Here is a 57,671-nt window from a genome sequence, read left to right on the forward strand (position 1 = left end):
AATTGGAGCCTTTGTTTATCTCAGTTAGCGATTTATTTTGAGGGACGTTTAGACAGCGTGCTCGATATTTAAGAATTTAAGCTGACACAGAATTTTGAACGCCCCCTGGTTAACATTAATTATATTAGATATATAAGACAATTAGTTTACTGAAATGGGCAAATATTTTTTAACACTACATGCATAAATAGTACTAGTTAATAATTACCTAGCGCAACACTTCTTATATTTTTTACCACTTAAACAAAAACACTCATCGTTTCTTTTAGGCATAGCTAGTTCGTTAAAATTCACCTGGCTTCCATCCACATATCGCCAAAAACCATTTTCTTTAATGAATGCAGATTTTTCACTCATTTTATAAAATATCCCATTGTTATTATATAGGGCTTCAAAAGTAACTGTTGGTGTAGAGTTATGCTCATACTCACTTGTATTTAAAATACGTAAATTTAACCAATCAGTTTGTTTTGCCCATATTGCAATGTCTTTTAGAGACTGCAGTTTTTTTGATGCATTTGAATATGTTTCATATATATATTCATTATGTTTTAAAGCATAAGCGGTGTACCTTGAACGCATAAGCTGTTCAGGAGACTCTGCATTAATCTTTTTTAGTATTAAAGGCTCACAGCACTTCTTGTATTCAGTATCACTACAACACGGACAAAGCATATATATTTTTTCGTATTCATTTAGTTGCCTGAGATCTTAACGTTTAACGTTACCAATTTAAATAAAATGATAAATGTTAATGCATTAATTTCTTATTATTTAAAATAATACATTGAGTATTACCTTCTTTTGCAGACAAATATAATTGTGATAATTCTTCTTCAGTAAAAGACGCGTTGTTTAATATAACGGCAGAGCAATTACCTTTACGTAACGCTGTTTCTATATTCTCTACCTTTACCGTTACTTTATTTGAGTTAACTTGGAGTATTTTTGAAAAAGCTTTTTTAGATATATTTTCCATACCACCTAACGAATTGTTTTCAGGGTTTATCATTAAAATCCATTTATTATTTACATGGTATTGTTGATAAATTTCTGAGTATTGTTGAGTTAATGCTTCTGCTCCATTTATATCTTTAATGTTTAACCATTGTATTGAATCGTTAACTGCCTCTAGTTTTATAACGTTTAACTTACTGATGTTATTGTCTTTAATTGCTAACATTTTTAAACCCTCGATATACTGTGTTTATATACAGTATATCGGTTGTGAACATAAATCAAGCGGTATTTTTAAAATAATTTAATTTTATTTATGGGCTACGGTTGTTAACTTTTAAATAATCATTTACAGGAAATAGATGGTTAATTTAGTGTTATATCTATAGTCTTGTTTTTATAGAAATTGTTTTTAATTTTTACTACTTATTCGTACTTGATTTTATTGGAAACTGAATATGCATTTATTAATTATCGTTATCGTATCAACTTTACTTGCTGGCTTAGCTATGACATTAGGCGCAGCAATTGCCAGTATTAAAAGAGGTTGGATTAACGACGAGATTCAGCATGGTGTTATTGCTTTTGGTGGCGGTGCTTTATTGTCTGCTGTTGCTTTAGTATTAGTGCCAGAAGGAATTACACATACCGAGCCACTCTGGGCTTGTGTGTGTTTTATTGCTGGTGGTTTTTGTTTTATGTGTCTTGATATTTACTTGAAAAAAAAGAATACGCCAGCTAGCCAACTTGCCGCTATGATCTCTGACTTCATCCCTGAATCTATTGCTCTGGGCGCTGCATTTGCAACAGGAAATAACAATGCCTTTTTACTTGCTGCTATTATTGCTTTACAAAATTTACCTGAAGGCTTTAGTGCTTATCGGGAATTAAACGAGTCACCTTCATTTAACACGCGTAAAATTTTAATTATGTTTACGTTAATGGCTTTTCTTGGTCCTATTGCTGGTGTGTCAGGGTATCTTTGGTTATCTGGGTATCCAGTTATTATTGCTGCAATTATGCTATTTGCTTCTGGAGGGATTTTATATTCAGTATTTCAAGATTTAGCCCCTAAAGTTAAGTTAGAAAATCATTGGGCTCCACCTATGGGGGCTGTGTTAGGTTTTGTGCTGGGGATGTATGGTTTAATGATCACTACATCGTAATAAATACGTAAATTAACCCGAGTTAGGGTTGTATTATTTTATGAGCTTCAGGTACAGAGTTAATTAAATCTTCTTGTACTTGTAAGGTGGTATTAAATACCACCCTAAATAGAGAGAAAGGCTATCAAAACTGATGGCCTTTGAATTTATTTACCTAAAACATTGGTTGTTGATTTTTTGGCTACTTTTGCTGCTTTTTTTTCTTTAGCCGTTAAAAGTGGTTTCTTTTTAGCACTTTTTTTATTGTCTTGTCCTTTACTCATGATACTTCCTCTTGAGGTGAATATTTTGAACCTGAAATTGGCTTATACCAACCTAGAACTGTAGCTACACAGTGCTCAATTTAAGAGCATAGATGCATAACAATCTCAGTATGTTCCTATATATGAATAATTGATATAAGTTTATTTTATACTAAACTCATAAGTAGATTAGCTGGAAATGGTATCGTTATTTTGGTTACATATTTAGGTGTTATTGTGTATTTCATCAAGTTTAGGGTGATATAAATGTTAAAAAAAGAATTTATTATTAAAGCTCCTGAACGTTTTGACTTCTCATTACATCAAATATTTAGAGATTCTTATATTAATGTTGAATCACATAATAAGGTGCTTGTGTTAGATCTATCGTTAACATCTTATATGGATAGTTCAGCACTTGGAATGATCTTGTTGTTAAAAGAGCACGCAGATAATGTTTCAGCAAGCGTTATTATCCGAAAGCCAAACGCGACCGTTAATAAAATATTAGAAATAGCTCAATTTCATCGGTTATTTATTATTGAGAACTGAGTATGGATACATATCAAAATAATCAATATGTTAAGCTTGCATTAGTCGTAGATGATTCTAAAGTACAGTGTCAGGTGCTAAGTGTTCTTCTCAAAGAGGAAAACTATCAGGTAATAGTTGCACATAATGGTTTAGAAGCCATTGCAAAGTATAAAGATTACCAACCAGATTTAATATTAATGGATATAAGCATGCCAATTATGAATGGTTTTTCTGCTACGAGAAAAATCAAAAGTCTTTCTGAAAGTAATTTATGTCCTCTAATTTTTATAACGAGTGATGATACTGAACAAGCTTATATAGATAGTATAGATGCAGGTGGTGATGGAATTTTAGTTAGGCCTTTTTCTCCTCAAATTTTTAAATCTAAAATTAAATCACTTCAACGTATTAGTGATCTGTATAGGCAAGTTAAATCATTACAACAAGAACAACAAAAAGACGCTGAGCTAGCTGAACGGTTGATGTCTGGCGTTATAGAATCTAGGAATTTTGCTTTAGATAAAATAGGCATGATAAAACAACCAGCGGCATTGTTTAGTGGAGATATTCAGTTAACAGCCTTGTCTCCTAACGGTGACCTAAATGTTATGTTAGGAGATTTTACTGGTCATGGACTGAGGTCTTCTATAGGGGCAATCCCTTTAGCTGAAACTTTTAGAGCAATGACACGTAAAGGTTTTTCACTATTTGAAATTATTATTCAAATTAATAAACAGTTATACACTTTATTACCTTCAGATCTATTTTTAGGTGCTGCATTTGTTAGTGTTTCTGAGCATGATAAGTCTGCTTATATTTTTAATGCTGGATTACCTGATATCTATATTATGTCTAGTGATGGTAGCGTAAGGAATAAAATATCTTCTACTCATCCACCTATGGGAGTGTTACCAGAGCTTTTTAAGGGGACTAATTTAACTGTTTTGTCGGTAGAGAAAGACGAACGAATAGAGTTGATTAGTGATGGTATTCTTGAGGTAAGGAATGATAAAGGAAACATGTTTGAATGTGAGCGTTTAGAAGAGTCATTGAAAAAAGGTATTGTTGAAAATAATGTAAGCTCAATCGTATTGAGTGATGTGATAAAATTTTGTCAAAACATGCCACAAGAAGATGATATTTCCCTAATAGACATTCCATGTAGTGGCTGGTTGTCATCTAAGGATAATCATGAAGCAACTTTGATGAAAAATGAAGATAAAAGTATTGCTCATGATTATGAAAATGGTGCTTGCGCTTGGGAATGGCGACTTAAACTATCAGGTTCAAGGTTAACCAAAATAAACCCTATTCCTATCGCATTAAATCAAATAACAGAAATAGAAGGTAATTCAGAGCATTGGCAGAATTTATACACGATATTAACAGAACTTTTTATTAATGCGCTGGACCACGGTGTATTGGGGTTAGGCTCAGAACTAAAAAGTACAGCCCAAGGCTTTGTATTGTATTTTAACGAGCGAGAAGCGCGTTTAGCTAAACTAGATAAAGGATTTGTTGATATTAAGCTAAGTTATTACCCTATAGCGCTAGGAGGGCGAATAAAAATATATATTAGTGATAGTGGAAAAGGCTTTAAGTATATTAAAAGTGAGCATAGAGAAATAAATAACCAACTTTATGGAAGAGGGATAATGATGTTAAACCAATTATGTGAGTCATTAGTTTATAAAAATAATGGCAGTACAGTGGAGGCTTCATATGCATGGAAAGTTTAATTCCACATATTTTTAATTGATTTAGATAACGTATTATTTAAGAACTATAATAGGTTAAGTGCTAGAAGTTAAATATTGAGTTATATGTGTACGCTAAAATATTTACAGTTAATTAACTTAACTATAAATTTTTATGTATAAAGGGGATAGCGGTTGAAGAATCAAGATATTGATAAGATTAAGGTGCAACTTCCTGGTATCGATTATGATATTGGTGTAGCAAATGTGCTAGGTGATGATGAAATATATCAAGAAATAATATTAATGTTTTATGAAGATCATTCAAAAGATGATGAGAATATTCAAAAAGCGATACTTGGGTACGATGGTGATAACTGCAAACGATTAGTACATACGTTAAAAGGGGTCGCTTGTTCTATTGGTGCCATGACGTTATTTGAGCAAGTTAAGTTATTAGACATTGCAATTAATGAAAGAAGAGAAGGGGATTATCAGCATTTATTAGAGGCTTTAAAACCTGAGTTTAATCGAGTGATTAAAGGAATTGAGGTAGCTTTCATAAATAAAATGTAAGGCTTTTAGTTAGCACTTGATATTTTTTATTATTAAATCAAGGTAATATTGATATCGCTTATTGGTTTACAACAGCATGGAAGTATTTCATTTGGACCAACATAAGCTAATGGTTCACCTTTAAAGTAGTTAATTTTTCCGCTATTTAACGTGATACGACAAGCACCACAATAGCCATCTCTACAGTGGTAATGTATTTCATGCTGTTCCTTTTCTAAACACTCTAGCAGGGTTTGTTCTGTATTTTTATAAAGAACTGTGGTGTTTTCGATAGAAATTTTTATAGGAAAATCTTCTAGGGGGGAGTTAGGAGTAGCATTAGCATCTTTCATTTTATCAACACCTATAAATTAGCATGCTAATGCTATCTTAATCTCAATATTATAAATCGAAGTCGTCAAAGTCATCAGAAGACACTGATGAATCAACTTGACCAACAAGGTAGCTAGATATCTCAGTTTCTTGAGGAGCTACTTGAACATTATCACTCGATAAATAAGAGTTTATCCATGGCAATGGATTGGTTTTTATATTAAATGGTGCATCTAACCCTATAGCGACCATTCTTTGATTACTAATATATTCAATGTACTGTTTTAAAATCTCAGCATTTACACCAATCATAGAACCATCTTTAAAAAGGTAATCGGCCCATTCTTTTTCTTGATCAACTACATCTAAGAAAACTTGTCGACCTTGATCGGCCATCGTTTTACAAATTTCTTGCATTTCAGGATCGTCTTGTCCACTACTCCATAAATTGAGTATGGTTTGTGTTCCTGTTAAATGTAATGCTTCATCACGGGCAATTAACTTAATAATTTTAGCGTTTCCTTCGAGCAACTCTCGTTCTGCAAAGGCAAATGAACAGGCAAAACTTACATAAAAACGAATAGCTTCTAAGGCGTTAACAGAACATATAGCAAGATATAGTCGTTCTTTTAGTTTACGCATTGATACTTCAAGGATCTCGCCATCTATTTCGTAACTGCCTTCCCCTTGAGATTGTAATAACTGTGTTGTTAATATCACAATATCAAAATATTTAGCGATACTCGCTGCTCTTTTTAAAATGGCAGGGTTTACAACAATATCATTGAATACTTCACTAGGATCCGAAAATAAATTTCTTAATATATGGGTATATGAACGGGAATGAATCGTTTCACTAAATGCCCATGTTTCTACCCACGTTTCAAGTTCGGGTAAAGAAACTAAAGGAAGTAATACCGCATTAACTGAACGAGCAGCCATGCTATCTAGTAATGTTTGATATTTTAGATTAGAAATAAAAATATGTTTTTCTGAATCTGTAAGGCCTTGCCAGTCAGAACGATCTTTAGATACATCAACCTCTTCAGGTCGCCAAAAAAATGATAGTTGTTTTTCTATTAATCGTTCAAAATTAACAAATTTTTGTTGATCGTAACGGCTTACATTAACACTTTGACCGAAAAACATTGGCTCTAATAAAGCATTGTTAGCCGATTGATTAAACGTTGTATACGTCATTTATTTTCCCTGGAAATATCAAAGCTAGGTTTGATAAATATATTACTAATTACAGATTTTTATATTAATTACAATGTTTGATTAAATGCTTGACCGTGTTTAAATTTTACATGCGCCGCCAGCACAATCATCATCTTCTACTTCTACTTGATTATCGTCAGCACCATCTCTTGTATTGTGATAATACATTGTTTTAATACCTAATTTATAGGCGGTTAATATATCTTTTAATACTTGTTTAATAGGTACTTTTCTTCCTTCAAAACGAGATGGGTCATAGTTAGTGTTTGCAGAAATGGTTTGATCGATAAATTTCTGCATAATACCTACTAATTCTAAATAACCTTGGTTACTTGGAATATTCCAAAGTAATTCATAGTTATCTTTTAAATTAGCGTAATCAGGTACAACTTGTTTTAATATGCCATCTTTACTAGCTTTTACACTTATAAGACCACGAGGTGGTTCAATACCATTGGTTGCATTAGATATTTGTGATGATGTCTCTGAAGGCATTAATGCCGAAACTGTAGAGTTTCTTACACCAAATTTCATAATATCAGCACGTAAACTATCCCAGTCTAAATGGAGTGGTTCGCTAACAATTTTATCAATCTCTTTTTTGTAAGTATCTATAGGTAAGATACCTTTTGATAATCGAGTTTCATTGAATTTAGGACAAGCACCCATTTCTTTAGCCAGGTTGTTACTGGCTTTTAATAAATAATACTGTATTGCTTCAAATGTTTTATGAGTAAGGTTATTTGCACTTCCATTCGAATAATACAAGCCATTTTTAGCTAAATAATAAGCGTAGTTAATAACACCAATACCTAATGTACGTCTACCAACCGTCGCATTTTTAGCCGCTGGCATTGGGTAGTCTTGATAATCTAGTAAACTATCTAGGGCACGAACAGCTAAGTCAGCTAAATGGTCAAGTTCATCTAAGCTTTCAATAGCGCCTAAGTTAAACGCTGAAAGTGTACATAAAGCAATTTCGCCATTGGGATCATTAATGTCATTCATTGGTTGTGTAGGTAGAGCTATTTCTAAACACAGATTACTTTGTCTGATAGGAGCTTGTTTTGGATCAAATGGACTATGAGTATTACAGTGATCTACGTTTTGTAAATAGATACGACCTGTACTTGCACGCTCTTGTGCAAATAAGGTAAATAATTCAATAGCTTTAATACATTTTTTACGAATTGAAGGATCGGCTTCATACTTAGTATAAAGCGCTTCAAATTCGTCTTGATCCTCAAAAAAGGCATCATATAAACCAGGTACATCGCTAGGACTAAACAGAGTGATCGATTCACCTTTAATCAAGCGTTGATACATGACTTTATTAAACTGAACACCATAATCTAAATGACGAACACGGTTTTCTTCAACACCACGGTTATTTTTTAATACCAGTAAACTTTCAACTTCTAAGTGCCATAATGGATAGAATAAGGTAGCAGCACCGCCGCGAACTCCACCCTGAGAACAACTTTTTACAGCTGTTTGGAAGTGTTTGAAAAATGGGATACAACCCGTGTGAAAAGCTTCGCCATTTCTTATTGAGCTACCTAAAGCTCTAATACGACCGGCATTAATACCTATACCTGCACGTTGTGAAACGTATTTCACAATTGAGCTAGATGCCGCATTAATTGAATCTAAGCTATCGCCACACTCAATTAGTACACAAGAAGAGAATTGGCGAGTAGGCGTTCTTACACCTGCCATAATAGGCGTAGGTAAAGAAATTTTAAAGGTAGATATAGCGTTGTAAAAACCTTCAACATACGTTAAACGTGTTTCTTTTGGGTATTTTGCAAATAAACAAGCAGCAACAAGAATATATAAGAACTGTGCGCTTTCGTAAATTTCACCACTTACACGGTTTTGAACAAGGTATTTACCTTCCAACTGTTTTACAGCCGCGTAGCTAAAATTTAAGTCTCGGCGATGGTCTAAAAATTGTTCCATTGCTTCAAATTCATCTTGTGTATAATCAGTGATTAAGTGCTGGTCATACTTACCTGATGCGACTAAAGAAATAACATGTTCATATAGTTTAGGTGGTTCAAATTTACCATAGGCTTTTTTTCGTAGATGAAAAATAGCTAAACGAGCCGCTAAAAACTGATAATCAGGTGTTTCTTCTGAAATTAAATCAGCGGCAGATTTAATTATAGTTTCATGAATATCTGCTGTTTTTATTCCATCGTAGAATTGAATATGTGATTTTAATTCAACTTGAGATACAGAAACATTATCTAATCCTTCTGCAGCCCAATCAATCACTTGATGGATTTTTTCCAAATCAATGGGTTCTTTTTTGCCGTTACGTTTAGTAACAAAAAGGTTGTTATTCATGAAAGACCTGTAATTAATTTATAAGTTCTACTTGTTCGTACGTGAACATTTATAGTAATGGCCCCAGCTAGTGCTTGTGAATAATAAATACACTACATGTTGGGGTTTTATAAAAAGTGATCACAAGATAGTGAGGTTTTGGGGGTATTGCAAGTGTTAAAATATAATGAATTTAAGGTCATGCTTGGCTATAAAAATTCAGTTAGTAATAACTAACTTAGTAAGGCGTTTTATTTTTGATTTATGAGAAACGCAATGCTTTTTTTAGGTTAATTATTCCCTGTTATTTATTTTAAATAAATAACAGGTGTGCATAAATTGTACTGTTGTTTTTTAGTCGTTAATGTTTGAATTTTCATCAAATAAATTACTAATTGAACACTTGTTTATTTTATCGTCGCTAGTATATCAAGAGGGTTTAATGTTATAGCGTCAGCTTGCCAATGTTTACATTCATTAATGTCTAAAATATATCCCCATTGTGCTATTATTGTGTACATGTTTGCCCGATTACCAGCTTCAATGTCTCGAGGTGCATCACCAACATAAATACATTTTTCAGGATCACTGCCCATTTCTTTACATGCAAATAAAATAGGTGCTGGGTGAGGTTTACGTTGAGGAAGGGTATCTCCAGCGATCAATGTTCTACATTGATCGAATTGTGGGAATTTAGGTACTAAAATTTTAGATAAGTATTCTGGTTTATTTGTTACGATTCCCCATGGAATATTTATTTCATTTAATGTGAACAATAATTTTTCTATATTAGGATATAAATCTGTATGAACAGCAATGTTTTGTTCGTAGTAATTTAAAAACTCAAGACGAAGTGCATCAAAATCAAATTCTGAAAGGCGCTCCCCAAAACCTAATTCTAGTAAACCCTTTGCACCATCAGAGGCTATCGGTCTGTACTTTTCTCTGTCTACAGGCTTAAGACCTTTATTTTTTAATACATAATTTAATGCCTCTCCTAGATCATTTGCTGTATCTAATAAAGTACCATCTAAATCGAATAATACGCTTGTATGCTTATTCATTGATTTTCCTATGCTTGTTTTTGGAAACATAAAATATAGTTAACATCTAATTTAGATGTTAACTTATGGTTTTCTGTCAAGGGATTATAGTGAATTCCAGCAGCATCTATACATTTTAAATTTTTATCTTCAGCCCATGAAATTAAAGTTGATGGTTTGATAAAAGAATCGTGATCATGAGTACCATTAGGAACAAGCTTAAGTACTTTTTCTGCAGCAACTATAGCTAATAGATAAGACATAATTGTTTTATTTAAGGTTGAGAAAAAAACAAAACCATTGGGTTTTACCATATCAGCACATGCTGAAACAATTGAAGAAGGATCTGGAACATGTTCAAGCATTTCCATACACGTCACAATATCAAAAGCTTCAGGAGTTTGTTCAGCTTTTTCTTCTGCTGTTATTTTTTCATAATTTAACTTAACGTTAGACTCTAATGCATGAAGCTTTGCTATATTAAGTGGCTCTTCTCCCATATCAATACCCGTGACATCGGCTCCTAATTTTGCAAGGCTTTCACTCAATATCCCACCGCCACAGCCAACGTCTAATATCTTTTTATCAAATAAATTGTGTACATGTTGAATAATAAACTGACAACGAAGGGGGTTTATTTGATGGAGTGGTTTAAAATCGCCGGTAAGGTCCCACCATTGACTGGCAACTTTTTCGAACTTTTCAATTTCATCAAAATTTACGTTAATGTTATTAGACATTTTAATAGACTCATCGCAGAATGTTTTTATTATTAATGATTCTAAATGAAAACGTAATTCAAACCTAGTAAGTTAAAAGTTTATCCTTATTAAAAGAAGGTTTTTATTTTTAATTTGTACTTACTTTTAATACAGATATATTTTGCGGTTTAAAAAGTAATCAAATCCTTTTGCTTTAGTTGATTGCTTAAATATTAAACGTTTGACTCTTTGTGTTTTTTCTTATTTAAAACAGCATTTTATAAGTATTCATTCGATAAAAGTATATGAATATAATCGAGAGCCATAAAGCAGTATTGTCTTGTGAAATTTTATGTTAGTATGCCGTGTTAATTATAACTATAATTTCGAAAATTCTGATTTTGTTCTAAGTTAAGGGATACCATCGATTTATGACCGATCTGGCTAACAATATTTCTCCAATAAATATTGAAGATGAATTAAAAAACTCCTATTTAGATTACGCGATGAGTGTAATAGTAGGGCGAGCATTACCTGATGTTCGTGATGGATTAAAACCCGTGCATCGTCGCGTTTTGTTTGCAATGAATGTACTCGGTAATGACTTCAATAAACCTTATAAAAAATCAGCACGTGTTGTTGGTGATGTTATTGGTAAGTATCACCCTCATGGTGATACTGCTGTATACGATACTATTGTTCGTATGGCACAACCATTTTCTTTAAGGTACATGTTGGTTGATGGGCAAGGTAACTTTGGTTCAGTAGATGGTGACTCTGCTGCTGCTATGCGTTACACAGAAATCAGAATGGCAAAAATTGCACATTCTATTCTGGCTGATTTAGATAAAGAAACAGTTGATTTTGTTCCTAACTATGATGGAACAGAGCATATTCCTGCGGTAATGCCTACTCGTATACCTAACTTATTAGTTAATGGTACTTCGGGTATTGCTGTTGGTATGGCTACAAATATTCCTCCGCATAATTTAACTGAAGTCATAAATGCTTGTTTGGCACTTATTGAAAACAGCGAGTTATCAATTGAAGAGTTAATTGAATATATTCCAGGTCCAGATTTTCCTACAGCAGCCATAATTAGTGGTCGTGCAGGTATTCAGGAAGCTTATAGAACCGGACGTGGTAAAATTAAGATACGTGCTCGTGCTTCTATTGAAGTTGATGAAAACTCTGGTAAAGAAACCATTGTTGTTCATGAATTACCTTACCAAGTTAACAAGGCGCGCTTAATTGAAAAAATGGCTGAGCTTGTTAAAGAAAAACGTTTAGAAGGTATTTCGGCCTTACGCGACGAGTCTGATAAAGATGGTATGCGTATGGTAATTGAGGTTAGACGTGGTGAGGTTGGAGAGGTTGTATTAAATAATCTTTACAAATTAACTCAAATGCAAGTGTCTTTTGGCTTAAATATGGTGGCTTTAACAAATGGTCAACCTAAGTTATTTAACCTAAAAGAAATGCTTGAAGCATTTATTCTGCATCGTCGAGAAGTTGTTACACGACGTACTATTTTTGAACTTCGTAAAGCACGTGAAAGAGCTCATCTTCTTGAAGGTTTATCAATAGCACTTGCTAATATCGATCCTATAATTGAGTTGATTAAAACATCGCCTACACCGAGTGAAGCAAAAGAAAAGCTTATATCACAAGGTTGGGAACTAGGTAATGTTGCAGAAATGCTATCAGCAGCTGGTTATGATGCAGCTCGTCCTGAATGGGTTGAACCAGAATTTGGTATTAGAGACAATAAATATTATTTAACCGTACAACAAGCTCAAGCAATATTAGACTTACGTTTACATAAATTAACGGGTCTAGAACATGAGAAAATATTAAACGAATATAAAGAGCTTCTTGATCTTATTGCAGAGTTGTTACACATATTAGCAACACCTGAACGTCTGATGGAAGTGATTCGTGAAGAGCTTGAAGAAATTAGAACTGAATTCGGTGATGAGCGTAGAACAGAAATAAGTTCAGCTTCTCATGATTTATCGATGGAAGATTTAATTTGTGAAGAAGATGTAGTTGTTACACTTTCTCATGAAGGTTACGTTAAATATCAAGTTTTAGCCGATTACGATGCTCAGCGTCGAGGTGGTAAAGGTAAAGCTGCAACTAAAATGAAAGAAGAAGACTTTATTGAAAGGCTTCTTGTTGCGAATACTCACGATACTATTCTTTGTTTCTCTGATAGAGGAAGAATGTATTGGCTTAAAGTATTCCAATTACCTTTAGCAAGCAGAACAGCGAGAGGTCGTCCAATCGTTAATATTCTTCCATTAGAAGCTGATGAAAGAATTACGGCTATTCTACCAGTACGTGAATACGAAGAAGACAAATTTATCTTTATGGCTACAGCTTCAGGTACCGTTAAGAAAACTCGTTTAACCGAGTACTCTCGTCCAAGAGCAAATGGTATTATCGCGATTAATTTACGTGAAGACGATACGCTAATTGGTGTGGATATCACTGAAGGTGATAACGACATTATGCTATTTTCTGATGCTGGTAAAGTTGTACGCTTTACTGAGGGTAAGAAAAACCCAGATGATGCTAACTTTGTTGTAAAACCTGTAGGTCGTAACGCAACAGGTGTTCGTGGTATGAAGTTAGAAAATGACGAAAAAGTAGTTTCTCTTATCGTACCTCATAATGATGGACCTATCTTAACTATTACTGAAAATGGTTTTGGTAAGCGCACAGCATTAGAAGAATACCCTGCGAAAAGTCGAGCAACTAAAGGTGTTGTCTCTATAAAAGTAAGTGAGCGTAATGGTAAAGTTGTTGGTGCTGTTCAAGTTGAAGAGCAAGACGAAATTATGTTAATCACTGATAATGGAACCTTAGTACGAACTCGTGTAAACGAAGTCAGCGTTATTGGACGTAATACTCAAGGTGTTCGTATTATACGTACTTCTGAAACAGAGCTGGTTGTTGCATTGCAGCGTATTGATGAAATTCAAACAGACGAGTCTGATGAAGTTATTGGCGAAAATGTTGTTGATGGCGATTCATCACCAGAAGCGAATGCTGAGACACCTGTAGAGTCACCTACTAGTGAGTCATCCGACGAAGCTGGTGAAGATATAGAATAACAACTGTCACACAATCAAATAAAAGGGCGGTTTAACCGCTCTTTTTTATGTTTAAGTTGGTAGTAATAAATAAAGTGTATAAGTGAGTGGGATTTACTTCTAAATAAATCTGCATACTTATTAATATAACAAATTTCAAAAGGTTAATTTAAAAATGTCTGGTGTTTATAATTTTTGTGCTGGCCCTGCAATGTTACCCGTTGATGTAATGAAAAAAGCGCAGCAAGAGTTTATTAATTGGGAAAATATGGGCAGTTCTATAATGGAATTGAGTCATAGAAGTCCTGAATTCATGGCTGTAGCAGCCAATGCAGAAGCAACACTTCGTACATTAATGGATATTCCTACGAATTATAAAGTACTGTTTTGCCATGGCGGTGGCCGAGGACAATTTTCAGCTGTCCCGCTAAATTTATTACCCGCAGGTAAAAAAGCTGACTACATTGTATCGGGCTCTTGGTCTAAAGCAGCAGCAGCAGAAGCGGCTAATTTTGGTGAAGTTAATGTTATTGATATAACGCGTGAAACTGAAAGCTCAAAATCTATTATCCCTTTAAATGAATGGCCTTTATCGCCTGATGCCGCGTATGTACATTACTGTCCAAATGAAACGGTTGATGGCTTAGAAATTTTTGAGTTACCAGAAACAAATGGTATTCCTTTAGTTGCTGATTTATCGTCAACAATCCTTTCAAGAAAATTTGATGTATCAAAGTTTGGGCTTATCTATGCCGGTGCTCAAAAAAATATTGGACCGTCGGGTTTAACTATAGTCATCGTAAGAGATGATCTTATTGGCCATGCCGCTAAAGCAACACCTTGTATTATGAACTATAAAACATTAGCTGATAATGACTCTATGTATAATACACCTCCTAGTTATGCATGGTATTTAGCTGGACTTGTTTTTGATTGGTTAGCGGATCTAGGTGGTGTTGAAGCAATTGAACAAGTTAATGCTAAAAAAGCTCAAATTTTATACAGCTATATTGATAACAGTAGTTTTTATAAAAATAACATAGCAAAAGAATTTCGTAGCTTAATGAATATTCCATTCTGGTTAGTTAATGAAGAATTAAATAAATCGTTTTTAACTGAAGCTGCAAATGAAGGGCTTACCGCTCTTAAAGGTCATCGTATTGTAGGCGGTATGAGAGCAAGTATTTACAATGCAATGCCTTATGAAGGTGTAGAAGCCTTAGTGGCGTTTATGAAAAAATTTGAACAGGAGAATGGATAGAATGGAGCAACTCACATTAAATCCTATTGAAAAAATCAATGGAGAGATTTTTTTACCAGGTTCAAAAAGTTTATCTAATCGCGCATTATTAATTGCAGCGTTAGCTAATGGTGTTACTAAAATTACTAATTTACTCGTTAGTGAAGATATTGAACATATGCTTAATGCTTTAGCAACGCTTGGTGTTAAATATACCTTAAGTGATTGTGGTACAGAGTGTACAGTTGTTGGTAATAATGGTTTTTTTAAAAGCGATCAGCCATTAGAGTTATATTTAGGTAATGCAGGTACTGCTATGCGTCCTTTATGCGCTGCATTAGCTGCTAGTGATGGCGAGTTTGTATTAACAGGTGAACCAAGAATGAAAGAAAGGCCTATTGGCCACTTAGTTGATGCACTAGCACAACTTGATGCTGATATTGAATACCTGGAAAATCAAGATTATCCGCCCGTAAAAATATTAGGTAAAGCGTTAACAGGTAATACCGTTACTATTGATGGTTCAATTTCTAGCCAGTTTTTAACCGCTATACTCATGATTGCTCCTTTGTTAAAAACCAATACTAATATAGAGATTAAAGGTGAATTAGTCTCAAAACCGTATATTGATATTACTCTTGATATTATGTCTAGGTTTGGCATTAAAGTGCAAAACAATGACTATCAATCATTTACTGTACAAGGTAATCAATCGTACCAGTCTGTTGAGCGTTACATGGTTGAAGGTGATGCTTCTTCAGCGTCATACTTTTTAGCTGCCGGTGCAATTAAAGGTGGTGAAATTACAGTGCACGGTGTTGGTAAATTAAGTGTCCAAGGTGATAAGCATTTTGCTGATGTTCTAGAGAAAATGGGCGCAGAAGTTAAATGGAGTGATGAATCAATCAGTGTTGTAGGTAAACCACTTACCGCTGTTGATATGGACATGAATCACATACCTGATGCTGCTATGACAATAGCAACAACAGCACTCTTTGCTAAAGGTACTACAACGATTAGAAACATATATAATTGGCGAGTAAAAGAAACAGATCGATTAACGGCGATGGCAACAGAGCTGAGAAAAGTAGGAGCGGAGGTGATAGAAGGTGAAGACTTTATCACAATCACACCTCCCACTTTATTAAAGCATGCTGAAATAGATACTTACAATGATCATCGTGTTGCTATGTGTTTCTCTCTAATAGCATTGAGTGGTACACCTGTAACGATTAATGATCCTAAATGTACAGCAAAAACATTCCCTGACTATTTTGAAAAGTTAGCTCAGGTTTCTTGCTAGATACGTTAAAATAAATTTTTATGCGATTAAAGAGGTTAAACTCCGTATAATCGCGCCGATTTTCTACATTAGGAGAAAGATGTATGCAGCAAAACGTTCCAGTAATCACTATTGACGGACCTAGTGGAGCTGGTAAAGGCACTGTAGCTCGTATAGTTGCAGAAAAGCTTGGATGGCATTTACTTGATAGTGGTGCAATTTACCGCGTTTTGGCTTTAGCGACTCATTATCATCAAGTTGATGTGACTGAAGAAGAGCCACTGATCCCTATGGCAGCACATTTAGATGTTCAATTTGAAATCAGTAGTGATGGTGATAGTAAAATCATTCTTGAAGGAGAAGATGTTACTGATACTATTCGCACTGAAGAAATAGGTAAATTAGCCTCCCAAGTTGCGGCTTTTCCTAGAGTAAGGGAAGCCTTATTAAGAAGACAACGTGCATTTAAAGTTTCACCTGGTCTTGTTGCTGACGGAAGAGATATGGGAACAATTGTTTTTTCTGATGCTCCCATTAAAGTGTTTTTAACTGCTAGCGCTGAAGAAAGAGCGCAACGTCGATTTAAACAGTTGAAAGAAAAGGGGCTTGATGTTAAAATCGGGCGCCTTTTGGATGACATACGTCAGCGAGATGAGCGAGATCAGAATAGAGATGTCGCGCCATTAATTGCAGCTGAAGGGGCGTTAGTTATTGATTCTACGGATGTTTCTGTCGATGATGTTGTTGAAAGAATACTATCTTTTTCATCAGAAATACTAGCATAACTTAAGAAAATATTATTTGAAGCCTAACTGTACGGATACGCTAGGCATTATTAACAACCCCATGAAACATGTATGTTGATTGGATTATAAGCTGAGTTCATAAAAACATTATGACTGAAAATTTTGCACAACTTTTTGAAGAAAGTTTAAAAGAAATCGAAACACGTCCTGGTTCAATCATTAAAGGGACTGTAGTAGCAATCAACAAAGACAACGTTTTAGTTGATGCTGGATTAAAATCTGAAAGCGTTATCTCAATCGACCAATTCAAAAACACTTCTGGTGAGCTTGAAATTAGTGTTGGTGATGAGATCGACGTAGCTTTAGATGCTACTGATGATGGTTTCGGTGAAACAATTCTTTCTCGTGAAAAAGCAAAACGTCACGAAGCATGGCAAGTGCTTGAAAAAGCATATGAAGAAAAAGAAACTGTTATCGGTGTTATCAACGGTAAAGTTAAAGGTGGTTTCACAGTTGAAGTTAGCAATATTCGTGCTTTCTTACCTGGTTCATTAGTAGATGTTCGCCCAATTCGCGACACTGCTCACCTTGAAGGTAAAGATTTAGAATTCAAAGTTATTAAGCTTGATCAAAAGCGTAATAACGTTGTTGTATCTCGTCGTGCTGTTATTGAATCTGAAAGTAGTGTTGAACGTGATGCATTGTTAGAGTCATTAGCTGAAGGCTTAGAAGTTAAAGGTATCGTTAAAAACCTTACTGACTACGGTGCATTCGTAGATTTAGGCGGCATTGATGGTTTACTACACATTACAGATATGGCTTGGAAACGTGTTAAGCACCCTGGCGAAATCGTAAATGTTGGTGACGAAATTCAAGTTAAAGTACTTAAATTTGACCGTGAACGTACACGTGTTTCATTAGGTATGAAGCAGTTAGGCGAAGATCCATGGGTAGCTATTGCTAAGCGTTACCCTGAAGGTGCTAAACTTTCTGGTCGCGTAACTAACTTAACTGATTACGGTTGTTTTGTTGAAATTCAAGAAGGCGTTGAAGGTTTAGTTCACGTTTCTGAAATGGATTGGACTAACAAAAACATCCACCCATCTAAAGTTGTTAACTTAGGTGATACTGTTGAAGTAATGGTATTAGAAATTGACGAAGAACGTCGTCGTATTTCTCTTGGTCTTAAGCAATGTATCCCGAACCCATGGGAAGAATTTGCTAAGAACTTCAACAAAGGTGATAAAGTATCAGGTAAGATCAAGTCAATTACCGATTTCGGTATCTTTATTGGTCTTGACGGCGGAATTGATGGTTTAGTTCACTTATCTGATATTTCATGGGCTGGCGGTGAAGAGGCTGTTCGTGAATATAAGAAAGGCGATGAAATCTCAGCTGTTGTTTTACAAGTAGACCCTGAGCGTGAGCGTATTTCTTTAGGCGTTAAGCAAACTGAAGACGATCCGTTTAACCAGTATCTGACAGACACCAAAAAAGGTGCTATTGTTAATGGTAAGGTTGTTGAAGTAGACGCTAAAGGCGCTAAAATTGAATTAGCTGAAGGTGTTGAAGGTTATTTACGTGTTGCTGATATTTCACGTGAACGTATTGAAGACGCTACAACTGAATTATCTGTAGGCGATAGTGTTGAAACTAAGTTTGTTGGTGTAGATCGTAAGAACCGCACAATCAGCTTATCAATCAAAGCTAAAGACCAAGCAGATGAGCGTGAAGCAATGGATTCTTTAAACCAAGCTGAAGAAGATTCTGGTTTAAGTGCTATGGCTGAAGCGTTCAAGAACGCTAAAGTTTAATAGCTAACTAAGTAATAAAGGGAAGTGAAAGCTTTCCTTTATTTTGAATCCATTTACGCGTAAGTTAAATCATCACTGGAGGTTTAAATGACCAAATCTGAACTGATTGAAAAATTAACTGATAAGTTAAGCCACTTGTCTGCTAAAGATGTAGAACAATCAATTAAAGAAATTCTTGAAATGATGGCGCAAACTCTCTCTAAGGGCGACCGCATTGAAATTAGAGGTTTCGGTAGTTTTTCACTACATTATCGTGCTCCGCGTATTGGACGTAACCCTAAAACAGGTCAATCTGTAGAGCTTGAGGGGAAATATGTACCTCACTTTAAGCCTGGGAAAGAGTTACGTGAAAGAGTAAATCTTTCGATTGCTTAAGTAGTTATAAGAGTTTATTAAGCTCTATGCTTTCAAATGAAATGGCATGCTATATAGCGTGCCATTTTTTTATATTTCACTTTATTAAAATATAAGAGTTTATTGTGCGTTTATATTTAACGATTATTTTATTTCTTATTTTTTTGGCTATAGCTTTCGTATTTGGTAGCCAAAATGACCAAATGCTGTCACTTAACTATTTAATCGCAAGAGTCGACATTTCGGTTGCTGCAACAGTGAGTCTTTTTACTATTATTGGTTTCATTCTAGGTTTATTATTTTGCTTATTATGGAAATTAATCAATGTAGTTTCTCCTCGAAAATCATCAAAAAATAATTCTTAGGACTTTTATATGGAATGGCTTTTTTTATTGTTACCTGTAGCTGTAGCATATGGTTGGTTTATGAGGGGTAATAGCCTCAAACAAAATGTTTACACTGAAAAAGAAGAATTATCAAAAAAGTATTCTACGGGTCTAAATTACCTATTTTCAAATCAACAAGACAAAGCTATAGATTACTTACTTGAAGCACTCAAAGTTGAAGACGATTCGGTTGAAGCTCACTTTGCAATGGCTAATTTATTTAGAAAGCGAGGTGAACTTGACCGTGCGTTAAAAGTGCATGAGCACTTGGTTAAGCAAAAGCATCTTCCTACTAATGCTCAACAACAAGCTGTTTTTGAATTAGGTAAAGATTTTTTAAGTGCTGGTTTATATGATCGCGCTGAGAATATGTTTAATCAATTGTTAAAATCTAAAGTTTACGGGCTGAAGTCTTTAAGTTTTTTAATGCAGATTTATCAGTCAACAAAAGACTGGGATCAAGGTATTAAGTTAAAAAAATCTATCCTTAAAACTAAAGATAAAAAGCTTAAACATAATTTAGCAAATTTTTACTGTGAATTAGCAACTACGGCCTTAAAAAAAGATGAGTTTATTGAGGTTATAGAATTATTAGAAAATGCTTTAGCTTTAGATCCTGATTCATGTCGTGCTAATTGGTTGATGGCTAAAATATATGAAAATCATCAACAATACGATGAAGCTAGCCAATGTTATCGTGATATTTATAAACAGGACAAAGAGTTTTTTCCTGATGTTATAGATAAAATGCAACATTGTTATAGTGAACTGGGTGAAGAAGAAGAGTTTTATAAATTTATAAAGCAAGTTTATGAAGAAACAGGTAGCTCAAGTGCTTTGATCACTTATCTTCAACATCTTGAAAAAACATACACATTAAACAAAGCAAAAGAATTTATTTTACTTGCTTTAAAAAGAAGACCTACTATTCGTGGCTTTAAACACTTTGTTAAAATGCAAATGACAGAGTCAGAGCAAGAAAGTGCTACCGAACACTTAGATGTTATTAAAGAACTCATCTCTGAATATTTAAAGCTTAAACATAGATATAGCTGCAGGACGTGTGGTTTCAATAGTAGTACACATTATTGGTCTTGTCCTTCATGTCATGACTGGGAACAACTTAAACCAGTTAGAGGCCTCGAAGGCGAATAATTACTCCTTTTCTGTGTTTTAAAGTTCAATAGCTGCATCGAAAGCACTCATTGACTAACGTCAACTCCGTGCTTTCTCTTTGCTCTAGAACTTTAATACTTTGAAAAGTGTAATTATGATTTTTATATTTTTTGAATGTACGCTCGATTAAAGAATTAAAGAATTAAAGAATAGGGAACTCCATGTTAGATCCAAAAGTTGTTGTTGCATTAGATTTCGATAAAAAAGCAGATGCTTTATCATTCGTTGATAAAGTACAGCCAAGTGATTGTCGTCTAAAAGTCGGCAAAGAGATGTTTACTTATTTCGGCCCTGAATTTGTTAAATTATTAACAGGTAAAGGTTTTGATGTTTTTTTAGACTTAAAATTTCATGATATTCCTAATACCGTAGCAAAGGCAGTTAGTGCTTCTGCTGATTTAGGCGTGTGGATGGTAAATGTTCATGCCAGTGGTGGTACAAAAATGATGGTGGCGGCTAAAGATGCATTAGCTTCGTACAAGCAAGATGCGCCATTATTGATTGGTGTTACGGTGTTAACTAGCATGGGGCAAGATGATTTATTAGGTTTAGGTATAACTAAAACACCAGCAGAACAAGTGATGGCATTAGCTACGTTAGCTAATCAAAGTGGTTTAGACGGTGTCGTATGCTCTGCCTGGGAAGCTGAAGCATTAAAGCAATCTCAAGGTAAGGAGTTTAAACTAGTTACACCTGGGATTAGACCAGTTGGTTCTTCTGCAGATGATCAAAAAAGGATTATGACGCCAAGAGAAGCAATTGATGTCGGAGTTGATTACTTAGTTATTGGCCGTCCAATAACAAAAGCAAGTGATCCTCATAGTGTTTTGCAAAGTATTAATGCTTCGCTTATCTAATTTACCTCTCCAATATTACATACCATTTGTTATCCACATAATAATATTTTTAGGCCAACATGCTCGAGTGTTGGCCTAGATTTAAATATAATCTTTTCTGTTTTCATTCAAACATCTTATATTTTTATATTCATTAAAAACTAAAAAGAGCTATCTCTGACTTTTATCATTTCGATAGTTGTGTCTGAACTGCTATTTTATATTAATCATCCATGATTTTTTATAAAAATTAATACTTTAAAAATCAGCTTATAACATTTAAAAATATAAATTATGATTAAAAATGAAAAAGTAGTAGTTCATCGTTGTGCCCGTGGTTATAAAGCTGCAACTCATGTTGTATCTGAAGCTATAACTAAACCGGGAAAAGGAGAAATTAGGATACGAAATCATTTCGCTGGTGTTAATGGTTTATTTGATCAAATGGCTATGCAAGGTCGTGTTGGATACATTCCTTTGTCAGCCCCTTTTGATTTAGGCGTTGAGGCTGTTGGTATTATTGAAGCCATAGGTGAAGATGTATCTCTGAATATAGGGGATGCGGTTGCTACAACGAATTTAGGTGGTGCTTATCGACACCGTCAAATTATAGATGCTACTAAGGTTTATCTAATACCAAAAGCTATACCTGAATATCTTGCTATTGTTCCTACTGGAATTTCTGCACTTGTTGCATTGGAGCAAGTGGCTGAACTCAAGCAAGGTGAGCTCGTCGTTATTTCTGCGGCAGCAGGGGGACTTGGTCATATTTGGGTGCAATTAGCCGTTAATATGGGTTGCCGAGTTATTGGTATTGCTGGTGGAGATGATAAGTGTGCTTTTGTTGAGTCGTTAGGTGCTGAACGCTGTATTAATTATAAAGTTGAAAACATTAAAGAAGTATTAAGCTCTTTATATAAAGACGTTATTAATGTAGCTGTAGATACTGTTGGTGGTGTTATTTTTGATGCGATGGTTGATAATATTGCACCACTTGGACGAGTCGTAGTTTCGGGTTATGCATCTGAAATTGTAGATGGCGCAAAACCGGTCTTACACCCTCGTATTTATAGTAAACTTTATTGGAAAGGGGCATCCGTACGAGGTTTTATGAATGCCTTGTTGGCGGAGTATCATCGTGATGCAGCAGAACGATTATTTGCTATGATGACTGAAGGTAAGCTAAGTGTGGCAATTGATGAAACTTCATTTAAAGGTTTAGAAGCTTTACCTAGAGCAGCAGAACATATGATGAAAGGTCTCAATATAGGTAAAACTGTTTTAGATCTTCGTGAAGCTCAATAGATTATTAATTATAATAGTCTATTGAGCATGGATTAATTAGGTTGGCTAATCCATGCTTACCATTAAATAATCCAAATTGCCGCTAATATAAATGCTGCAATCCAAATTGTTTCAACGAGCATTAATACGATAGGTTTAAAGCCTACACATTTAAGTTTTGAAAAGTTCGACTTCATACCTATAGCGGCTATTGAAACAACTAAAGCAAAACGTGAAAAACTTGTAGCAGGCTCTAAAATAATTTCAGGTAAGGCAATAAAAGAATTAATGAACATTAGTATAATAAAAGCGATTAAAAAACCGGGTATCTTAGTTGCTTTTGTATTATTATTCTTTGTGTTTTTATTTAATTTAATAATAAATAACATAACAAGTACAACAGGCATTAAAAAGCTTACTCGTACTAGCTTTACAAGTGTTGACATATCCCCCGTTTCTTCAGAAATTGAATAACCAGCTCCTACAACTTGGGCAACATCATGGATAGTACCACCTAAGAAAAAACCAGAATCTATATCGTTTAGCCCTAAATAAGTCACTATAATAGGGTATACCACCATAGCAATTGTTGATAAAGATGTAACCGCAATGATAGTGACTAAGGTATCTCTTTCTTTGTCTTTATGCTCAGGTAGTATGGCTGTAATCGCCATTGCTGCAGAAGCGCCACAAATAGCAACTGAACCGCCTGTAAGTGCGCCAAAACTTTTACTTAATTTAAATTGTTTTGATAATATAACACCTAAACATATGGTACTTGCTATAGCGAGTATTAAAATGAAAACTGTTTCCCAACCTAATGAAATCAGGTCATTTAGAGCTATTCTTAAACCAAGTAAAGCTACACCAACTCTTAGAATAAAAGTCGCGGCGAATTCAATTCCTTTTCTACAGGGGGAGTCTTCGTAAAGAAAAGACATTGCTATGCCTAATAATAGCGCAAATAACATAGCTGGAGCACCGTAGTGCTCGCTTAAAAAAAGTGCGGCAAGTCCTGTAATCGTGGTAATGCTAATTCCAGGTAGTAAAGCTTTAACATCCATCGTTATACCTTATCTATTTTGATGCGGGAATAAATTCACCATAAAAATCTTCTGAAATTTTACCATTGACCTGTTCTGAGAGCCACTTTAAATACGTTTGTATAGGTAATGCTTCAGAGTAATAATATCCTTGACCAATGTCACACCCGAACGATGTTAATGTTGATTCGTCTTCTTTGGTTGTAATTCCTTCTGCAACAACTTCTAGGCCAACACCTTTTGCCATTTTTACCGTTGTTTCTGTAATAACTTTACGTTTGTTGTCGTGATGAATATTATCAATAAATTGTTTGTCTATTTTAAGTTCTTGAAAAGGAAGTTTGTCGAGATTGGCTAGTGAAGAATATCCTGTCCCAAAGTCATCAATACTTACAGTAATACCAAAATTTGTGAATTTTTCTATTACTTCTACCGCATGTTCATTTTTTGCAATATTAGCGGATTCGGTTATTTCAAAAATAATTTTGTCTGCAGGTATTGTAAAAAAATTTAATATATCAATTATTTCTCGATAAAAGTTTTTAGAGATAAGATCTATACCACTAATATTGATTGATACCATATGGTTTTTATATTCTTCCATAATTAAAGCGTGTTGTGTTAAGGACTGTTTAATTACCCAAAGTGTAATTTTATTAATCAGTCCCATATCTTCAGCAACAGGAATAAATATAGCGGGAGAAATATAGCCTTGAGTAGGATGTTTCCAGCGGATCAAACATTCGCTACCACAAACCTTACTGGTTTTAAGATCAATTTGAGGTTGATGGTACATTTCAAATTGATTATTTTGCAATGCCAGTTGAATGTCGGATGCTAATTCTAATAAAAATGTTGACTTATCAGGTGTGTGTGTTTGATAAAAAGCCCATTTTTCAAGAGTTGTTTCTGCTTGTCGAATAGCGAGTACTGCATTTTTAACTAAGTCTTTACTAATTAACCCATGCTGAGGATAACGAGCTATACCAATGACACCGGTTAATGATAAATTTAAATCTTTAATTGTATAAGTTTTGCTAATAACATGCTGAATGGATTGTACAAAGTCATCAGGAGATGTGTCTAGCTCATCAATATTAACAATAAAACCTAAGCATTTTCCGTGGATATAACAGAGTTTTTCATTATTTAGTGTTAGTGGGATTACTGCACTATTATTTTTAAATATTTGACTTAAGCTATCATTTAAACGTTTAAATAAAGAAAAGACCGTTGAATCGTCTACATAATGCTTTATCTTCTCAATCTGTTCAGGTTGAACTACCACGACACAAAAGCCTTGCTTTGTTGAAAATGACTGACTTAAATGTTGAATTGTTTTTACTAAATTTAATTGTCTAGGTAAGCCTGATTGTGTGTGATGACTTAAATAATATAATTTATTTTGTTCATTTTTTCTCATTCTTTCAGCTAACGCTAATATAATGAAGCCTATTTGAGCCATTACGCCTAACATAAAAGCATTTTTGCTTAAAAACGATGGTGCTATATATCCTATTGATAACAAATGTTGGGTTCCTGAACCCATTATAAAAGGTAACCAGGAAATGTAATAAAACTTAGCCCAAGATGATTTTTTATGGCGGTTTTGTAAAACAATAAAGACGCAAAGTACACCTAGAAAAGATTGAATTGCTAAAGCAATATGAGTTTTATTGAAAGGTAGAAGATTACTTCCTAATACTAGCAATACAAAGCCTATCAAGTAAAAACATATATTCGCTTTATATTGTTTTTTATAAATCATATTATCTTGTAAAAAATATAAAGAAAAAATGATTAAACAAATGTTGAGTGAATACTTTAGGTCTGAAGTATGTTGGTTTAACCATAGTTGAGCATTGTTCGAAAATATAAAGTATCCATAAGTATTCATGGTCGAAAAAACGAGAAACGCTGAAAGCAAATACGCAAGGAAAGTAAAATACACTTTATCTTTTGTGGATAAGAAAAGAACCACATTGTATATAGACATAAGTAAAACAATACCAATAAAAGCGCCAAATATTGCAATAGAGTAGTGTATACGCTTGTTAAAGTGTTCAGCGTCAAATACTTTAACGGGTGATATTTTTCCTGCTGTTTTAAGTTGTAGTAAGAATGTTGTGGATTCTTCAGGTTTAATCGTAAAAATAATATGAGGGAATACTTGTTGGAAAACGGAATGATTTCTTGTGATTTTGGTGATTTTATCTATATCTACTGCAATTTGATAACTTGATATTATTTCCTCAGGAAGAGCATCAATTTTTAAAACACGTGTTAATACTTCTGTCGTTGTATTTTTAACCTTAACCTTTAACCAATAAAAAGTTTCACCTTGATTATTTAACTCAATGATTTCTTTTTTTTGAAATAAATGTTGATGGTTAAGTACATAGTTTACATCTATTTGTTTTTTTTGATTGAGTAGATAAAGAGATTTAACAGGTATTTTAGCAAGCTGTATGTTGGATAAATGATCTAACTTCCATAAATTTTGCCCTAAAAACCAAACTATAAGCACTATCGAAGAAATAAAGAAAAATAAAAAAAACGTTTTTAACGTTCGACAGAGTTGGTCTAAAAAAGAAATTATACGCATGAAAGAGCAAACCTAAATACTAAGAAGTTATTTGATATACCTTCCTTAGTATTTATATTATAAGCGTAATATTAACTTTTTAAGTGGATTATTGCACGGTGAATCAGTATTTTATCGAATATATATCTAAGCTACTACAAAAAGCATTAAAGTAAGCAGCTTAGATATAAGTTTAGTCAGGGGAACACTTAGTTACTTAGCCATTGCATACCTGTTGCAAATCTATTTTCAAATCCTTTCCAAGGTGCTGGAACCTTATCGTTAATTGGTTTTTGGTTAGAACTTCCAGGTAAATTGAGATATTCACATTTATCTGTTTTTTGTTTTACGTGGCAATCCATTAAAGCTAAAGCAAAATGTTTATTAATATTATTTAACTTAATGGTACTCCAGCTTCCTTCTATATAGTGCCCCATATCAATGCTGTTTGCATAAGAGGCTAAGGGAGCAGGGTGAGGTGCTATATTATGTCGAGCATTTTCATAGGTGAGTAAGTATTTATTTTTTGAACCTGTTTGTTTATATAAATCTTTAATACTGTTGTAATCAGAAATATCATCTAAATCACCAGATAAATACATGATCGGCGTTTTAATTGATTTGACGCTTTCCGGGTTGAACAAACCATGTTGACTTCCCCAAGGGGCAAAAGCCATTGCTGCTTTCCATTTACTACTCACAACGGCATTAGCATATTGCCCTCCAGCACAGCTATTAAGTACAGGAATTATTTTTTTTATTTGTTCAGGATCTTTTATTCCTGTGAACATAGCGGCTGTTTTTTCATTAAAATTATAACACCCACCTATGGTATTCACTGCGCCGTATCCCCCCATAGAATACCCAATTACCCCAACGTTTTCTGTATCAATAACGTTAGATAGAAAGTTATCATTTGTGGTGAAATAGTTGGACGTAAATTGTTGATCACGTGAGCGATTAAGTAATGTACTTACAAATCCTTTCCATGGTGCATTTTTTACATCTATTTCGGCTGTTGTTGAGTCTGTATGGTCAATTGATGCAACAATATAACCATGAGATGCCAAATGTTCACCAAGATAAAACATTAATGTTCTATAGCCTGTATAACCATGAGATAAAACAATAAGAGGATATTTTTCGTCTTTAGCTAGATGTACTTCAACATCGCGGTAAGCATTGGCTTTAATTGAAAATGGTAGCCCTAATTTTGTTTGGTTTTGGTAAATTGTTTTAGTTGTATTCTTTATTAGTGATTTATCCGTTGGATACCAAACTTCTATTTTTAGCTGTCTGTCTTTAAGTGTTTGGCTAATAGGATCTAATTGTTTAGGATTTACAATACTAAGCGTTTTAACACCAACAATATAATCACCTTTAGCTGATAGTTCAGGGGCAATACTTACTTTTACCTGAGGGTAAAGCTGTTCAGCGCTATCGTAACTATCTGTATCGAAGGTTTTTTTTGATAACACCTTGTTATTTTGAATCTCATTTTTAACTAAACTTTGGCTACATCCTGCAATCATTAAACTGGCAGATAATAGGCTTAAACTTAGCAGTACATTTTTAATGAACATGAGTTTTCCTTAATTGATTAGATAAAGTGAATTTGAGTTAAGTAACATTAATCTTCTTTGTAAACTAGATTCCATTGCTTTCTTAGTGTGTCCATAGTTTCTATTATCGCGAGTGATTCAGAAAGAGGGAGTACGGGGCTTTGTGTTAAGTTAGATGATATACATTTATTTGCATGTTCAATTTCATAAACAAAATTTTCCTCTTCTGCGCGAGGAAAGTTAATAACCCGCGTAGTTTGCTCAGGAAGGTGAATATGTATTTCTCGTGCACCTAAAAATTCAGGAACTCGAATATAACCTTTAGAGCCACAAATAATCGCTTCAGTGGGAGAGTGATCTTTTATCGAGGAAGAAAGCACGGCCCGTTGACCTTTCTCATATTCAAATAAATAAAATGAGCTTTCATCTATACCTGTTTCCCCTATAACCGCCGAGCTTTTTATATGAGTAGGGTGTTTACCAAACACAAGGTTAGCAAAAGTTATAGGATATATACCTAGATCGAGTAAAGCTCCTCCTGCTAACTCCTTATTCATCAAACGGTGAGACGGACCAAAATTTCCAGTGATACTAAAATGAGCTTTTAGCGTATCTATTTCGCCAATAATTCCTTCTGTTATTAGGGATTGTAGTTTTTCAATAGCAGGTAAAAATCGTGTCCAAACGGCCTCCATTAAAAATAAACTTTTAGCTTCAGCAAGAGACATCAGTTCAAGTAATTGCTTAGCATTAATCGTGATAGGTTTTTCGCATAACACATGTTTATTATGGGCAATACACAGCTTAGCGTTTTCATAATGAAAATTATGAGGCGTTGCAATGTAAACAGCATCAATGTTTTTATCATTTACTAAGTCGTCATAGTTGGTATAAAACTTATCAACCTTATACTTTTTTGCAAATGACTCAGCTTTATTGGGAGTGTTAGACGCTACAGCACATAAAGTTCCTGAATTTATTTTTCCTAAACTTTGTGCAAATTGATGGGCTATGTTACCGCAGCCTATTAGTCCCCATTTTATTTGACGCATTTTTATTCCTTGCTGAAAATTTTAAAGATATATTCTAGAATAACGATTTAATAGGATTTTGTATAATGATACCAACCTCAATAATCAATTGATCGCTTCCATGGTTTTAAAGTCAGTTAACTTAATTAAGCAAACGGGCATGCAACACATTAACTTAAAATAAAGAAAGCAATGTTTCAGTTTTGTTAAAGGGTTAAAAAAACGCTTTAACTTAAGAATTATCGTAATGACAGTTCTTTAATTAAAGCGTGTAGAGTGTCTAAATAACGCGGTATTACGCTGAACGCGCAATAACTGTAGGATGATTTTCTATATACGTACTCAAATTTTCTATTTCTTCAGCACTTAAATACAAACCACGCTTGGTACGTCTCCAAATAACATCTTCAACAGTTAACGCCCATTCGTTATCTATTAAATAGTCTATTTCTTTAGCATATAAATCTTTGCCAAAACATTTACCTAAAGCGGTTTCGTTTTCAGCGCCTTCTAAAAGCTTATGCGTGTATGAACCGTAACTTCTAACATAGCGAACGATTAACGAACTAGTTAACCATGGATACTTACTTTTAAGTTCGGCTTGAAGGCTTGTTTTATTATCAAAATTGCCACCAGGCAAGGCTTTAAACTTTGTCCAAGCTGGTCCTATGTTAGGGAAATATTGAGATACTTTATTTATAGCCGCTTCAGATAGCTTTCTATAAGTAGTAATTTTTCCACCAAATATAGATAAAATAGGTGTATGCTTATTATCGTCACTTAATTCTAAAGTGTAATCTCTAGTAACAGCTTGAGCGGAATCAGATTCATCATCTAACAGAGGTCTAACACCAGAGTAAGTTGTCACTATATCTTCACGAGATATCTTCTTATTGAAATACTCGTTAGTAATATTGACCAAATAATTTATTTCATCATCAGATATTTTTACATCACTCGGATTACCCTTATGTTCGATGTCGGTCGTACCAATTAATGAAAACTCTTCTTCAAAAGGTATTACAAATACGATGCGTTGATCTGAGTTTTGTAACATATAAGCTTGTTTTTCATCATGAATTCGAGGAACAACAATATGGCTCCCTTTAACTAAGCGAACATTTTGTGGTGATTTTATTGGTAGGGCGTCATCAAACAATTTAGCTACCCACGGACCAGACGCATTAACAATCGCTTTGGTTTTAACTTGGGTTTCTTTTCCGGTCAATACATCTTTAAGAGTTACAACCCAAAGCTCGTTATCTCTAGTGGCATTGATACATTTAGTTCGTGTCAGAATAGTGGCATTGTTTTCTTTAGCTGAAAGTGCATTAAGTACCACTAATCGAGCATCATCTACCCAGCCATCAGAATACTCAAAGCCTTTTTTTATGGAAGGTACAAGTACACTGTCTTCAGCAAACTTTATGCCTCTAGAAGAAGGTAAAGTAACGCGTTTGGCAAGATTGTCATATAAAAATAAGCCAGCTCTGATCATCCATGAAGGCCTCAGATGGCGTTGATGAGGTAGTCTAAAGACTAAAGGTTTAATAATATGAGGAGCATTCTTTATTAGCACTTCGCGTTCTGCTAATGCTTCTTTTACTAATCTAAATTCGTAATGTTCTAAATAACGTAAACCACCATGTATTAATTTACTGCTATTTGATGAAGTGGCTGAAGCTAAATCATTTTGCTCACATAATAGAACATTAAGACCTCTACCAGCCGCATCTGCTGCAGTGCCTGTTCCGTTAATACCACCGCCAATTACAACGATATCAAACGTATCACTCATTTAGATTACTCACTTATTAACAATTTCTTACTATTTAATTCGAATCTCGAATTTTCGTTATGGAGTATAATAGTGTTCGTTTATGTTCATATGCAAGTAAAAATGAAAATTAAATGAAAAAAAATAAATTTTAGATATAAAAAAATGCAGATAAACTGCATTTTTTTATAGGGGATTTATTACTTTATATCGTTATTACTTAAATAACATGAGTTATTACGTTATGAGTTTCCAATAACTCGGTTAATTCTCCAGGGGGGACTTCATCAGTAAATAAATGATCTATTTGAGATATACTTCCTTGCTTAACCATGGCATTTCTACCAAATTTAGAATGGTCTGTTGCTAAAATAACGGTAGTCGAGTTTTCAATAATAGCTTGTGCAACCTTTACTTCTCTGAAATCAAAATCGAGTAAGGAACCATCAGCACTGATACCGCTAATACCAATAATACCGAAGTCCATGTGAAATTGGCTGATAAAATCACAGGTGGCTTCACCTATTATGCCTCCGTCTTTATGGCGCACCTCACCGGCAGCAATAATAACGGTAAAGTCTTCTTTTACCGACAATATAGTGGCGACATGAATATTGTTTGTAACTATGTTGAGGTTGGAATGGTTCAGGAGCTCTTTAGCTATCGTTTCTGTTGTGGTTCCTATATTAATAAATATTGAAGCACCATTAGGAATAAGGCTGGCTACTTGTTTGGCTATTTGTTCTTTTGCATCTAAATTCATTATCTTACGGGATTGATATGAAGCATTAGCACTACTTGAAGTCGCTTCGGCACCACCATGATGTCTGATCAAAGCACCTTCTTCAGCAAGCTTATTTAAATCCCTTCTGATCGTTTGTGGGGTAACATTAAAATGTTGTACAAGAGTATCTATGTTCACAAAACCATTTTTGTGAACAAACTCAACCAACTCTGTTTGTCGTTGATTTAAACTCATGAATAATAACCTTCCATTTATTATAGCTAAAAATTATTGGCAATAACTTACGCGCTTTTGATTTTTATACACTATATTTACTTAAACTAATTAATTATCTCACATAAATCTCTGTAATCCAAAATTCGAAAATAAACAAAAATGTTCGTAATTGAAAATAAATGTTGATTTAATTGTTTGTTATGTGCATTATCGAATCAAGAGATTAGTACTATTGGAATAATAATTATCACAATGTCCAAATATATTTTATCTATAGATCAAGGCACAACAAGCTCAAGAGCAATATTGTTCACTGAAAAGGGGTTGGTTTTTGCAGTGGCTCAAGCTGAGTTTCAACAGCATTTCCCTCAAGATGGTTGGGTAGAGCATAACCCTAACGACATATGGGAAAGTGTTGTAGATGTTTGTAAACGCGTTTTAAAAGACAACGATGTATCTGCGAGTCAAATTATTGCTATCGGTGTTACAAACCAGCGTGAAACAACATTAGTTTGGGATAGAAAAACAGGAAAAACGCTCTATAACGCTATTGTTTGGCAGGATAGAAGAACTGCTGACTACTGCGAATCTATTACAACAGAACAAACATCTGAATTAATTAATAGCAGAACAGGTTTGTTATTAGATCCTTATTTTTCAGCGACAAAAATAAAATGGATTCTTGATAATGTTGAAGGTGCTAGAGAGCAAGCCAATAAAGGCGACTTAGCTTTTGGTACGGTTGACAGTTTCATTTTATGGCATTTAACCCAAGGTGAAGTGCATAGAACTGATGCAACTAATGCTTCGCGTACTATGATTTTCAATATTCATACCCAAGAGTGGGATGAAGAGCTTCTTTCACTTTTCGATATACCACATTCAATGTTACCTGAAGTTATGGATTCATCTTGTGAATTCGGTATTTGCGCACCTGATATATTAGGTGCGCCTATTCCTATCTTAGGCGTAGCAGGTGATCAGCAAGCCGCTTTATTTGGTCAAGCATGTTTTAAAGAAGGTATGGCTAAAAGTACTTATGGTACAGGCTGTTTCTTAATGCTTAACACAGGCGATAAAGCCTTAAAGTCGAAAAATAAATTACTGACAACCGTTGCCTATCGTTTAAACGGTAAACCAACCTATGCTATTGAAGGTAGTATCTTTATGGCAGGAGCAACGATTCAATGGATACGTGACGGACTTAAACTGATTGAGTGTGCAAGTGAGACAGAAAGCATTGTTGAAGGTATGCCTTTTGATCATGGCGTTATGCTAGTACCGGCGTTTACAGGGTTAGGTGCACCGTATTGGGATCCTAATGCTCGTGGTGCTATTTTAGGATTAACACGTGATTCAGGCATCAAAGAAATTGTTACTGCAGGTTTACAGTCGGTTTGCTACCAAACAAAAGATCTGCAAAAAGCCATGGAAAATGATGGTTTACGCCCAACTAAATTAAGAGTTGATGGCGGTATGGTAGCTAATAATTGGGTGTTATCTTTTCTTTCAAACATCTTAGGGGCTGAAGTTGACCGTCCTCAAATTATCGAAACTACCGCTTTAGGCGTTGCCTATTTAGCCGGTTTACAGGCTGGTGTTTATTCTTCAATAGAGGAATTAGCTGATATGTGGCATTGCGATAGAAAATTTGAACCGAATATGCCAGCAGAGCAAAGAAATGAGCTATATAACCAATGGTTAGCGGCCATTAAAAAAGTACAAAGTTAATTTATTTTCGCATTATTTACTAGTGAGAATAAATTACAAAAAAATAAACTTGTATTAGCTCGGTTTAATACTCGCTAATACAATTTTATAAAAGATTAACTAATAATATAAGTTAACAACAAGCAAGTAGTAAAACACAACATAACACAACAAAGGGGAAGACAATGTCTACTAAATATGTATCTACATTTGGTAAACGTACGAGTATTGCGTTAGCTGTAGCAACGGCACTAAGTAGTGCTACTGTAATAGCTGCTGATACTGCTAAAGAACAAGAAGTTGAAGTTATTACCGTAACGGGTATGCTAGGTAGCCTTAAAGCGGCTATGATCGATAAAAAATCATCAAACTCAGTATCTGATGGTATCGCTGCAGAAGATTTAGGTAAGTTTCCAGATCTTAACGTAGCTGAATCATTACAACGTATTACGGGTGTTTCAATTGACCGTAGTGGTGGTGAGGGGCAAGCGGTAACTGTTCGTGGTTTTGGTCCACAATTTAATACAGTTCTAGTAAACGGCCGCCAAATTGCTACAGACAGTGCGGGTCGTGAGTTTAACTTCGACATTATCGCTGCTGATCAAATTACAGGTGCTGATGTTTTTAAAACATCCACTTCAAGCCTTCAAGAAGGTGGTATCGGTGGTACTATCGATATTTCAACAGCAAGACCATTTGATTATGATGGCTTTCAAGTTGTTGGTTCATTAAAAGGCATGTATGAAAGTCTTTCTGAAAAAACTTCACCTGCTGCTTCTGTATTAGTAAGCAATACTTTTGCTGACGACACTGTTGGTGTTTTACTAGCAGTAAGTCATTCAGAACGTGATGTACAAATTAACCGTATTGAGACTGCTGGCTGGCGTCCAGGTCAAACTATTTCTAACAGTCGAGATGGTATTTTATTTTCTAATGCTTATATTCCTCGTAATTGGGATCAAATTATTGATAACCAAGAGCGTACACGTACCAATGCAAGTTTAGTATTACAATATGCTCCATCTGAAGATGTAAATATTACTCTTGATGGTTTTGTATCTAAATTTGAAGTTGAATCACAAGCGACAGATTTAGCATCATGGTTCGAACCTGATCGTGTTGGCAGTGCAACTATTGATCAAGCAACAGGTACGTTAACTTCTTTCACCCAAGAAATTGGTCTCCATGGTGGTAGTGGTGATCCGGCAAGTGATTTTGTATCCCATACTCGTAATTCGCGTGATGTAACGACTGAGGGTTTTGGCTTAAACGTTGAGTGGCAAATATCTGATCAATTAGGTGCTACATTTGATGTGTCTACATCAAGTGCTGAAAATGATCGTGCTGGTCGAGATCGCTTTAATGTTGTGGGTATAGCAAATAGCTACTCATTTGACGGTACGGGTTCAATACCTACTGTTATACATGGTGGTTTTGATAACGGTTCTTTACCTGATGCTTCATTATCTCGTTTACATTATAACGAGAAAGGTAATAGATTTACTGATGAAGATGAAGTAAATGAATTCAAAGTTGATTTTGTTTATGAAGCTGACGGCGATGTTTTTGAAAAAGCTGAGTTCGGTTTATATCGTCAAGAGCGTGAAAAATCTAGTTTCCAAATTTTTGGTAGCCAGTGTGAATTCTGTGGTTACGGTACTCCAGCTCCAAATGATGTAATTGACTTTAAACCATTTACAGCTAAAAACTATTTTTCCGGTTTAATTGATACTTTTTACTCATACGACGGTGATAAGTATGTTGATTATTTAGCATCAGCAGGCTTCCCAATTGAAACCTCATTGCAAAATAACCGTTATACCATTAATGAAGACATTACTAGCTTATACATGAACTTTACGTTTGGTTATGAACTTGCTGATATGCCGTTAACTGTTGACTTTGGTGCTCGTTATTCAACAACGAGTATTGAAGCTGAAGCTATACAAAGTGATATTGCTGATATTGTAGCTACATCCGATTTAACATTATTTGCTAATGTGTTTGGTCCTGAACAGAATATTAGTCAATCAGGTAGTTACTCTAATTTATTACCTAGTTTAAATGTTAAATTAGAAATCGAAGAAGATATGGTATTACGTTTTGCTGTATACGATTCTTTAACTCGTCCAACTATGTCTCAATTGTCTCCGGCAACAACGTATAATGAACCTCGTCGTCAAAACTTAACGGCACAAGGTGGTAACGAAAACCTTAAACCATTTACGTCTGAAAACTGGGATATTTCATACGAATGGTACTACGACGATGCAAGCTTGTTTTCATTCGCTGTATTTAGTAAAGAAGTTAATGACTTTATTATTACATTAACAGGTGAAGAAACTTTTGTTCTAGGAAATCGTATTGGTCCTGACTTTAACTGTGGTGGAGCATTATGTACTCCTGAGCGTGCTCAGGAAGAAGCCGAGTTAAATGGTCAATCTGAAGTGTATACTGTTACTAGACCACAAAATGGTGAGTCAACGCGTGTTACCGGTTATGAAGTTGCATTAACTCATGTATTTGACAATGGTTTTGGTTTTACAGCTAACGCAACTGTTGTAAACAGCGATGAGAAAATTGGTGCAGATACAACAACAACATTTGCACTTGAAGGTTTAGGTGATTCACAAAACCTTATCTTGTTTTATGAAGCCGACACATGGCAAGCGCGTATTGCTTATAACAACCGTGAAGGTTTCTTAAGATATGTCAACAATGCATCTGCAGGTGGTAGTACAGGCGAGCCAGTTAATACTGAAACGTTTGGACAGTTAGATATTAGCGCTAGTTTAGACATTAACGAAAATGTTTCTGTATTCTTTGAAGGTATTAACATTACCGAAGAAGAATTAGTACAAACAGGTCGTTTTGCTAATCAAGTATACAGCATTGAAGATAACGGCTCTCGTTATGCAATTGGTGTTCGTGCTAAGTTTTAATAACGTAACCTAGAAGATAAGTTGTACTTCTTATCTTATCTTATTTAGTTATGGCCTATTACATATATTGAAATATGTACATAGGCCATTTTTATAATTAAGCTTTTATATTTAACCTAAAACGCAGAGCTTAATTATAAAAATGTAAAGTGAATCAATCGTTTTAGTTTGTATAGATAAAATATCTATAATCATCTATTTTATTAACAACATACGTTAAACAATGGCAGGTTTTATGAAGAAAATAGTAATTGTTGGTGGCGGTACTGCTGGCTGGTTAACAGCGTCAATCATAGCCGCACATCATAAAAGCAACTTGTTAGAAGTTACGCTAATCGAATCTTCTGAAATACCAACTATTGGTGTTGGTGAAGGCACTTGGCCCACCATGAAAAACACTCTTCAAGATATCGGTTTAAAAGAAAGCGACGTATTTAAAAAGTGTCATGCTGCGTTTAAACAAGGTGGTAAGTTTGTTGAGTGGGTACATGGTAATGGCGATTTTTATTATCATCCATTTACTGTTCCACTAGGCTATGGCCGTATTGATTTAGCACCCTATGTTAATAACATTGAAGAATATGCTGTAGAGTCTAATTTTCAACATCATTTATGTGAAGCGGGTTTAGCACCAAGAACGTTTGCTGAAGGAGAGTATCAAGGTCCTTGTAACTATGCTTATCATTTAGATGCCGGTGAACTTGGTGTTATGTTGAAAGAGCACTGCATTAAAACGCTCAATGTTAAACACATTGTTGATACGATGAAAAACTCAACACTGAGTAACGATGGTAATATTGAATCTATTTCATTAAATAGCCATGGTAATATAAAAGCTGACTTATTTGTAGATTGTACCGGAGCATCCTCACTATTATTGGGCAAAGCATTAGGCGTTCCGTTTAAACACGTTGATGATATTTTATTTAATGATCGTGCAATTGCAATGCAAGTTCCCTATGAAAATGATGATGATCCTGTTGCCACTCATACTATCGCAACAGCGCAAAACTCAGGCTGGATTTGGGATATAGGACTCACTAATCGCAGAGGGGTAGGTCATGTTTATTCAAGTAAATTTATGACTGATGGAGAAGCAGAGAGTAATTTACGTGCGTATATTGGTAAACCAGCAGAAGGGTTAACGGCTCGTAAAATTAGTTATCAGCCAGGTCATAGAGAAAAATTTTGGGAAAAGAACTGTATTGCCGTTGGAATGGCGGCAGGTTTTGTGGAGCCTTTAGAAGCTACCGCTATTATGTTAGTTGAAATTTCGGCTCGTTATATTGCTGAAAATTTCCCTGCGGATAATCATATTATGCCCATTGTTGCTAAGCGTTTTAATAAGCAAATGGATTATAGATGGAGCCGAATTTTAGACTTTTTAAAGTTACATTATATGTTAACTAAGCGTCCGGAACCTTATTGGCAAGCTCATTGTGATCCGAAAACCATTCCTGAATCATTAAAAGAAGACTTAGAAATATGGAAATTTAAAGGGCCTACCATTAGTGATTTTCAAGGGGCTAATGAGTTATTCCCTGCAGCAAGTTATCAATATGTATTGTATGGTATGGGGTTTAAGCCTGATTTTACCCAGCAAGCTTATTTATACCAACAGCATCAACAAGCTGAGCGTTTAATTCAACGGAACGAACAACTTACCGAACAAATGCTACAAACATTACAACCACATCGAGTGTTTATAAATCAGTGGTTAGCTTCCACAACATAAACTAAAAATAATGAATTAAAAGAAGAGTTATATGGCTGAATTAATAGAATTAAGTAGTAAGCAACATGCTAATTTGAAAGTAAATATTCATGCTGAAGCAGATTTTGCTAGCAATCAACATGTAATGAACTTACGCGTATCTGAAGTAGGTATGTCGGTGAGTAGTTTTCCTGTTTTTTTTACTCGGAATCCTCAAAACGGTGAATGGGGAATATCCGCAGTTACCAGTTTTGAAGCCGGTAAAAATTTGTTTGTTGAGAGCCAACAATGGACTGCAACGTATAAACCTAATGGCATGCAAACATATCCCTTATATTTAATGCGCTCACCTAAAAACGATAACAGCTACACCATAGGTATAGATGAGTCTAATCCTGTATTTTCAATAGAAGAGGGAGAGCAATTTTTTGATCTCGATGGTAAAGCAACCCCTTATTTACATCAGAAAACTAAGTTATTAGAAGCTGATATCAAAAACGATATGCAAACTTACGAATTTACTAAGCATATCGATAGTTTAAATTTATTTAAAGCTATTGATTTATTGGTAAGTTACGAAAATGGTACGGTTCAAACCCTTAAAGGCTTACACACCATTGATGAAGATAAGTTACAAGCGCTTACGGCCGAGCAATTATTTGAGTTAAATAGAAAAGGTTATTTATCACCGATCCACGCCATGTTGCTATCTATATATCAACTAAATTTACTGGTAAATAAAAACAATGCTAATACTGATTTTTTACCTGTAAAAAATATAAAGTTAGAAATTAACCGACCTAATCACATATAAAAAACAAAAATTTAAACAAAACAAACAACAAGCAAAATTATTATCCCTCAATAGTATGAATAATAAATAAGCAGAGGAAATAGAATGTCAGAAAACTTGATACAAATATCAGTATTTTTATTGGTTACCGCCTTAATTGCGTTGTTAACCTATTTAAAATGTAGAGGTCACGGTAGAGGTAAGGGCAAAGATCAACAAAATAAAGAATACTTTTTAGCTGGAGGAGGCTTAGCTTGGTATTTTGTTGCAGGTTCAATCACTCTTACAAATTTGAGTACCGATCAGCTAGTCGGTTCAAATGGTAATCAAATGGCATTGCTCGCGTGGTGGGAGTTTGCTGCCGTACTTGGTTTGTTTCTTCTTGCTAAAGTATTTCTTCCTGTTTATTACAAGTATAACTGTACTACCACGACTGAATTATTAGAAAAGCGATATAACAATAAGCATATCAGAGCGGTTATTGGCACAATGTTTTTTTTAAGTAGTGCGCTTATTTTCTGTCCTGCCGTAATTTATAGTGGTGCATTGTTTATGCAAACCATGTTTCAGGTAGACATTCCAATTATGTATATTGCCACAGCATTTGCTGCTGTAGGTGCTATGTATGCTATTTTTGGTGGTCTTCGTGCTGTTGCCGTGTCTGATACATACTCAGGTGTTTTATTACTTGGTATGGCTATTACCGTTGTATTTTTATCATTAAACGCGATTGATTATGATTTTTCAGGTATACCGGCTGATCGTTTAACCTTTATTGGTGCTGACGATTCACCTATTCCTTGGCATACATTACTAACAGGTATGATTTTTATTCAAATGTTTTACTGGGGAACAAATCAAGTTATTACTCAACGTGCTATGGCCGCGCCTAACTTGAAAGAAGCACAAAAAGGTGTTTTTGCAGCAATAGGTATTCGTATTGTTATCGTACCAGCAATTATTGTTATACCAGGTATTATTTCATACAAGCTTTATGGTGATATTGGTGATGCCGCTTACGGACAAATAGTGGGCGATTTATTACCTGCATGGTTATCAGGTATATTCGCAGCAGCAATGGCTGCAGCCGTGTTATCTACTTATAACAGTAACCTAAATTCAGCAACGGCATTGTACGTGTGTGATATTCACGAACCTTATATAAACGACGACATTAATGTACCTAAGTTAAGTGCTTGGATCACTGTAGCACTTACGTTTATATCCCTTGCTCTTGTACCTTTGTATCAACAAGCAGATAGTATTCTTAACTTATTACAACAGTTATGGGGCCTATTTAGTATGCCTATATTATCTATTTTTATTGTAGGTCTCTTATTTAAAGGAGTTCATGCAAATGCAGGTATTGCAGCGGTTTTCTTTGGTGTAATTTTATATGGTTCAGTATCTTTTGAATTCTCACCATTTCATGCTCCTTTTGGTCTACATTATATCCACCTTATGTTTTTCACTTTAATTGCTTGTGTAGCATTTGCATTATTAGTGAACAAATTTATATTTGGTGGTACAGCCAGTTTCGCATCTAAAAATGATGAGCTTATTGCTGAATAAATATTTAAATAATATAAAAAGTCGTTAATAAATTTAGCGACTTTTTATTATTAGGTTGTAAAAAAGCACGGCAATATTCTCATATACTATTCAAATAACTTTCACGCTGTTTTTATTACATTTGTAAAATTTAAATACTAATTTTATTAGCTGTTATCAAGACGTTTTCAATGTTTCCTTTGTTTTTAAGTTGCTCGTATTTAAATGGGTTGCTTCATATCATGTCTTTTTTTGTTGTTATTTATGTTAAGTTGTTAACATTTAAATATAAAATATCCAATGGGTGTTTTCTTTTTGTGTTTGCATTTGATTTTTTGTTTTTATATTTAATTCTTTGAATTGTGTTTTTTTTATGCTTTACTAAAAATGTTAATCGGGGAAATAAAGTTTATTTTGGCAAAAAGTAAACTTTAAATTTTAATAACAAAAGATAAAAATAAGGAATGGAATGAAAACTAATCTTAAAAACATAATAAAATCTATACCTGTATTGGTTGCTATGTCAGTTAGTGCAACAAGCTATGCTGCAACTCCAAATGTTGATGGAGAAGGTTTTTGGCTGATCAATAACTCAGGCTTTACTTTTGATTCAAATGTTAGTGATGAGTTTAACCAACCGGGACAATGGCAAACGCCTGATACAAGTAAATGGAATCGTTATCATCCAACGGGGTGGGCGGGTAATAACAGTTTTACATACACCAATAATCTAGCTTACACACATCAAGGTAATTTAGTTTTAGAAGCAAGACCTGGTGGTTTTGTTGGTGATAAACACACCACAGGTATTGTATCTAGTAAACAAAACCTAAAACATGGTTATTTTGAAGTAAGAGCTAAAGCAGCTAATAATAATATTGCTAGTAGCTTTTGGTTTTTTAATCGCAACCCTGTAAATGGTGAACAGTACGAAATTGATGTTTATGAGCATTTCCCATACGTAGGTTGGAATGATCATAAGAAAAGTAAAAGTAATATTCATCACTTTGTTTGGAGCCAAGCAACAGGTAATGTGGATCAAACCCCAAATTATAGTTATGCCGCTACAATCGACAATAATGGTGTAAATACTGGCTGGCATACTTATGGTGTAATGCGAACACCTGCTGGGATCTACTTTTACGTTGATGGTAAAAAAGTAAGAACTATATGGAAAAGTGCTGTTAACGCTGCTGATTATCCTGGTGATGTTGATATGCCAGTAATTTTAGATATTTTAGTTTACGATTGGCAGGCTGGTGATAACGAACCTAGACAAGAGCGTTCATATTACCAAGTTGACTACTTTAGAGCTTGGCGCTAAGTTATTTTGTACGTATTTTCTTAGAACATTAATAGATAATAAATAGTCGGTATAGGCCGGCTATTTATTTAACATTATTTATTAATTGCGTTATAAATTTATTATATTGACTTTATAACTTTTTATTCCAGCTAAAACCCCCATCGCTTTTAGAATATAAAAAACACTCATCTTCTAACAAACATATACACGTTACCATTCAAGTGCGCGTTTCAGTGGGAACTAAAAAAAATTTAGGCACATATTTTACGTTCCAAACAAAATCTAAAGTCTACATCCATGTAGGAACCTGACTAAAGTTAATAACAAAGCATAAATTGTTTTTAGACCCATCGAAGAAGCGCTTGAGTAAAAGCGATTATTTTATATTTGCAATACTGATTAGCGGATTTTTGTTTTAGTTTCGTCTTATAGTGCGAGACCAAAAAATAAAATAATAAAAGCGTATTCAAATGAAACAAAATTTACATTAGAGCCCTAAAAATTTTTTAACTTTCATTTTATTGTTTGTTTTAGTTTTTAGTTGTGCCTTGTAGTCAATTAACATTTCTAAATCATTTTACTCTAAACTAAAAAGTTAAAACTGAATGGCTTAATGAAACAATGCATAGTAAGCGGGTGCATAATATGTTTCAAATGAATAAGTAGATACAAACCCAAAATTACGTATCTGGCAATACCACCTTAAAAAAGTACTTTAAAAATAGCTAAAAGGTATTAAGTTGCATTTTGGTCTCACCGAGAGCGTGATGATTGTTATCACGCAAAACAACAAAACATAATGACAATTGGTGAGAATAAAAACATGAAAAAACCATTACAAAACACATTAAAAACAAGCTTAAGCGCAATTGCCCTAATTGTTAGTGGGCAAGGTTTAGCACAAGAAACTGAAACTAAAGAAGTAAAAAAAGCTCCAGAAGTTGAACTTATTCAAGTAGTCGGTATACGTTCAAGTTTAGAGCAAGCTGTTTTAACCAAAAGAATGTCTCCTGTTATTACGGATGTGATCAGTTCTACCGAGTTAGGACGATTTCCTGATGAAAACGTAGCTGAGTCCTTACAACGTATTACCGGTGTACAAATTGAACGAGTACGTGGTGAAGGCTCGCGCGTTAGTATTAGGGGGCTACCACCAACGTTTACACTAACAACATTAAATGATCGCAGTTTAGCATCAGCTTTCGCTTTAGATTATTTAGGTACGGCGTCACGTAATTTTGAGTTTTCTTCATTACCTTCTGAATTTGTAAGCTCACTCGAAGTACATAAAACACCAATGGCATCCCTTCAAGAGGGAGGCTTGTCGGGTACAGTAGTTGTACGTACTCATAGTCCCATCGACATCGGTAAAAGAAAGTTTGCATTCTCAGCGCAAGGAGCGCATGAATCTAATTCAGGAAAATTAGCTCCAAGAATGTCAGGCATGTATTCTGATGTATTTGCTGACGGTAAAGTAGGTGTGAGTATTGGGGCTGCTTATACTGAGAGAAATGCAGAATCTCATTCTTCATTAAGTCGAGGTTTTCGAAAATCACGTAACTACACACAAAACTTATTATTACTTGAAAAATTTGAAGAAGAGAAAGAAAGAACGAGCCTAATTGGCCGTATAGAATATGAGCCATTAGACAATTTACGTTTATACACTGAAGTTTTCCAAACTGAACTTGATAATTTATCTATTCGGAGTCAAACCGCTTATAACTTTGGTAATACCGTAGGCCGTATTAATGATACAAGTGCTGAACAAGTTATTGAAAGTGGAACAATTCGACAAGATGTCGATGGTAATTTACTTACCACTAAAACAGAACTTACTAATGTTGAAGTTCGCCCTGGTGGTCGCTATCAATCAAGACAAGGTAAAACAACAGCTTATGCCTTTGGCGGAAAGTATGAATTTGACAATTGGTTGATTGATGGTGAGTTAAGTTACTCAAAGTCAGATCAAATAGGTGATGGTTTAAATATTTTATCACGTGGTTATATTAGTCAAGCAGGTTACGATACTACATTAGATGACGAAATGACCTCGTTAATTTTATCTGATGCTGCACAGTTAGAAGTTGATGATCCAAACAACTATGAGTTTCTCAGTTTTTTTGGTGAGTTCGGTAGTGAAATTGAAGACGAAATTAGTAGTTTACGATTTGATGTAACACGACATTTTGATGATGGATTTTTCACATCGATAAAGTTTGGTGCATCAATCAAGACACAAGAACAATACGGGATCTCAAAACGACTTGATGTAGATAAAGCTGAATTCGCAAGTATTATGGGCTTAACCTCTAATGGTGCTGGTGGATACAATGGCGCTCCAGTTATTGAGCTTGTTGGAGCGGGGAGTGGCGATTTTCTTGATGGTTACAGCGGTGCAGCTTATGTTCCTGATATGTTTTTAAGAGCTAAAACACGCAGTGTTGTTGAATCATTTAGCCGCACAGAATTGACTAATATGGGGACTATGAGTACAAACGAAACTGGTACTATTGATGCTAAAGAAGATATTCTTTCATATTATGTTCAAGCTGATTTTTCAACTTTAGATGATAGATTAACGGGTAACTTTGGTTTACGTATTGTTGAAACCGATCAAGAAACTAGCGGTATTGCACCTGACTTATCTGCAATAACGTTTCAGCCAGATGCCGGTGCGCTAATCACAATACCAGCAGGTGGCCCAATTGATGTTTCGCGTAGTTACACAGATACGTTACCTTCACTTAACTTAGCTTATGAAGTTAATGAAGATGTAGTAGCAAGGTTCTCAGCTTCTCGCACTATGTCACGACCAGCACTTGCCCAAATTTCTCCATCTACTACTGCGAACAATGTTCCACCTACACTTAATACGAATAATCCGTACTTAGACCCTTTCCGTTCTAATAACTTTGATATGTCACTAGAATGGTATTTCGATAATGCTTCTATTTTATCAGCAACATTATTCCAAAAAGAGCTCGTGTCTTTAATTGAAAGAGAAACTAACAATGAAGACCTAAATATTATTGAATTATCATCAGACGGTTCGCAAAGAACAATAACGGAAGAGTTTGTAGTTAATACCTTTAAAAATGGAGAAGGGGTTGATATGAAAGGTATTGAGCTTACTTTCCAACATAACTTCTCTAATTTACCGGGTATATTAAGTAATATGGGAACCATGCTTAACTACACATACATTGATAACTCTGAGCCTGAAAAGGTAACTGGTGCATCTGAAAATAACTTCAATGCCAGTGGTTATTATGAAGGTGATAAACTTTCTGTAAGATTATCTTATACGTGGAGAGATGACTTTTTAATTAATGCGGGTGCGCAAGAAGGCTTTGGTCGTTATATCAAAGCTTCAGGCGTGTTAGATGGCAATATTTCTTACGATGTTACTGAAAATGTATCTGTTGTTATTGAAGCGATTAATTTATTAGATACACCAACAGCATCTGTTGATGGAAATGGTTATCCGGCTATTTATGAAGATAATGGTCGCCGTTTACTGTTTGGTGTAAAAGGTAATTTCTAAAAAGCTGAACAGTATAGATTAATTATTTGAGGTGTTAGTAACAAACGTTGTGTTAGCACCAAACTAAAGTCATATATTTCAAACGGTCTTTGAGTTTATTAGCGTAATGATTCAAGGCCGTTTTTTATTGCTTATGTAATATAAAGCAGCATGCTTTTATATTGTTTAAACAAGTAGAAGTATGCCTAAATAAAAAGCCGTTTTTCAATTTAAAAAACGGCTTTAATATTATTACTACTGGGTGACTTGTTCTGTTGATTTATTGTTAGTTTCTACTGATTCAGCGTCATACTTATTCATTAATTCGTTTTGTACATTTTGATGAAATTTACCATTCAATTTATAGTAACGAAAATAAATAATTAATGTGATAGCAAAGAAAAAAGTAGGTAAGCCAATCATTATCCACTTCATACCCGTGATCGTTTCAGCGCTTTGTTCCACGTTAGGCACATAATTTACCCAAGTTAAAACAATCCCTATAAAGAAGCCAGCGAAGGCTGAACCTGCTTTTACCACCATAGTTTGTACAGCATAAGCAATACTTTCACAGCGTACATTGAGTTTATATTCGCCGTAATCTACTGTGTCAGCTACCATAATAACTTGTAATACCCAAAATAAGGCCATACCAATGTTAAATAAAATACCTGCAAGTGAGATTAAAATAACGTTTTGTGGATCGTAAACACCAATATAGATAAGTAAACCACTACCTAAAATAGGCATAAGTGACGCACCAGCCCATAAAACTTGGCGAGAAAACCACAATGACAGTTTAGGAAACAATACTAAAGTTAATAAATTTGCTGCACCAGCATATGCAAGGTAGTAAGGGAATAATTCAGGATCGCCCACCACATAGGTAAAGTAATAAATAGCAAAAGCAAAAATAATATTAGTTGCTACGTTATAGCTCAGAGACATGCCGAGTAGGCTAGATAATTGGTCGTTTTTATAAATAAGCGATACCATAACTTTCAGTGGTATTTTCTCTTCTTCTGCATCATTAGCATTTGCCGTATATTTTTCTTTAACATTACGTAATGTAACTAAGGTAGAAATTAAGAAAAAGGCGATTAATACAAGAGTAAACATTTGAAAGCCAAAGCCTTGATTGTCTTCACCACCAACATAATCAACAAACTTTAATGTAATAGCGCCTGTTAATACATAAGCTAAGCTGGCAAAAAATCTAGGGTACGGAACAAGTTCTTCACGCTCACGTTTGTCTAAGGTTAGGGTGGGAACTAAAGACCAAAAAGGTATATCCATCAAGGTATAAGTCATACCCCATAATATATAGGTTACAGCAACGTATATAACTAAGGTTGTTCCTTCGAAATGATGCGCACTAAATAAAGCAAATAATACAATAGAGTTTAAAACTGCGCCTATTAAAATCCAAGGCTTAAACTTGCCCCAACGAGAGCGTGTGTTATTAACGATCCAACCCATAATAGGATCATTAAATGCATCCCAAATACGGGCGATTAAAAAAATAGTTCCTATAACACCTGCTGAAATGCCTACAACATCCGTGTAATAAAACATGATATAAAGATAAACGATCATAATCGCAAAATCTTTACCAAAAGCACCAAACCCATAGCTGAGTTTAGTATTTAATGACACACCCATTTTGTTTCCCCTATATTCTTCTTTTTCACAAACGAACTTGTTTGTTGTTTTGCAATATGTTGTGTTTATATTGAATTTAAATAATTATCTTTATTTGTAATAAAACAAGGTTTAAATATATGTTGTTGTATTTTATGGTTTATTTTGTTTTGTTTAGTGCATTCTGTTGTTTTAAACGGCACTTAAATTTTATTATATGGGCTGTTAGAGTATCAAGCAAGGAACTTTTATTAGTGTATTTACGCTAAAATTGTAATAAATAGAAAATAAATGAAAATAAAATGTAAGTTTTAGTGTTCAATAAAGAACCTGTCTTCGGAAGGAGACAGTGATTGTTAAAGATTTGGAATTAATTTAAGAGTGTTAGAGGTATGAGTATAAATAGTGGGATATAAACGGTATGTATTACCGGTTATCTAATGGTGAAAATCAGTAAAAAGTGAAGCTAAGCTATATTTATAAAATAGGCTCTAATGATGTCTTGTGTAATATGCCTGTTAAGTTGTTTTGAATTAATTGATTAAACCGTTACGTTTTAATCCTCGCCTTACATTTTTGCAAAGTTTTGCAAGTTTAGATATTTCACCAAGTTTAGGCACTACGTTGTTATTAAGTTTTGCTTCCCAATCACACAGTTCTGTATCAACTATTTCTAATAGTTTTTTTGGGCAACCCACACAAGAAATACCACAAATATTAGCTTCAGGTGTAGTAAAAGGAAATTCTTCACGTACCTCGGTAATGAGATTTTTCATTGCTGAGACACAGTCAGGCTTTTTAGTCATTTGCTGTTTTTTAGTGTTGTTATAAAGAGAATATATTAACTATAACAACATAAGGAATGTAATAAGTCTTTGTTCTAAATCAATAAAGGGTCTCTACTTCATGAGTGGAGACCCTTTTTTAAGTATTACTTATTTAATAACTATTTATTTAGCTTTAATATCGCTACGTCGTAAGGGGCTAATTTTTCGCTACCCATAACAAATGTTCCTAATTCTGGATTAGGAAATGTTTGTTCGTAACCTGCATAGTTGAATATATAAGCTGAATTACCTCTGTGTACCATTCGCAGGTCTTTAGGTAACTTAACGGTATCAATACTTAGTTCGTTACTTAAATTAGCAAATAATTCAATTAAAAAGCTCACACAACTTAAAGAAGCAATATAGGTTGTGTTGTTTTCACGTACTACAGCGGGTGTTCCATCATGATACTCAGCAATAACAGAGGTATTTTCCGAAATCTCTAATTCTTCTCTCCAACATCTACTTTCGTACCAATGATTTTCATAGCTTAGTTTTTCGCTACAGTCAGGTCGAATGGTTTCTACCGAAAGTACTTTAATAGGTATAAGTGATTGTATTAAACCCGGAGCTAAATTTGGCGCTAAGCTAAAGTCTTTCGTTTTGCTGCCAGAACGCGGTCCAAATACAAAATGCGCATTAGACGCTTTACACTTTTCAACAAAGGCGGCATCCACAATAGGTAAACAAGGTGCAACAACTAAACTGTATTGGCTAATATCACAATCGGTTGAAATAAAGTCTACCGCTAAACCTAATTGACGAAGTGCAGAGTAGTATTCAAACTCAACTTGTTGATGATTATAGCTGTCGCTTTGGCGTTCTATTTCACTTACCCACTGATTAAGTGTACCTGTAACAATAGCGACTTTAGCTTGCACTGGATCTTCAATATTAAAATCGGTTGCTTTTAACTCATCGCGCATATGTTCTATTTCAGCCCATGCTGCGGCTTTTGAGTTATCATTACGTTTTACACCTGCGTGCATTTGTTCTTGTGCAAACGGAGCTTGGCGCCATCTAAAGTAACAAACACAATCAGCGCCGTGGGCAAAAGCTTGCCAAGACCATAAGCGAACCATGCCTTTTTCTGGACGAGGGTTATGATGAGCCCAGTTAACTGGTCCCGGTTGTTGCTCCATTATCCAAAAGTTTTTCTTACTTACACCACGGCTTTGATCAAACGAGTAACTAGCAAAGTCTGGGTGGCCTGTTCGCATATAAGGTTTAAATTCTTCAGCAGGGCGCTGTGCAAAAAATAAATCAGAACGACCTAAAGGATAGTTGTCGTAACTTACAAAATCTAAGTTTTCAGCTAATGCATAATTATCAGTTTGCGTATCAACCATAGGAATATAGTTATGAGTTACAAATCGATTAGGTGAATGCTGTCGAATAATTTTGATCATCTCATTATGAAAATGCACCACTTGATCTGAACTAAAACGACGGTAATCTAATTGATGAGCAGGGTGTGTTTCAGTTACCGCTAAAATAGGTAATTCAATTTGCTTAAAGTTATTATATTCCATTGACCAAAACACAGTACCCCATGCCGTATTTAATGCATCAATACTTTGGTATTTCTTTTCACACCATTGCTGAAAAGCAAGTTTCGCATTTTCAGAGCCGCTGTGGGTTGTATCATGACAGGCAATTTCATTATCTGTTTGCCATCCACAAATAGCAGGATGATTACCATAACGTTTCGCAAATACTTCAGATATTTTCATTGCAGCATCAAAGTAATTTTGGCTTGAAAAATCATAATGACGACGCGAACCAAAACCACGCACAGTACCCGTATTAATATCTACAGGTAAAATATCAGGGTGTTTATCAATTAACCATTTAGGTGGTGTCGCGGTAGGCGTACACATAATAACTTCTAAACCTGCTGCTGAAAGCACTTCTACAGCACGGTCTAACCATTCAAAAGTATATTCACCGTCATTGGGTTCAACTCGCGACCATGCAAATTCACCAATACGTACGTAACGTAATCCTAATTCACGCATTTCTTTAGCATCATCAGCCCACATAGATTCAGGCCAATGTTCAGGGTAATAGCAAACACCTAACATAAATTTTATCCTATAAGTTTTAGTTTTTAAGTATAGCTAAAATATTTATATGTACTTTATTAAGATAAAACGTTCGTTTTCGAAAATATTCGTTTTTGTTCTAAAGTTAATTATTTAGCCTGTTGTAGCTAGTGTAACCTGAGATTAAAAAGAAGTCTTATTAATTTTTATGGCTGTTTTGTTCTTTTTCGAATCTTTAATGTTTGTGTATAGTGAAATTTATTCATATAATCATTTTTATCAAAAGCACCTTCTAAGTGAATGTTGTTGTATTGCAATACCTGCAAGCGGCCCACCTAGAATATATATAGGATAAATCTAATGAAGCAAGTACCTGAATTCGTTCAATTACACAGTGACTCTTCTACTTTATTAATTGATTGTAGTAATCAAACTCCAGCAATAGCTTACTGGGGAAAAAAGCTAAACCACGACACCACAGGCCGAATGATAAGTCTTTTATCAACACGCCAAGAAGTTAAATGTGCTGTTGTAGTAGAAGCTCCTATTTCTTTGTCGCCATTATTAGGGCAAGGGTTTACAGGCGCACCAGGTATTGAAATAACCAATAGCGATATCGCTTGGTCTATGGGCGGTAAAACAACAAATGTTATTCAAAATAATGACAACGAAGTTATTTTTGAATCAGTAGATGAAATCAGACAGATAAAATCTATTCACACCATAAAAATTGATTCACATTCAAACGTGTTAGCGTTAACCACAGAATTAGTTAACCTAGGCGATAAAGTATTAAATGTTAACTGGTGTGCTGCGCCGACTATACCTATGCCAGACGTTATGAACAAAATAATGTCGTTTGGTGGTCGTTGGTCGTACGAATTTCAACGCACAACTATCGATTTGTTTTTAGGTAGTTTTGTACGTGAAAACCGTAAAGGTAAAACAAGCCACGATAACTTTCCTGGCTTTCTTATGCATAACGAATTTACTCATGAAAACAATGGTGAATGTTACGGCTTTCATTTAGGTTGGAGCGGTAACAACAAACTACGTGCTGAATTATTGCCAGAAGGGCGTAGCTATGTGCAACTGGGTGAGCTTTTATTACCGGGCGAAGTAGAACTTGCCGCGAACGAATCGTATAAAAGCCCAGTGCTATATACCTCATATTCTGAAAATGGTTTTAATGGCTTATCTCATAACTTCCATCAATATGTACGTACACAATTATTGAAAGAAAAAGTAAGAAATAAACCTCGCCCAGTGCATTACAACACATGGGAAGGTATTTATTTTGATCACGACGTGGATACCCTTAAAGAACTTGCTGAACATGCTAGCAAAGTAGGAGCCGAGCGTTTTGTACTTGACGATGGTTGGTTTAAAGGTCGCCGTGGTGATGCCGCAGGTTTAGGTGATTGGGTGGTGGATAAAGACATTTATCCTAATGGGTTATCGCCATTAATTGATCATGTTAATCAATGTGGAATGGAATTTGGTCTTTGGTTTGAACCTGAAATGGTCAACCCAGACAGCGACTTATATCGTGCGCATCCAGATTGGGTAATACAAACAGAAGGTAACGAACAGCTTAGCTTCAGAAACCAATTGGTTTTAGATTTAACACGTAGTGAAGTTGTAGAATATCTGTATAACGCCATTAACGACATTTTAGTTGAATATCCTAAAATTGTTTACATCAAATGGGACATGAACCGCGATATTAACCATGCTGGCGGACATAATGGTAAACCTGTTATTCACCAACAAACACTCGAACTATATAAGTTAATTGAACGTTTAAAAGCTGCAAACCCGCATGTTGAAATTGAAAGCTGTGCATCAGGTGGTTCGCGTGTTGACTATGGCGTGCTGCAACATACCGATCGTGTATGGACGTCTGATTCTAACGACGCGTTAGATCGACTAGACATTCAACGTGGTTGTTCTTACTTCTTCCCGTCAGATGTTATGGGATCGCACGTTGGACCTCGCGATTGTCATATTACTGGTAAGCACGTAAGTATTGAAATGCGTGCTGGCGTTGCATTTTTTGGTCATATGGGTATTGAAATGGACCCTCGTGAATTAACCGATCATGAACGTGAACAACTAACACATGTTATTGCCTTACATAAAAAACATCGTGCGCTTATTCATAATGGCCGCGTAATACGTGCTAATTCTGATGGTGACTCCGTTGATTTTGGTATTGTGAATGACGACCAGACACAAGCGTTATTTTCTTACAACAGTGTGAACGAAACTAAACGTACAGCACCTAAAAAATACCGATTCAATGGTTTAGATGCCACTAAAAAATATCAACTTGATTTTATTTGGCCAACTAAGCACAAAGAATTTTCAACGTCGGTACTTAGTAAAGTTGATGGACAAGTATTTACAGGTGAAGCGCTAATGCAATTTGGTATGCAATTACCTATTAGCTTCCCGCAAACTACATTAATTTTTGAATTAAACGAAGTTAAATAAGGTTTATGTCCGTAACCATTCAAGATGCTATGAAATACGCATATTGATCAGTAACGGGTATACATTATGTAGTTGAGTAACACAAAAAAGCCCGAGCGTTTAACAGCGTTCGGGCTTTTTATTGTGAATTTTTTAGTTAGCTAGTTATTGCTGATAGCCTCAAAACTACTTATTAAATTAAAGGGTTTATTTAATTCCTCTAACTTATTTATTCTATTTCGTAAGAGTACATCTATGTTATTGAACTCTAATTCCAATTTTAGTTTTCTTAAATCATGAAAGGAAATTAACTCATCACCATTTCTTAGCTGAGGATCTGGATATGATATATTTAATAACGTAGATGCTCTATAAAATTGTAATAATTCAGGATTTACACATGTAATAAAAGCGCTAGCGTTTTTATACTTTAATATTGTGTTCATCTGCTCTAAAGATATAGTTAAACCATCAAAAATTTTTGGACTTAATACTCTTTTTTTACCTGAACATTTTTCTTCTTTAATTGATAAGTTTGTAATACTTTCATGGTATAACTTTGATAAATAATTCTTAGGTATTTCGCTAGCTATAGTCGAGTATGAATAAAAGGTAGTTAAAATTAGGTAAATTAATTTTTTCATATTAAGGAGTAACTTTAAGTCGAATTAACTATTACTCGGCTCAATAAATAATTGCTCAAGTAATTTAGGTATTTTGTTGTCAGTATCTAAAAACTGTATCCCTACATTGACTGAACCATCTACGTTTCTGCTATTACATACTTTAGCGGGTACTCTAACCTCACCATCAATCGGGCTTTGTATACAAACAAAAACATTAATTTTATTTACATTGGTTTTATCGCTTTTACTTTTAAAAGCAAATCCACAACCTTTAAGAGAAATATCGCTAATAACACCATTGATTTTACCGCCATCTTCATTGTCTTTACCTTCTAACATAATCGTTGCGGGTATATGAATACTGGTTCTTTGTTGTGTTCTTAACTGACGATTTTCTATTTTTTTGGGGTATTCAAGATAAAGTAATTTTTCAGGGTGCAAAGCCACATGTTTAATAGAAGAACGAAACGCGAAACATTCTCCTTTATTACCTTCCATAAGGTAACGCACAATCATCATGTTACCTTCAATCAGCACATCTTTATAATCTGAAGCACGCGCAACTCTAGGGTACTTGAGTAATATATATTTACCTGTTTCATAGCCTACAAGTGTTAACTTGAGGCGAAGAGGTACTGGATGATTAATTTGAAGATCTAACGTCTTCCCTGGCTGCAACTCAAAGAGTTGGCGTGGCTCATTACTGCTAAAATAGGCCATTGGTTCCTTGTACTTTTTCCAGAGCTAATAGCTAAATAGTATCAAAGTAACACGAAGAAACAATCTTTTGTTTTTCAATAGGCTATTTCATTTAAAATGTTTTAGCACTTGTAAGTGTTGTTGTTAACTTTACTTGTTACATACACTAAATAAATCGTCAATAAAGTACTGTAGAGCGCGTGCTTCAATTGTTTTAATTAACCCTTGCTGCTCATCACTAAGCATGTGATACATAGACGCCGCACCAAAATCACCAAAAATAATATTCGCCTCTTCATCAAACAAGGTGTTATGAGCATATAAATCGCCATGACAAACTTGATTCGCGTGCAAATGCTCAAACACCGCTTTCATTTGCGTAACTATTTTATCAACTTGCTCAACACTCAGACTAAACCCTTCTGCAAACGTATCTCGGGTACAGCTTTTAAAACACGGTGGTAAGCCTAAGTTGCGATAATTTTCAGGGATTAAATTCATGATCAAAGCTAAATAACCCGCTTCATTTACTTGCGCTAAACTGCGTACTAAATTGGGATGGTTACCTGTTTTTAAACATGCTTGTAGCTCGTCTTGTGGATAACCATCGCTTGTTACTTCACCTTTAAAAACCTTAACCGCAATATCATCAGGAAATTCAGACTGCTTTTTATTCCAAACAGCCTTTGAAATAACCCCCGAAGCTCCTTGCCCAAGAACCTGTTGCAAAGTAAAACTTGAAGCCGGTAACAAAGGCACTGAATCTATTTTAAGCTCTGAATAACTAAAAGGATTACCCGCAAAAGCAAACCAAGCCAGCTTAGGCAAATGTAATAACTGAGTAGGGCACTCGGTTAATTGATTCGCTGAAATACGCACCAATTCAAGGTTACTTAACTTAGCCATTGTTAACGGCAAACGAGTTAACTTATTGCCTGCTAACGCTAGTTTTTGTAAGCGTGGACGCTCGCCTAACGAATCAGGTAAAACCTCAATACAATTATCCGTTAAAATTAACCAACGTAATTTAGGTGGTAACGCGTTTTCAGGTACGTGTTTTATTTGATTAGACTTAAAGCCCACCATTTCTAAGTTTTCGCATTGCCCCAATACCTCAGGCAGCGTTTCAAAAAGGTTGTTAGACGCAAAAATAATTTTAAGTTGCGTTAACTGCGCCAACTCTTTCGGTAAAGACGTTAACTGATTATTAGACAAATCTAAAACTTCTAAACTGTCGGCTAACGACAGTATTTCTAACGGGAACCTTGTTAAGTTTTCAGCAAGCGCTAAACGTTTAACCCCTTTTAAATCGCCCGACTGTAATTGAGAAAGAGTTTGCATTAATCATCCGTTTACGTGTTAAAAGTTAAAACCGTTACACTAAAATATAGGTAAAAACAGTATCTTAAAAACGCGATAGTTTACTTGAAGCTAGTCCTAAAATACAGCTAGGGCCGCAACTTAGCTCTAGTGATTAATATTTGAAATAGCTAATAAATAGCACTTACTTCTATTAGCTAAAAACTTATATGGGTTGAATATTGAGGGGGAAGGTGTTTTTTTGTAGAAAATTGAAGGTCGCATTTTCTGGATTAAAGATAGTTGAGCCGACAAAAAGTTATATATCTTTCTCAATATTCATGTCTACTGTGATCTAAAGAGGACATTGGTATTTAAGAAATTACTGTTTTAAGTCAGGTTTAAGCTCATTGCGGACGGAAGCAGGTTATTTCAAACGTTATCTTTTTACGTTTATCTGTTGAATACTTCCAAGTTTACCTTGAATTATTGGACTTTGGCGTAAGACACCTCATCTTTAGTAAGATTTTGGTGTCCATTTTATCGGGGGGATAAGTGCTTGATCAACATCCTTTGATGAAACGTCGTCTCTTAAGCTTAGTTGTACTGCTTTGATTTTGAAATCGACAGGATAAAACCATGTCTTTTTAGGTTGTGGATATTTGGGCATTGTAGCCTCCCCAGTGTTACGAGGAGGTGTCCACTAAAACGGGGGAACTTCATTGTCCTCGTTGATTTTCTTGCATAGTTACTTTACTAACAAGTTCTATATTTTTCATTGCTTGCTCTAATATTATTTTACTATTGAACTCACCAGTAACAGCATTTCGTAGCTCACTTATTAAATGTTTTTCTATAAAGGTTAAACATAAACTAACTGACCATTTTTCTTTTTGCATTTTTAATAAGTTATTTTCATCAAAAACCAATTTAAAATGCGAAATAAGTAATTCATCATATCGCCAAGCACCTATATTTTGATGCTTCCCTGATAGTATATCTTCATAATAATAATGAATTCTAAAGATAACCTTTCTATATAAATAAAGTAAACCTAAATGCCGATCATCTAGATATGGTGATAAATTTTCAGAAGTGAGTTGCATGAGATCCTTTTGTTTCTCAAGAGGAAAGTCTGCCTTCATTTGTTCTCTTGCGTGCTCAGTATGGTTTTTACCGTCAGGGCATAAGTCTGCGAAAGATACGGACAAAGGAGCCAATTTTTTAATTTTTAAGAATTCGTCCCATAAATGTGATACCGCATTACAACGTAATTCACTAAAAATTTTAACTGACTCAGAATGTCCAGAAGATGCTGTACTTAGTGCATCCGTAATACTTTTATTAGATTGCCTAATTGACTCCATTTCTTGTGCATATTTGTTCCTATCAGTTTCTAAAATCCGATTAGCCCAAACTTTACCTAGCCAAGTCGAGAAAACAGCTATAATTAAAGAGCCACCACCAATAGATAATAAAACAGCTTGAGCTATTTCAAATACTTCGGTTTTCAAATATACCTCCTGAAAGCTAACACCCAAATAAGGGGCTGAAATTGTTGGACGAAAATAGCGAAACACGAGCAGCGGCTAGCTTTTTTTCTTTTTTTAAACAGATTGTTATGCAACGGTTTGCACCGATGTTAGTAGTGATTCCGCTGACTTTAATAATTCAATAGTTTTAAGTATGTCTATTCTGCTATCTGATTTAGTAACTCTATAATCTTCTTGATTTATACATACAGTCATGTATTTACCACTTCCAAATCTAGGTGGTTTTATAATGCTTAGATTATTAATATCTGATGATTTTTTTTGGATTAAAGAATGCCAGTGTGAGCGGAGCTCTCCTTTATCAGAGTCATCACTCACTCTAATTTTAAAACAGAGTTTATTTTCTTCTAATTGAAGGTATTGCTCACATTCATCATCACCGTCCCAATGCCACCAAAACCCCAAAAAACCACCTCTAGGATTTGCAACATAATCCCAATCACCTGCTTTTAATTCCTCTTGTAAACAAAGGTAGAATCCAATCCAACTATACCAGGTCCAATCTTCGATAGGGAGGTACATAAAACTATCAACTTGCTCAGTTATTTGTAACAAATGGTCCCTATAATCAATTAATATTTGATTCGTACCACCGTACATTTCTAAAATAGATATCATTTCATTACGGAGAAAAGGCTTATACCCATTCTCTAAAACTTTAGAGTAACAGCTTTGGTCTTGAGTTTTATAATAAATAGGAAGTATATTTTCGGGGGCGTAATTTCTATTTAAAATTTCATCAAGATATTTTTTTAACTGCCCTGAATGATGCTTGGTACCCGTTTTATCTTCGATAATAATTGCGAACTTATTATTAATTACACATAAAACATCTATATTTTGATCTTGTTTAGTTATTTCTACACTAAAAATGTCAGCCATATCTAATGAGTGCTTTTCAAAAATAATTGATATAAATTCTTTAGCGCAATTATGAAGGCTTAAATCTTTTGATGCATGCTCTTCCTTAGCCCAAGATAAAAACCAACAAATAAAAGCATCTTGAGATA

At 34.7% G+C, this 57,671-nt stretch carries 44 protein-coding genes (1 of these 44 running past the window's edge); 22 read left to right on the forward strand and 22 right to left on the reverse strand.

Annotated features, from left to right (window positions below):
- Positions 1-204: 204 nt before the first annotated feature.
- A complete protein-coding gene (locus B0X80_RS14865; RefSeq protein WP_077341666.1) occupies positions 205-675 on the reverse strand; it encodes a YchJ family protein in 471 nt (156 codons plus the stop codon).
- A gap of 76 nt (positions 676-751) precedes the next feature.
- Positions 752-1,183 carry a SulA-like leucine-rich domain-containing protein gene (locus tag B0X80_RS14870; RefSeq protein WP_077341668.1) on the reverse strand — a complete coding sequence of 144 codons (432 nt, stop codon included), beginning with the start codon at positions 1,181-1,183 and terminating at the stop codon, positions 752-754.
- A 232-nt stretch (positions 1,184-1,415) separates the two neighbouring features.
- Between B0X80_RS14870 and B0X80_RS14875 the strand changes: the two genes are divergently transcribed.
- The 4 genes from B0X80_RS14875 to B0X80_RS14890 all read left to right on the forward strand — a co-directional run bounded on the left by B0X80_RS14875 (position 1,416) and on the right by B0X80_RS14890 (position 5,172).
- The gene (locus tag B0X80_RS14875) at positions 1,416-2,123 is read left to right on the forward strand and encodes a ZIP family metal transporter (protein WP_077341670.1); all 708 of its coding nucleotides are present in this window, start codon (positions 1,416-1,418) and stop codon (positions 2,121-2,123) included.
- Between the two features lie 509 nt (positions 2,124-2,632).
- Positions 2,633-2,917 carry an STAS domain-containing protein gene (locus B0X80_RS14880; RefSeq protein ID WP_077341672.1) on the forward strand — a complete coding sequence of 95 codons (285 nt, stop codon included), beginning with the start codon at positions 2,633-2,635 and terminating at the stop codon, positions 2,915-2,917.
- 2 nt (positions 2,918-2,919) lie between these two features.
- Entirely contained in the window at positions 2,920-4,638 is a 1,719-nt protein-coding gene (locus B0X80_RS14885; protein ID WP_077341674.1) for a SpoIIE family protein phosphatase, read from the forward strand.
- A gap of 153 nt (positions 4,639-4,791) precedes the next feature.
- Positions 4,792-5,172, forward strand: a complete 381-nt coding sequence (locus B0X80_RS14890; protein WP_077341676.1) for an Hpt domain-containing protein — start codon at positions 4,792-4,794, stop codon at positions 5,170-5,172.
- A gap of 32 nt (positions 5,173-5,204) precedes the next feature.
- Here the strand turns inward: B0X80_RS14890 and yfaE are convergent, their stop codons facing one another.
- The 5 genes from yfaE to ubiG form a co-directional block, all read right to left on the reverse strand.
- Positions 5,205-5,504 (reverse strand): class I ribonucleotide reductase maintenance protein YfaE, encoded by a 300-nt coding sequence (gene yfaE, locus B0X80_RS14895; RefSeq protein WP_077341678.1) that lies wholly within the window; start codon positions 5,502-5,504, stop codon positions 5,205-5,207.
- A gap of 49 nt (positions 5,505-5,553) precedes the next feature.
- A complete protein-coding gene (nrdB, locus tag B0X80_RS14900; protein ID WP_077341680.1) occupies positions 5,554-6,684 on the reverse strand; it encodes a class Ia ribonucleoside-diphosphate reductase subunit beta in 1,131 nt (376 codons plus the stop codon).
- 99 nt (positions 6,685-6,783) lie between these two features.
- A complete protein-coding gene (nrdA, locus tag B0X80_RS14905) occupies positions 6,784-9,057 on the reverse strand; it encodes a class 1a ribonucleoside-diphosphate reductase subunit alpha (protein ID WP_077341682.1) in 2,274 nt (757 codons plus the stop codon).
- 386 nt (positions 9,058-9,443) lie between these two features.
- On the reverse strand, positions 9,444-10,100 hold the full coding sequence (locus tag B0X80_RS14910) for an HAD-IA family hydrolase (RefSeq protein WP_077341684.1): 657 nt from the start codon (positions 10,098-10,100) through the stop codon (positions 9,444-9,446).
- 8 nt (positions 10,101-10,108) lie between these two features.
- Positions 10,109-10,819, reverse strand: a complete 711-nt coding sequence (ubiG, locus tag B0X80_RS14915; RefSeq protein WP_077341686.1) for a bifunctional 2-polyprenyl-6-hydroxyphenol methylase/3-demethylubiquinol 3-O-methyltransferase UbiG — start codon at positions 10,817-10,819, stop codon at positions 10,109-10,111.
- 392 nt (positions 10,820-11,211) lie between these two features.
- Between ubiG and gyrA the strand changes: the two genes are divergently transcribed.
- The 10 genes from gyrA to B0X80_RS14965 all read left to right on the forward strand — a co-directional run bounded on the left by gyrA (position 11,212) and on the right by B0X80_RS14965 (position 23,017).
- Positions 11,212-13,899 carry a DNA topoisomerase (ATP-hydrolyzing) subunit A gene (gene gyrA / locus B0X80_RS14920; RefSeq protein WP_077341688.1) on the forward strand — a complete coding sequence of 896 codons (2,688 nt, stop codon included), beginning with the start codon at positions 11,212-11,214 and terminating at the stop codon, positions 13,897-13,899.
- Positions 13,900-14,053: 154 nt separating this feature from the next.
- Complete coding sequence (gene serC / locus B0X80_RS14925) at positions 14,054-15,139, forward strand: 3-phosphoserine/phosphohydroxythreonine transaminase (protein WP_077341690.1); 1,086 nt, start codon at positions 14,054-14,056, stop codon at positions 15,137-15,139.
- 1 nt (position 15,140) lies between these two features.
- The gene (gene aroA / locus B0X80_RS14930) at positions 15,141-16,421 is read left to right on the forward strand and encodes a 3-phosphoshikimate 1-carboxyvinyltransferase (RefSeq protein WP_077341692.1); all 1,281 of its coding nucleotides are present in this window, start codon (positions 15,141-15,143) and stop codon (positions 16,419-16,421) included.
- 83 nt (positions 16,422-16,504) lie between these two features.
- Complete coding sequence (gene cmk, locus B0X80_RS14935) at positions 16,505-17,185, forward strand: (d)CMP kinase (RefSeq protein ID WP_077341694.1); 681 nt, start codon at positions 16,505-16,507, stop codon at positions 17,183-17,185.
- A 110-nt stretch (positions 17,186-17,295) separates the two neighbouring features.
- A complete protein-coding gene (gene rpsA / locus B0X80_RS14940) occupies positions 17,296-18,960 on the forward strand; it encodes a 30S ribosomal protein S1 (protein WP_077341695.1) in 1,665 nt (554 codons plus the stop codon).
- A gap of 87 nt (positions 18,961-19,047) precedes the next feature.
- On the forward strand, positions 19,048-19,335 hold the full coding sequence (ihfB, locus tag B0X80_RS14945; RefSeq protein WP_076419052.1) for an integration host factor subunit beta: 288 nt from the start codon (positions 19,048-19,050) through the stop codon (positions 19,333-19,335).
- 104 nt (positions 19,336-19,439) lie between these two features.
- On the forward strand, positions 19,440-19,679 hold the full coding sequence (locus tag B0X80_RS14950) for a lipopolysaccharide assembly protein LapA domain-containing protein (RefSeq protein ID WP_139345330.1): 240 nt from the start codon (positions 19,440-19,442) through the stop codon (positions 19,677-19,679).
- Between the two features lie 9 nt (positions 19,680-19,688).
- Complete coding sequence (gene lapB / locus B0X80_RS14955; protein ID WP_077341697.1) at positions 19,689-20,855, forward strand: lipopolysaccharide assembly protein LapB; 1,167 nt, start codon at positions 19,689-19,691, stop codon at positions 20,853-20,855.
- Between the two features lie 182 nt (positions 20,856-21,037).
- Positions 21,038-21,733: an orotidine-5'-phosphate decarboxylase gene (pyrF, locus tag B0X80_RS14960; RefSeq protein WP_077341699.1), complete on the forward strand. Its 696-nt coding sequence runs from the start codon at positions 21,038-21,040 to the stop codon at positions 21,731-21,733.
- A gap of 273 nt (positions 21,734-22,006) precedes the next feature.
- Complete coding sequence (locus B0X80_RS14965) at positions 22,007-23,017, forward strand: zinc-binding dehydrogenase (RefSeq protein ID WP_077341701.1); 1,011 nt, start codon at positions 22,007-22,009, stop codon at positions 23,015-23,017.
- A gap of 62 nt (positions 23,018-23,079) precedes the next feature.
- On the opposite strand, the gene B0X80_RS14970 is transcribed toward B0X80_RS14965, so the two are convergent.
- From B0X80_RS14970 to B0X80_RS14995, 6 genes are all read right to left on the reverse strand, one after another.
- Complete coding sequence (locus B0X80_RS14970) at positions 23,080-24,060, reverse strand: YeiH family protein (RefSeq protein WP_077341703.1); 981 nt, start codon at positions 24,058-24,060, stop codon at positions 23,080-23,082.
- Between the two features lie 13 nt (positions 24,061-24,073).
- Positions 24,074-26,644, reverse strand: coding sequence for an EAL domain-containing protein (locus B0X80_RS14975; protein ID WP_077341705.1), 2,571 nt, complete (start codon positions 26,642-26,644; stop codon positions 24,074-24,076).
- A gap of 188 nt (positions 26,645-26,832) precedes the next feature.
- Positions 26,833-28,206 carry an alpha/beta hydrolase family protein gene (locus B0X80_RS14980; RefSeq protein WP_077341707.1) on the reverse strand — a complete coding sequence of 458 codons (1,374 nt, stop codon included), beginning with the start codon at positions 28,204-28,206 and terminating at the stop codon, positions 26,833-26,835.
- A 47-nt stretch (positions 28,207-28,253) separates the two neighbouring features.
- Entirely contained in the window at positions 28,254-29,237 is a 984-nt protein-coding gene (locus B0X80_RS14985) for a Gfo/Idh/MocA family protein (RefSeq protein WP_077341709.1), read from the reverse strand.
- A gap of 274 nt (positions 29,238-29,511) precedes the next feature.
- On the reverse strand, positions 29,512-31,014 hold the full coding sequence (glpD, locus tag B0X80_RS14990; RefSeq protein WP_077341711.1) for a glycerol-3-phosphate dehydrogenase: 1,503 nt from the start codon (positions 31,012-31,014) through the stop codon (positions 29,512-29,514).
- Between the two features lie 199 nt (positions 31,015-31,213).
- Positions 31,214-31,972: a DeoR/GlpR family transcriptional regulator gene (locus B0X80_RS14995; protein WP_076419042.1), complete on the reverse strand. Its 759-nt coding sequence runs from the start codon at positions 31,970-31,972 to the stop codon at positions 31,214-31,216.
- 234 nt (positions 31,973-32,206) lie between these two features.
- Between B0X80_RS14995 and glpK the strand changes: the two genes are divergently transcribed.
- From glpK to B0X80_RS15030, 7 genes are all read left to right on the forward strand, one after another.
- Positions 32,207-33,685, forward strand: coding sequence for a glycerol kinase GlpK (gene glpK, locus B0X80_RS15000; RefSeq protein WP_077341713.1), 1,479 nt, complete (start codon positions 32,207-32,209; stop codon positions 33,683-33,685).
- A gap of 164 nt (positions 33,686-33,849) precedes the next feature.
- Positions 33,850-36,606, forward strand: a complete 2,757-nt coding sequence (locus B0X80_RS15005; RefSeq protein WP_077341715.1) for a TonB-dependent receptor — start codon at positions 33,850-33,852, stop codon at positions 36,604-36,606.
- A 223-nt stretch (positions 36,607-36,829) separates the two neighbouring features.
- Positions 36,830-38,341, forward strand: coding sequence for a tryptophan 7-halogenase (locus B0X80_RS15010; RefSeq protein WP_077341717.1), 1,512 nt, complete (start codon positions 36,830-36,832; stop codon positions 38,339-38,341).
- A gap of 31 nt (positions 38,342-38,372) precedes the next feature.
- Positions 38,373-39,134, forward strand: a complete 762-nt coding sequence (locus B0X80_RS15015; protein WP_077341719.1) for a SapC family protein — start codon at positions 38,373-38,375, stop codon at positions 39,132-39,134.
- An 84-nt stretch (positions 39,135-39,218) separates the two neighbouring features.
- Positions 39,219-40,685: an SLC5 family protein gene (locus B0X80_RS15020; protein WP_077341720.1), complete on the forward strand. Its 1,467-nt coding sequence runs from the start codon at positions 39,219-39,221 to the stop codon at positions 40,683-40,685.
- A gap of 448 nt (positions 40,686-41,133) precedes the next feature.
- Positions 41,134-41,988 (forward strand): family 16 glycosylhydrolase, encoded by an 855-nt coding sequence (locus B0X80_RS15025; protein WP_077341722.1) that lies wholly within the window; start codon positions 41,134-41,136, stop codon positions 41,986-41,988.
- An 805-nt stretch (positions 41,989-42,793) separates the two neighbouring features.
- Positions 42,794-45,517, forward strand: coding sequence for a TonB-dependent receptor (locus B0X80_RS15030; protein WP_175623956.1), 2,724 nt, complete (start codon positions 42,794-42,796; stop codon positions 45,515-45,517).
- A gap of 234 nt (positions 45,518-45,751) precedes the next feature.
- Here the strand turns inward: B0X80_RS15030 and melB are convergent, their stop codons facing one another.
- The 3 genes from melB to B0X80_RS15045 form a co-directional block, all read right to left on the reverse strand.
- Positions 45,752-47,158 (reverse strand): melibiose:sodium transporter MelB, encoded by a 1,407-nt coding sequence (gene melB, locus B0X80_RS15035; RefSeq protein WP_077341726.1) that lies wholly within the window; start codon positions 47,156-47,158, stop codon positions 45,752-45,754.
- Between the two features lie 512 nt (positions 47,159-47,670).
- A complete protein-coding gene (locus B0X80_RS15040) occupies positions 47,671-47,943 on the reverse strand; it encodes a hypothetical protein (protein ID WP_077341728.1) in 273 nt (90 codons plus the stop codon).
- A 140-nt stretch (positions 47,944-48,083) separates the two neighbouring features.
- Positions 48,084-50,048: a beta-galactosidase gene (locus B0X80_RS15045; protein ID WP_077341730.1), complete on the reverse strand. Its 1,965-nt coding sequence runs from the start codon at positions 50,046-50,048 to the stop codon at positions 48,084-48,086.
- A 321-nt stretch (positions 50,049-50,369) separates the two neighbouring features.
- On the opposite strand from B0X80_RS15045, the gene B0X80_RS15050 reads away from it, so the two are divergent.
- Entirely contained in the window at positions 50,370-52,505 is a 2,136-nt protein-coding gene (locus B0X80_RS15050; RefSeq protein WP_077341732.1) for an alpha-galactosidase, read from the forward strand.
- 140 nt (positions 52,506-52,645) lie between these two features.
- Here the strand turns inward: B0X80_RS15050 and B0X80_RS15055 are convergent, their stop codons facing one another.
- The 6 genes from B0X80_RS15055 to B0X80_RS15075 form a co-directional block, all read right to left on the reverse strand.
- Positions 52,646-53,128, reverse strand: coding sequence for a hypothetical protein (locus B0X80_RS15055; protein WP_077341734.1), 483 nt, complete (start codon positions 53,126-53,128; stop codon positions 52,646-52,648).
- Positions 53,129-53,152: 24 nt separating this feature from the next.
- The gene (locus B0X80_RS15060) at positions 53,153-53,830 is read right to left on the reverse strand and encodes a PilZ domain-containing protein (protein WP_077341736.1); all 678 of its coding nucleotides are present in this window, start codon (positions 53,828-53,830) and stop codon (positions 53,153-53,155) included.
- A gap of 129 nt (positions 53,831-53,959) precedes the next feature.
- Positions 53,960-55,150, reverse strand: a complete 1,191-nt coding sequence (locus B0X80_RS15065) for a leucine-rich repeat-containing protein kinase family protein (protein WP_077341738.1) — start codon at positions 55,148-55,150, stop codon at positions 53,960-53,962.
- Positions 55,151-55,625: 475 nt separating this feature from the next.
- Positions 55,626-55,778: a hypothetical protein gene (locus B0X80_RS20465; RefSeq protein WP_175623957.1), complete on the reverse strand. Its 153-nt coding sequence runs from the start codon at positions 55,776-55,778 to the stop codon at positions 55,626-55,628.
- Positions 55,779-55,827: 49 nt separating this feature from the next.
- On the reverse strand, positions 55,828-56,622 hold the full coding sequence (locus tag B0X80_RS15070; RefSeq protein ID WP_077341740.1) for an MPN domain-containing protein: 795 nt from the start codon (positions 56,620-56,622) through the stop codon (positions 55,828-55,830).
- 105 nt (positions 56,623-56,727) lie between these two features.
- Positions 56,728-57,671: the 3' portion of a PD-(D/E)XK nuclease family protein gene (locus B0X80_RS15075; protein WP_077341742.1), read on the reverse strand. 40 nt of this gene lie beyond the right edge of the window; the window shows 944 of its 984 coding nt (coding positions 41-984); its start codon lies off the right edge, out of view — the gene reads right to left on this strand; its stop codon occupies positions 56,728-56,730.

The organism is Pseudocolwellia agarivorans (assembly GCF_002000085.1).
GTDB classification, from domain to species: Bacteria; Pseudomonadota; Gammaproteobacteria; order Enterobacterales; family Alteromonadaceae; genus Pseudocolwellia; species Pseudocolwellia agarivorans.

Bases quoted from the DNA above. Each gene is read 5' to 3' on its own strand.
- B0X80_RS14865 (WP_077341666.1), bottom strand. From the start codon at position 675: ATGCTTTGTCCGTGTTGTAGTGATACTGAATACAAGAAGTGCTGTGAG.
- B0X80_RS14870 (WP_077341668.1), bottom strand. From the start codon at position 1,183: ATGTTAGCAATTAAAGACAATAACATCAGTAAGTTAAACGTTATAAAA.
- B0X80_RS14875 (WP_077341670.1), top strand. From the start codon at position 1,416: ATGCATTTATTAATTATCGTTATCGTATCAACTTTACTTGCTGGCTTA.
- B0X80_RS14880 (WP_077341672.1), top strand. From the start codon at position 2,633: ATGTTAAAAAAAGAATTTATTATTAAAGCTCCTGAACGTTTTGACTTC.
- B0X80_RS14885 (WP_077341674.1), top strand. From the start codon at position 2,920: ATGGATACATATCAAAATAATCAATATGTTAAGCTTGCATTAGTCGTA.
- yfaE (WP_077341678.1), bottom strand. From the start codon at position 5,504: ATGAAAGATGCTAATGCTACTCCTAACTCCCCCCTAGAAGATTTTCCT.
- nrdB (WP_077341680.1), bottom strand. From the start codon at position 6,684: ATGACGTATACAACGTTTAATCAATCGGCTAACAATGCTTTATTAGAG.
- nrdA (WP_077341682.1), bottom strand. From the start codon at position 9,057: ATGAATAACAACCTTTTTGTTACTAAACGTAACGGCAAAAAAGAACCC.
- B0X80_RS14910 (WP_077341684.1), bottom strand. From the start codon at position 10,100: ATGAATAAGCATACAAGCGTATTATTCGATTTAGATGGTACTTTATTA.
- ubiG (WP_077341686.1), bottom strand. From the start codon at position 10,819: ATGTCTAATAACATTAACGTAAATTTTGATGAAATTGAAAAGTTCGAA.
- gyrA (WP_077341688.1), top strand. From the start codon at position 11,212: ATGACCGATCTGGCTAACAATATTTCTCCAATAAATATTGAAGATGAA.
- serC (WP_077341690.1), top strand. From the start codon at position 14,054: ATGTCTGGTGTTTATAATTTTTGTGCTGGCCCTGCAATGTTACCCGTT.
- aroA (WP_077341692.1), top strand. From the start codon at position 15,141: ATGGAGCAACTCACATTAAATCCTATTGAAAAAATCAATGGAGAGATT.
- cmk (WP_077341694.1), top strand. From the start codon at position 16,505: ATGCAGCAAAACGTTCCAGTAATCACTATTGACGGACCTAGTGGAGCT.
- rpsA (WP_077341695.1), top strand. From the start codon at position 17,296: ATGACTGAAAATTTTGCACAACTTTTTGAAGAAAGTTTAAAAGAAATC.
- ihfB (WP_076419052.1), top strand. From the start codon at position 19,048: ATGACCAAATCTGAACTGATTGAAAAATTAACTGATAAGTTAAGCCAC.
- lapB (WP_077341697.1), top strand. From the start codon at position 19,689: ATGGAATGGCTTTTTTTATTGTTACCTGTAGCTGTAGCATATGGTTGG.
- pyrF (WP_077341699.1), top strand. From the start codon at position 21,038: ATGTTAGATCCAAAAGTTGTTGTTGCATTAGATTTCGATAAAAAAGCA.
- B0X80_RS14965 (WP_077341701.1), top strand. From the start codon at position 22,007: ATGATTAAAAATGAAAAAGTAGTAGTTCATCGTTGTGCCCGTGGTTAT.
- B0X80_RS14970 (WP_077341703.1), bottom strand. From the start codon at position 24,060: ATGGATGTTAAAGCTTTACTACCTGGAATTAGCATTACCACGATTACA.
- B0X80_RS14975 (WP_077341705.1), bottom strand. From the start codon at position 26,644: ATGCGTATAATTTCTTTTTTAGACCAACTCTGTCGAACGTTAAAAACG.
- B0X80_RS14980 (WP_077341707.1), bottom strand. From the start codon at position 28,206: ATGTTCATTAAAAATGTACTGCTAAGTTTAAGCCTATTATCTGCCAGT.
- B0X80_RS14985 (WP_077341709.1), bottom strand. From the start codon at position 29,237: ATGCGTCAAATAAAATGGGGACTAATAGGCTGCGGTAACATAGCCCAT.
- glpD (WP_077341711.1), bottom strand. From the start codon at position 31,014: ATGAGTGATACGTTTGATATCGTTGTAATTGGCGGTGGTATTAACGGA.
- B0X80_RS14995 (WP_076419042.1), bottom strand. From the start codon at position 31,972: ATGAGTTTAAATCAACGACAAACAGAGTTGGTTGAGTTTGTTCACAAA.
- glpK (WP_077341713.1), top strand. From the start codon at position 32,207: ATGTCCAAATATATTTTATCTATAGATCAAGGCACAACAAGCTCAAGA.
- B0X80_RS15005 (WP_077341715.1), top strand. From the start codon at position 33,850: ATGTCTACTAAATATGTATCTACATTTGGTAAACGTACGAGTATTGCG.
- B0X80_RS15010 (WP_077341717.1), top strand. From the start codon at position 36,830: ATGGCAGGTTTTATGAAGAAAATAGTAATTGTTGGTGGCGGTACTGCT.
- B0X80_RS15015 (WP_077341719.1), top strand. From the start codon at position 38,373: ATGGCTGAATTAATAGAATTAAGTAGTAAGCAACATGCTAATTTGAAA.
- B0X80_RS15020 (WP_077341720.1), top strand. From the start codon at position 39,219: ATGTCAGAAAACTTGATACAAATATCAGTATTTTTATTGGTTACCGCC.
- B0X80_RS15025 (WP_077341722.1), top strand. From the start codon at position 41,134: ATGAAAACTAATCTTAAAAACATAATAAAATCTATACCTGTATTGGTT.
- B0X80_RS15030 (WP_175623956.1), top strand. From the start codon at position 42,794: ATGAAAAAACCATTACAAAACACATTAAAAACAAGCTTAAGCGCAATT.
- melB (WP_077341726.1), bottom strand. From the start codon at position 47,158: ATGGGTGTGTCATTAAATACTAAACTCAGCTATGGGTTTGGTGCTTTT.
- B0X80_RS15040 (WP_077341728.1), bottom strand. From the start codon at position 47,943: ATGACTAAAAAGCCTGACTGTGTCTCAGCAATGAAAAATCTCATTACC.
- B0X80_RS15045 (WP_077341730.1), bottom strand. From the start codon at position 50,048: ATGTTAGGTGTTTGCTATTACCCTGAACATTGGCCTGAATCTATGTGG.
- B0X80_RS15050 (WP_077341732.1), top strand. From the start codon at position 50,370: ATGAAGCAAGTACCTGAATTCGTTCAATTACACAGTGACTCTTCTACT.
- B0X80_RS15055 (WP_077341734.1), bottom strand. From the start codon at position 53,128: ATGAAAAAATTAATTTACCTAATTTTAACTACCTTTTATTCATACTCG.
- B0X80_RS15060 (WP_077341736.1), bottom strand. From the start codon at position 53,830: ATGGCCTATTTTAGCAGTAATGAGCCACGCCAACTCTTTGAGTTGCAG.
- B0X80_RS15065 (WP_077341738.1), bottom strand. From the start codon at position 55,150: ATGCAAACTCTTTCTCAATTACAGTCGGGCGATTTAAAAGGGGTTAAA.
- B0X80_RS20465 (WP_175623957.1), bottom strand. From the start codon at position 55,778: ATGCCCAAATATCCACAACCTAAAAAGACATGGTTTTATCCTGTCGAT.